Origin of the sequence: Anaerotaenia torta, from assembly GCF_050433395.1 — a bacterium.
Classification (GTDB): Bacteria; Bacillota; Clostridia; order Lachnospirales; family Lachnospiraceae; genus Mobilitalea; species Mobilitalea torta.
The window spans coordinates 57,672-115,342 of the sequence record NZ_JBNPXH010000002.1 but is presented as its reverse complement, the minus strand read 5'-3'; the positions used below and the strand labels follow the sequence as shown (position 1 = coordinate 115,342).

Genomic DNA, 57,671 nt, shown 5'->3' with positions numbered 1-57,671 from the left:
GGGCATTGGAGCGGGCCATTGAGGTCCTTCGTGCGGGAGGTATTCTTGCGGTGAAAGGGATCGGAGGCTATCACTATGTTTGCTCCCCTTTTATGGAAGAGAGTGTAAGAAGGCTGCGGCTGCTCAAGGGAAGGGAACAGAAGCCCTTTGCGGTAATGTTTCCGGGGCTGGGGGAGGTTAAGGCGCACTGCCGCGTCTCGGCGGAAGAGGAGAAGCTTCTGTTGTCACAGGCAAGGCCGATTGTACTCCTGTATGCACCTCAGAATACTATGGCTCCGGCGGTAAACAGCGGCAGCATCCATTGCGGGGCATTCCTGCCCTATACCCCTTTGCAGTTAATGCTCACGGGAGAATGCGGACCGTTGATTATGACCAGTGCCAACCGGTCGGGACAGCCCATTATCCGGGAGGATCACAGGATGCTGGAGATCAGGTCTCCCTATTTGGCGGGGGTACTTTATCATCCCCGCAGGATTGTCCGGCCTGTGGATGATTCTGTGGCCAGGATAGTAGGAGGAGAGCTTCAGCTGCAACGAAGGAGCCGGGGATATGTTCCCTATCCTGTCTTTATGAGCTCTCAGGAGGAGCTATTCTGTGAAGGGCCGGGTCAGTCCCTCCAGGGTGATGTTGTCTCCCTTCCCTGCGTGGAGGGATTGAAGGGAAGGAATCCGATGATTTTCGCTGCCGGAGGGGATCTAAAGGCAGCCTTTTGCCTCTGCCGGGACCGGGCAGCTTACCTGTCACAATATTTCGGAGATTTGGAAGAGACTGCGGTTATGGATGAGTATGAAAGGGAAGCAAAGGAACTGGGAGCGCTGCTTCAGATATCCCCGGAGCTGGCGGTATGTGATCTGCATCCCAACTACTATTCCGGCCGGTATGCACAGAAGCTGGGCATTCCGGTGCTTCCGGTACAGCATCACCATGCCCATATCGCTTCCGTTATGGCAGAGCACGGACTTACAGGACCGGTTCTTGGAATTGCCTTTGACGGAACCGGGTATGGCACCGACGCGGGTCTGTGGGGCGGTGAATTCCTGCTTTGCGAGGGAGGGAATTTTATCCGGGCTGCCCATCTGATGGAGATACCAATTCTGGGTGGGGATGAATCCATGAAGGATGCCTTGAAAACGGCAACCTGTTATTTGTCCTGTTTTGGGTTGGAGGAGTATATCCGGGATGACCGGGCATCCATTCTGCAGGCTGCAATAAAACAGAACATCAACTGTGTAAAGACCACCAGTATGGGAAGGCTCTTTGATGCGGCAGCGTCCCTGCTGGGGATTGGGCAGTATAATTACTATGAGGGAGAATGTGCGATCCTTCTGGAGCGGGAGGCGCTGGCTGCGATTCACGGTAACATTCCGGCAGCAGAACTTCCCTTTGCATTTACAGAGAAAAATGAGATAATAGAGATAGATATAAAGCCTCTTCTCCGGGAGCTGTGCAGGCTGAGAGACTATATGGATGTCCGAAGCCTGGCCCTTGGATTTCACCATGCAGTGGTTTCGATGATGGTCATGGTCAGCAACCGGCTGAGGAGCCGGTACCGGATTTCGCAGATCGCCATCAGCGGGGGCGTATTCCAGAATGCGGTTCTCACAGAAAAAGCTATGACGGAGCTGAAGCTTCAGGGGTACCGGGTCTGGAGAAATATCGCGGTTCCGCCGGGAGACGGGGGAATCAGCCTGGGACAGGCATATCTGGGAAGGCTGATTCATTTGTAACGATTCGGTAGGAATAGGAGATTGCAGGCACGGTGTGGCTCCTGCCGGCGGTCAGTTTAATAGCAGAAAGGTTGGATATCTTATGTGTGTTGCGGTGCCGGGAAAAGTCATTGAGATTAATGGGAATAAGGCGAAGGTGGATATTCTGAATAATATTACGGAAGCCGATATCCGGCTGGTGAATGCGAAGCCCGGAGATTATGTTCTGATTCACGCCGGCTGTGCGCTGGAGGTCATGAAGCAGGATATGGCAGAGGAGCTTCTGGCGGTATTTCAGGAATTAGAAGAGGTGGCAAATGGTAACGCTTGAACAGATGCTGCATGCTCTCAAGGAATACGATGGGGAGCCCATACGGATTATGGAGGTATGCGGAACGCACACCTCCAGCATTTTCAAGCATGGCATACGAAGCCTGCTTTCTCCGAAGCTGGAATTGATCTCCGGCCCCGGCTGCCCCGTCTGTGTTACTTCCGCTTTGTATATTGATAAACTGGTAGAATATTCCTTTATGGAGAACCACTGTGTGCTGACCTTTGCGGATATGCTGAAGGTACGCGGCAGCCGGAGGTCCCTCAATGAGGCAAAGGCAGAGGGAGGAAAGGTGAGAATGCTGTATTCCCCTTTGTCCGCGCTGAAGCTTGCCCAGGAGGAACCGGGAATTCAGTTTATTCTTGCGGCAGTCGGATTTGAAACAACAACACCGATCTATGGTTTAATCATGGATGAAATGATAAAAAATGATATAGTAAATTTAAAATTGCTCACCTCCATGAAAACAGTCCTGCCCGCACTGACGTATATCTGTGAGAATGAGAAGGGGATTGATGCATTTCTGTGTCCGGGACATGTGAGTGTCATTACCGGAAGCCATATCTATGAACCTCTGGTGAAAAAATATAAAAAACCCTTTGCGATCTCCGGGTTTGAGGGAGAGCATATTCTGGCTGCCGTGTATGAGATTGTGAACCAGCTTCGTACCCAGTCCTATCATACTAAGAATTTATACCCCAGTGTGGTTAGGGAAGAGGGGAATCAGAGGGCAGCGGTGCTTGTAAAGAAATATTTTGAGGCAGTGGATGATGACTGGCGGGAAATCGGGGTCATACCTTCTTCCGGCCTGCGGTTGAGGGCGGAATATGGGAAATACGATGCCGGAAGCGCTCTTCCAGTAGAGGCGGGAGACAGTCCGAAGGGGTGCAGATGCCGGGATGTGATTCTGGGACGGATTCATCCTGTGGATTGTCCTTTGTTTTCGGTAGTATGCAGCCCTATGAATGCCGTTGGACCCTGTATGGTATCGACGGAGGGGGCCTGCGGTATCTGGTATAAGAATAGATGATTCAGGAGGGGAATGGGTGAGGGGTGGTAGGCTGTGAGATGAATCGGAGTGTATCGATATCTATCTGGGCTTGCCTTTAACATCCCATGATTACCAGGTGCAGGTAATCATGGGAAGCCCGGTCTGCGCCCAGATAGATATCGATACACTCCGATTCACCGCATTAGTATTAAAACTTTTACCGGATGTATTGTGGAATTAATAAATGGATGAGATTGATCAATGAATGAGATTGATCAATGGATGTGATTAATCAATGAATGGGATTGACCAACGGATGGGATTGATCAATAAATGCAATTGATAAGTGAATAGAATTGGTGTGTGAATAGAATTGGTAAGCGGAAGGAGGATGGATCATGCCGGTACTTTCATGATAGCTGGTACGGTAAAAGGCATGGATGTATATGATGAAGATTACTATGTCCCATGGGAGCGGGGGAGCCTTAACGGGCAGCCTGATCCATGATATTTTTATTAAGCATTTTCATAATCCGATTTTGGACCGTATGGAGGATGGGGCGGTGCTCAAGGTCTCCGGCAGGGTTGTGCTTACTACGGATTCTTTTGTGGTTACCCCGATGTTCTTTCCCGGGGGAGATATCGGTAAGCTGGCGGTTTGCGGAACGGTCAATGATCTGGCGATGATGGGAGCTATACCGAAGTATTTGACGGCAGGATTTATTATAGAGGAAGGGACGGAGCTGGAGGAGCTGGACCGGATCGCAGGCTCCATGGCTGCCGCTGCGAAGGAGGCCAGGGTGAAGATCGTCGCAGGCGATACCAAGGTTATTGAAGGCCGCGGCGGCGTATATATTAATACCTCAGGGATTGGGGAGGTGGCGGTCTCCAGGGTCAGCGTGTCTAATTGCCGGAAGGGGGATGCCATTCTGGTTTCGGGTAATATGGGGGAACATCATGCCGCGATTATGTCTCGGCGCATGGGGATTGAGAACCGGATTCAGAGCGACTGCGCCCCGTTAACGGGTATTTTGCGGGAATTTCTGAAAGAGGGGCTGCAGGTTCATTTCATGCGCGATATTACCCGCGGGGGGCTGGCTACAATTTTAAATGAGATAACGGCCGGATCCCGCTGCGGTGTGGCGGTCAGGGAAGAGGCAATCCCGGTCAGCAGCCAGATACGGGGGTTTTGTGATATTTTGGGACTGGATCCTTTGTATATGGCAAATGAGGGAAAGATGCTTGCTGTTGTTCCCGGGAAGAAGGCGGAGCAGGCACTGGCGGCGATGAAGAGAAGCCGGTACGGCAGGGATGCGGCAATAATCGGAGAGATAACCGAGGGAAGCAGTGTATCCATGACTACCCGACTGGGAGGAAACCGCAGAATTGAGCTTCTCTATGGGGAGGGACTGCCCCGGATTTGCTGATGTCAGCTCGGAAAGGTAACTATTTTTCACATTAATTATATAAAAGATAAGATAGATATCAAAAGAATACCCATTTTCAGTAAAGCAGAGGGTCGCACGCTTTACTGAAAATGGGTATTCTTTTGTCACGCAGAAAAATTGATATATAACAAAGAATCATGAAATTTACGGTTTTGAAGAAGCTTTTCAAAGGAGGAGGATTAGAATACATAGTACATTGAAATGTGTCGAATGAAGTCGAATAGAAAATATTGACATAAATGTAAATAAAATATAATATTAGTAAAACTCGCAGTAAATATGTCAAAAAAAGATTTAATTTAGGAAATAAGACCATTACTGCAAGGGATTTTGGAATATATTGTTCCATATAGTGGGAATACAGTCATGAAAGAAGAGTGAAAAATCAAGATTTTTCACGGGTCTTGTAAGAATGGAGGATTGAAAGGTGAAGAAAAGAATAGGGTTGTGGGGACTTATGTTACTTATTGTATGTCTTTTATTGCCAGGGGGTGCTGTTTCCTATGCTAAAAATGGCGGCAATAGGGATGATCAAAGAAATGTGAAAAGTATCCTGGTTAAATACAAGGATAGCTCGAAAAACATTGAGAATCACATCAACAGCAGAAAAAAAGACGGGAGATTAAAGAGATCAAAACAGCTGAACAGAAAGAAAATGTATTCTTTTGAGATTGATTCAAGCCAGATGAATTCCTTTTTAAAGGATAAAGAGATTGAACTGGTGGAAGAAGATACCGTGGTTCAGATGTTCGGGGGAGCCGGTACGGAAAGCTGCTCCGGCTGTGCCGGAGAAAACTGTGAGAATTGTACTGCGGAAAGCTGCCCTGACTGCGGAGGGAAAAACGGCGAAGATTGCACTGTGAAAAGCTGCCTTGACTGTGAAGGGAAAAACGGCGAAGATTGCACTGCGGAAAGCTGCTTTGACTGTGCCGGAGAATGCAGCGGGGATGGTACCGGAGAAGTCTGCTCCGGCTGCACCGGAGAAAGCTGCGCCGAGTGTCCGGAGAATGGCTGCGATGATTGCGGCCCCATAGTAGAATGGGTGGACGAGAATTATGTGTTTCCGGAACCGGAGCAGGGGGAAGAGGGAGCTTTCTGGAGGAATTATGAACCCTGCTGTGACAAGCACAGTTTCGATTGCCTGGAGAATGGGGTCTGCTGTGATCAATGTATTTTCAATGATCTCTTCCAAGGGAGATTTGAGATATTCACAGAAGGAATTGAGATACCGCCTCAGATGGATCCCTTACCGGTGGACCAGGCGGCTTCCTCCAGCGCGTTGGGAGACAAACTGCCCTGGAATATTGTAAGGACAGGAGCAGACAGGCTTCAGGAGCAGAACCTTACAGGAAGCGGAATCAAGGTGGCGGTCTTTGATACCGGAATCAGCCTGAATAATAGTGATTTAAAGGTGGCGGGCGGAGTATCCTTTGTTGAGGGAGTGACCAGCTATGATGATGATCATGGTCATGGTACTGCCATGGCTGGAATTATTGCTGCCGGCTTAAACGGGAGCGGTCTTGCCGGAATGGCACCTGATGCACAGCTGTATTCTGTCAAGGTGCTGGATAAGGATGGATTCGGACGCTACAGCGGAATCATACAGGGAATCCAGTGGGCCATTGAAAACGGAATGGACATTATTTCATTAAGCCTTGGCGGCCTCCAGTATTCCCAGATATTAAAGGAGGCCATAGACCAGGCGGTGGCGAACGATATTCTGGTCATCGCGGCGGCGGGAAATAACAACAACGGCCAGATCATGTATCCGGCGGCCTATGCCCAGGTAATCTGTGTGGGAGCAACCAATAGTAATAATACCAAGGGCGTATTCTCTAATTATGGAAGCCAGGTGGATATATCAGCGCCCGGAAGCGGTATTGAGACTACCGGACTGGGGAATACAACCACAGTAGTGAGCGGAACTTCCCCGGCGGCAGCGCATGTTGCGGGAGCAGCGGCACTGATATGGGGCCGAAATAGGGCTTTGACCAACGGCCATATTAAATATTTGCTGTATCGCAATGCTTATGACTTGGGAAATTATAACTCCTTTGGACATGGTATCGTGGATGTGGTAAAGGCATACCAAAACATGCAAAACGGCAATTATGAGATCTATATCGAGGATACGGACGGGGGACATTTTATTGAAGACGCGGTAGGAGAAGGCTGGGATGGAATTGTATATGCCCAGGCCTGCAAGCATATTTACACTAAACTCAGAACGAAGCCGGCGACCTGTACTAACCCTGGCTATATCGAGCTTCAATGCGTTGATTGTGGAAGTACGCGAAGAGATCCCATAGATGCGTATGGACATAATTATCAAAGAAGCAGTTCCATGGCACCCACCTGTACCAAGGATGGCTTTGCCACCTATACCTGTACACGTTGCTCAGCCTCGTATACTAATACATTAACGAAAACGGGGCACAAATATACGAAAACCAGTACAACCGCTGCAAAATGCGATGCGGAGGGATACACCTCATATAAATGCGACAACTGCTCATCAACAAAAAAAGATAATATTGTTAAGCCAACGGGGCATAGTATGAAGCCGGAAATAACAAAGTCAGCTACGTGTACAGAACTTGGATCGAAAAAATATACGTGTGGGAATAAAAACTGTACTTATTCTTACAGTGAGTCAATTCCCAAAGATCCTAACAATCATACTAGCTGGAAAGCTGTATCCCAAGGGGCTACCTGTACGGCGGCCGGCTATACAAGAGATGAATGCTCAGGCTGCCATGCGATTAAGAATGAGAAAATCATTCCTAAAAAAGACCACTCCTGGCAGAAGGTATCCGAGACAGCGAGTACCTGTACACAGGCGGGAAGTATAGCGTATAAATGTACCGTTTGCGCGGCGACAAAAACTGAACCCAAAGCGATACCAGGCCATGATTATGTGTCATATTATAGCTCCCCGGGCTGTACCAGTTACGGTGAATCCGGTGAGCGCTGCAGAAATTGTTCTGCAACAAGAAATGTATCCTCTATTTCGCCCACAGGGCACAGCTACAGCTATTCCGTATCTTCTACCCATAGCAGCAACGGACATAGCTATAAAAACTCCTGCAGCAGATGCGGCACAGTATCCAGTTCAGGCTATACCACGGTTTCCAGCTGCCTTTCCTGCACCACGCCTCCTTCTGTAAGCTTTTACAATATCAGCGGCAGTACGGTATTGCAGGAGAAGCAGACCAAGTATGCGGTACAGGTACGGGTAATCGATAATGAAAATGATAATCTGACCTGCATCTATTATCTGGATGGAAGCGCTTCCCCTTCCGGTACGGTTACCGCGACTAATACGAAGGCAGGAGCCGTGGTAAGCTTTCCGACGGGAATCAATGCTTCAGCCTTATCGGAAGGAAACCATACCATCCGGGCCACGGCAAAGGACTCCGTAGCACCGATGGGAGAGACCAGTGTTGCTTTCAAGGTGGACAAATCCGCCCCGACCATAAGTAAAGTGACAGTAACGCCGGATATCTTCGGGGTAAAGCTCACGGTATCCGCTGCGGATACGGTGTCAGGACTTGCTGCCGCAGCCTACCGTTATACAGTAGACGGGGTGGCTTCCCAATGGCTTTCGGAAAGTACCTTCACGAAATCGGGTCTGACAGCCAATGCCAGTCATTCCTATACCGTAGAGGTAAGAGATAATACAGACCATATTGCCTCATCAGGCGGCACCTTTGTCACTGCCGCGGATAAGCCGGTGGTAACTGTGAATGCCCTTCCCTGTGAAGGTTTAAGAATTATCATAAAGGACAGCAATCCTGCCGGAACCTGGTACAGTGTTCAGGTAGGAAGCAGCTACGCCAACGCGAGCGGAGGTCTGAGCGCGAGTCAGGTGTGGATACAGCCGGGCTATGATAATACCTATGCCGGTAAGGCGGTATTATTAAACAGCCTGCAGCCGGGAACCCAGTACGGCATTACCGTGGCAGCAAGAAATGTCAGTGGTACGGGCAGTGTCGCGGGAAACAGTGTAACGGCCAGGACAAGTCCTGCCGCCCCCGGAAACCTCAGAGTCTCCGAGGCAACAAGCTCCTACATAAGCCTTTTGTGGAATGCGGCGGATGGCGCGGCTACCTATGACATATACCGTGAGACCTTATCAGCGCAAGGAGCCGTGACGGCTGCCGGCACTATTCCGGGAGTCATGGGAACCTTTTACCAGGACAAGAATGTGGCACCCGGCACCAGCTATCGCTATAAGCTCCGTTCCGCGGATCAGTCCGGCAATTATGGAAGCTGGAGTCAGACACAGCTGACGGCGGCAACCAAGCCTCTGCCCCCGGCGCAGGTAAAGGGATTGAAAGTAAGCATGAACGGCTGTACGCTTTCTGTAAGCTGGGAAGCAATAGGAGACGCCATAGGCTATGAGGCGGAGATAGTCTGTAATGGCACCGTAACAAAGCTATACAGCAGAACTCCTGAAATAACCTTTGATACAAAAAACTTCAACAGTCAGTGTAATATTAAAATCCGGGCCTTTAATGTATGTGACCCGAACAGGAAAGAGGAGGCAACGCTATGGAGCAATGCAGGCCTCTGGAGTGATACGGTGACAGACTATACCCATGCGGAGACTCCCGTAGCCAGGGAAGTAAAGGCGGAAGAGATTCGCCCGGATTCCGTCAGGATCGTCTGGGAGGCAGGGCGCAATCCTCTGTCAGTGGAATATAAACTGGCGATCCTGGAGGCGGGACAGCAGGTAAAGGAAACGGCTTATATAAAAACACTGGAATATCTGGTCACCGGATTAAAGGCGGATACCGGGTATACCTTCCGGGTAAAGGCGAGAAATGTAAGCCTGGAAGAGACGGAGTGGTCCAATGAGGTGACGGCAAGGACCTTGATCAATGTTCCGAAGATCCCTCAGGGACTCCGCGCCGCTGCCAAGGAGGAAGGAATTATGCTTTCCTGGGAGGCCTCCGAAGGAGCATCCCATTACCGTATTGTTAGGGACGGAATAGTAATCGAGGAAAATAGAATAGAAAATACCTATCTGGACACAAGGGTAACACCGGAACAGGAATATACCTATGCGGTTATGGCAGTGAATACCTCGGGAGAAAGCGGGTACAGCCAGCCGCTGACCAAAAAAGCCTTGGGAGAGCTTCCTAAGGTGCCGGAGATCAGGGTTGTATCAGGAGGAAGTATCTCCGTGGCAGTTGATTGGGAGCCCATCGAACATGCAACGGGATATGAACTGGAGCTGGATGGTCAAGTCAGAAACATGGGAATGGAAACTGCCTATGAGCACCTGGGACTGCTTCCCGGTACAGAGCACACCTACCGGGTAAGAGCCAGAAACAATTACGGCAAGAGCAGATGGAGTGATACGGTAACGGTAAGAACGGAGGATATCGCGCCGGTTACACCGGGAGAGCTGACAGCGGCAGCATCGGAGAAAGAGATCTATCTGCACTGGAGCAGCACCCCCAATACCATTTATTATGAATTATCCATTAATGAAACCGTGATAAGCCCTATCTTCTCTTCGGAATATCTCTTGATACCGGAGGAGGAAGGTGCTCTGTATGAGATCCGGGTACGAAGTGTGAATGACGGCGGCGGCAGCGGCTGGAGCGGTACGGTTATGACGGCATTGGACACCGGCGCGGGCCCGGCAGTTCCGATTGCAGTACCGGCAATACCGGAGCTTTTTGCAGCATCCGGTGTCTCCGGCATTACAGTAACCTGGAGCGTTCCGGAAGGAGCGGCGTTCTATCAGCTGGAGGCGGACGGGACACTTCTTTATGACGGACCGGCGAACCGGTACCATCATGGAGCCTTAGCGGAAGGCAGCAGCCATAGCTATCGTGTCAGAGCCGGCAATATCAGCGGCTTCGGCGAATGGAGCATACCGGTCACAACAACCGCGGGTATCCTGACCCATGCACCCTCCAATATCAGTTACCTGAGACAGGAGGAGGGAAAGCTTCTGCTTACCTGGGATGGCGCGCAAGGAATACCGTATTATGTGGTGGAAGTCAACGGGACTTCAGGAGAGCCTGTGTCCAAGGTCTCTGCCGTAATAGAGGTGAAGCCCGGAACGGTATACCGCATCCGTATCGCGGCGGTAACCAGGGACAGCGAAGGGAAGGACTATTATGAATGGTCGGAGGAAATCAGCTTTACCGCTGCCAGAGCATTACCTGGGGCACCTGAAATCAAGGAAGTAAAAGCAGGCTATGACAGTGTCCGGATAACCCTGGAAGAGGTGGAAGAGGCAACAGGCTATATACTGGAACTGGACGGGGTACAGGAGGATGCAGGCAATTCTCTGACCATCCTGCGGACCGGACTGGCTTCCTCCGGAAGCTATGAGTACAGAGTGCGTTCCTACAATGAAGCAGGAGAGGGAGAATGGAGCAAGACCTATACGGTTATGACGGGAGGAGCCCTTCCGGGTGTTCCGCTCAATATAACAGCCCAGCCGGTAAAGCCCGGTACCGCAGTCACCGGCTCCGCCATTACCCTTAAGTGGGACAGCGTGGAAGGGGCAGAGGGGTATGAGGTAGAGAACGAGAACGGTGTTTTGTTCCGGACGGTGGAAACCCAGCTTATCATTGATAATCTGACTCCCGGCATACCGCATTATTTCCGGATCAGAGCGGTAAAGGGAGGAGAAGCGGGAGCCTTCAGCAGTCTCATCAGAGTGGTACCGGTGGTAACCTCGCCGGGTAACGCGGCAGTAACCCCTCAGGAGAATGCGGTCAGAATATCCTGGGACGCCGTCGGAGGAACAACCTGCTATGAGGTGGAGATCAACGGAATTCTGGCAGGTATTACAACACAAAACCATATGGATTTTTCCTATCCCGTATTTTACATGGAGCGAAACATCAGAATCCGCGCCTGTCAGGGCGAGGAAAAGGGAAGCTGGTCCGAGACGGTTAATTTCAAGGCACCGCTGCCTGTCAGATTCTTAGTAGAAGAGGGGGAAGAGTTCTCCTGCCTTTTGCCGGTGCAAAATGTAAAAGACCTTGGTAATTATAAATTGTCTCTGACTTATAATAACAGCGAGTTGGAATTGCTGGACGGCTGTGAGCTGACGAAAGCAAAGGAGACCGGGTCCTGTTATATCACAGAAATTCGTACCAGAATGCTGATCGAGACGGAAGGGAATAAGACTACCGTAATCTTTCTGCCGGACGGAAAGGGAGGCAGCAGCTTTACAGGCAACGCAGGCAGGTTGAGGTTCCGAAGCAAGGTGGGAGCCGAAGTTACCCTGACGTACGGAGTAACCTTAAAATAAGGATGCCCTTTCATAAAGGGAAAGGAGAAAACAGTCCATGAATAAGAAACAAATAATACGTACAATTGCTTTTATTATGGCCTTTGTCATGATATTTGCCAATACCTATATTCCTCCGGCAACAGCGGCGGAGCAGAGAACCCCCTCCGAAAACAGGAACGGGAAGGATAAGCCGGTCAAGCCGGTAACGGTCAGAGAGAAGAAGATAAAGAGCAACCGCAAAACCGATATTCTTGTAAAATATAAGGATGCCGGCAAGGCGGAGAGTACGGTAAACCGGGTGAAGACAAAGACCAGGGAGGGAACCTTCCGCCAGAAGAATTCCTTTCAAAAGCAGAGGATTACGGTGTATGAGGTAGACCGCACGGAGAATTTAGAAAGTGTAATCAGCACCTTAGAGCAGGACCCCAACGTGGAGTATGCACAGCCCAACTATGCCCTTACCGTGCAGGCCGTACCCACAGACGGCAGTCTGAACAGCCAGTGGGCCATCTTTAACGACGGGCAGGAGGTCAACGGATACACGGGCAGGGCCGGTGTGGATATCAATGTCCTCAATGCCTGGAACTGGACCATGGGAGATAAGAAGGTGGTAATCGGTATTCTGGATACCGGAATGGATACGGAGCACATAGAACTGGCGGAAAATATTTATACCAACTCCTCCGAGATACCGGATAACGGAATCGATGATGACGGAAACGGATATGTGGATGATGTAAATGGCTGGGACTTCATGAATGATGACGAGAGCGTGTTTGACAGTGCGGATACGGATGCCCACGGAACCGGTATCGGCGGCATCATCGCGGCGCAGGCGGATAACGGCGGGATGGCAGGTGTGGCACCGAAGGTCACACTGCTTCCTTTAAAGTTCATCAGCGGCAATACGGGCTATACCAGTGATGCCATTGAAGCCATAGAATATGCCAGGAACATGGGCGTGAAGATCATCAACTGCAGCTTTGGAGGAACGGACAATAATCCGGCTCTGAAAAGCGCCATGGAAAACAGCGGCATTCTCTTTATCTGCGCAGCCGGTAACAGGGGGCAGGATACAAAAGAGAAGCCGGTGTATCCGGCAGCCTTTGACCTGGCGAATATCCTCTCCGTAGGAGCGGTGGATTCCAGGGGCATGCTTCCCACCTTTACCAGCTTCGGCGGGGATGTGGATATCGCGGCGCCGGGAACCAGTATCTACAGCACCCTGCCGGGAAATCAATACGGCTACAACAGCGGTACCTCCGTGTCGGCGGCCATTGTCTCCGGTGTGGCGGGGCTGGTAGGCAGCTATATGCCGGAGGAATCGCCGGCAAAGATTAAGGCGCGTATTCTGGAGGGAGCGGTAAAAAGCACAGCATTAAAGGATAAGATTGCCTCCGGCGGCAGAGTGGACGCCTTTGCCGCCCTGACCGGAACCATTCAGCCGGAGGATACCTACGACGAGGAAGGCAACGGCGGGGATACTCTGCCGGTAGAAGGAGAGGGCTCCAGTGATACCTGGTATACCATGAATGAAAAGGCCGGCAATGTGGAGCGTTTTCATTACGGGGAGGGCGGGGTAAACCCTGCCTCCGGCAATTACTCCGTCACCTGCACCGACATGAGTATCGCGGCGCCCGGTTTCCAGGTGAATCTCAGCAGAACCTATAATTCCAGAAACCAGAGGCAGACCCTGCTGGGGCGGGGCTGGACCTTTGGCTTTGAGGGAAGGATAACCTTTAAGGGCAATGCGGCAGAGGTGAATCTGCCGGACGGCAGTTCCCATGTATTCCATCTGCAGAACGGAAGCTATGTGGGAGAAGGCACCAGAGCCGCCTTTCAAAAGAATGTCTCCGGTGTGGATCTGCTGACGACACAGGATCAATACCGGTATGGATTTGATACCGCTACCCATATGCTTGTCTTTATGGAGGATAGGAGCGGAAACAGGCTGACTCTGACCTACGAAGGAGGAAGGCTTACTAAGATTACGGATACGGCGGGCCGGGACTATAAGATGGCCTATAACGGTAAGAATCTGCTATCCTCGGTGACCGATCCGGAAGGAAGAAGTGTAACCTATGAGTATAACGGCAGGAATCTGCTGACCCGTGTGACAGACCCGGCGGGCGGCACCCTTTCCTATGAGTATGACGACAGCCAGTATCTGACGAAGCTTACCGACCAGAACGGGAAGCTGTTCCAGCAGCTGATCTACAGCCATAACCTCGGACCTTCCGAGAATAAGGTGATAGAAACCAGAGACGCGGCAGGAGAGATCTGGCATTATACCTATGACAGCAATGTCCGCAGCACCACCATAACCAACCAGAAGAGCAAAAAATGGACCTACTGGTTTGATGCGGCGATGTACACGATTCGTGTCCAGGATCCGGAAGGGAAAAGTACCATTACCGAATACACCTATCAGGACTATAATACCTATTACGGGGATGTCCAGGCAGTCATAGACCGCTACGGCAACCGTACGGATTATAAGATTGATTTAAAGACCGGCAATGTTTTACAGCAGACGAATCCCGACGGCGGTATAAAATCCTTTGTATACGATAAATGGAACAATGTAATCGAGGAGACCAACGAGGCCGGGAGCAAGACCTTCTATGTCTATGAAAAAGACGGGAGCATACTCCTTGAGACGGCGCAGCCCTTAAATGGGACAACGGCCTATACCGGAGGCAAATCCCCGGACTTTGCCGTAACCAGATATACTTATTATACAAAAAGTGAGGCCAAAGACCGGTTCGGATGCAATGCAGCCGGATTATTAAACACAGTGACGGGTCCCGAGGGAGAGGTGACGGCCTATACCTATAACCAATACGGGGATATCGCCTCCATAACAGACCCTGCGGGCAACAAGACCCTCTATACCTATAATAAAATCGGACAAAGGCTGACCCAGAAGACGCCGGAGGGGAACCTGACCAGCTACGCCTATGACAGGAACGGACTTCTGATCCGGCAGACCAACCCGGACGGGGGAGTAGAGAGAACGGTTTATGATAAGGCCGGAAACATATTATTAAAGGTAAGCCCTAATGAGTATCAGGCAGCAAAGGATAATCTGGGAACAGGAGCCTATACGGGAAAGGACGGCCGCCGTTATGAATGGTATGACAGCGGTTATCTGAAGGCGGAAACCGATGAGGGGGGGAACCGAACCGAATACCAGTGGGACAGCTTCGGCAACAAGCAGCAGGAAAAGAAGCCGAACAATTCTATTTACCGTTATGAATATGATGCTTTAAACCGCCTGACTAAGACCTGGTTTTGCGCAAAGGAAGGTGAGGCGGAGGTTCTTCTGAGTGAGAACAGCTATACCGGCCTGTCCGACGGAAAAGCCCAGACAACCGTGACCCTTTACGGAGACGGGGAGGACAAATCGGTTCAGGTGAATGTCAGTGACTATGCAGGAAGGGAAACGGAGGTCCGCTACGGCGACTACAGCAGAACCCAGACGATTTATAACACGGACGGAACGGTTCAGAGTGCAATCGGAGCCAATGGAGCCATCACCAGCTACCGTTATGACCCCCTTGGCAGGATAACCCGGATCTACAGCCCGGTCTGTGTGAACAACGGAATGACCTACTATTCTTACACCGCCTTTTCTTATGATAAGGCAGGCCGAGTCCTGACAGAGACCAGAGGAAGGGATACGGTTCTTCTGGATGCCATGCCGGAGCAGGTCTATGAGACCCATCATACCTATGAGAACGGTCTTTTGGTGAAGACTACTGATTCGGAAGGCAGAAAGACGACCTATGTCTATGACGGAGAAGGAAGGGAGAAGGAAAGGGCGGATTATGCCGACGCCTCCTCTGCCAGAGTGAGGAAAACCACGTATGATTTCCGGGGCAATCCCACCGCAATCCTTCTGCCGGTACGGAAAGGGGATCTGGCAGGAAATAATTTTACAGACAATGCACAGGCGGAGTTAAGGGAGGAGTATGCCTATGACCTGAACGGGAACCGGATCAGCAGCCAGGACAGGGAAGGAAACAGGACGCTCTATAACTATGACCGGTTAAACCGCCTTCTCACGGAAATTAGGGAATTAAAGGCGGAGGGCAAGACCACAAAGGCCATCACCGGAAGAACCTATACCTGGGACGGGCAGATTGCCTCAGAAACCGATGCCAGGGGCAACACCACGGTCTATACCTATGATGCCAGAGGCAGCCAGATTAAGAAGACGGATGCCCTTGGCAATGTCACCCGAATGTATTATGACCGGATGGGAAGAAGAACCGCTATCGTAAGTCCGGCAAACTACGAGGAAGGGAAGGAACGTTCCAAGCTGGAGCGGACGGAGTATACCTATGATGCCAGGGGAAGAGTACTGGTTCAGACGGAGATTTACCAGAAGTGGAAGCTGACCCAGGATTTTAAATGGGAAAAGGAGTGGGTAACGGTACCGGTCCGCACCTACCGCTATGATACCCTGGGAAATGTGGCCTCAGAGACGGATGCATTAGGAAATACTAAAACAATGGAGTATAATCTGGCGGGCCTTCCGGAACGGCAGACCGATGCCCAGGCCAGGGAAAAAGGATTTCCTTACAGCGTGCTGTACAGCTATAACGGCCTTGGGCAAAAGACCGGGGAGAGCGATCCGGGTGCTCTTTATACCTATGCCTATGACGGGGCGGGGAACCTCCTGACCGCGAAGCTGAACGGCATCACGACCCAGACTGTCGCTTATAACGGCTTAAACCAGGCGGTGGCAGTTATCGACGGAAGGGGAAATACCACCACCCGGAAATGGAATCTTCTTGGGAAGCTGTCGGAGGAGGCGCTGCCGGGAGATGACACCATCGCGGCAGGTAAGAAGATTTACCAGTATGACAGGAACGGCAGTCTGGTAAGAGAGAAGGACAGTGCGGGAAAAGTGATCACCACGGAGTATGATACCCTGGGAAGAGCCATCCGGCAGATCACAGCGGGAGAAACGGGGGAGCGCATTACCCTTACCAGATCCTATGACCTGAACAGCAACCTGTTATCCGAGACGGATGGAAGGGGGAATACCTGTACCACAGAGTATGACGCGCTGAACCGGGTCACGGCCAGAACCAACGAAGCGGGCCAGAGGACAAACTATACCTATGACCGGAACGGCAATCTGCGGACGGAAAAGAATTACCTTGGCAGCGAGAAGCAGCAGGTGTATGATGGAATCAATCGGCTAATCGAAATCAGGGATTTTAGCGGGGAGATCATCCAGCAGATTCTCTATAACGACGCCAATGCCCAGACCCTATCCTACGACGCCCTGCACCATAAGACGGAATTCCTCTACGACAAGGATCTGCGCCGGACCGGAACACGGGACGGGGAAGGATACCTTACCGCCAGGGAATACGATACCCGGGGCAATGTCATCACCCAGACCGACGGCAGGGGAAATAAAACGCACTATACCTATGACGGGGCAGACCGTCTGCTGAGTGTAACGGATGCTCTTGGGAATGAGACCGTCTATACCTATGACAGCGTGGGAAATCTTCTGAGCCAGACTGACGGCAACGGAAACTGTACCACCTACCGCTATAACGTAAGGAACCTTGTGAGTGTCAAGAAGGATCCTTCCGGCAAGGCGGATTCAGAGGAACGCTATACCTATGACAGTGAGGGCAGACTGGCATCCAAAACGGACCGGAACCAGGTCGTAACCGTCTATGCCTATGATTTTCTGGGGAGAGTCATCCTGGAAGATGCAGGAGAGGAAGCCATCCGTTCCACCTATGATGCCAACGGGAATCTCCTGACCATGGAGGATGCCTCCGGAACTACGGTAAGGACGTATGACGCATTAAACCGTACCATAAGCAAGAGTGTTCCCAGTATGGGAAAGAGTACTTATGTCTATGATCTGGCGGGAAGCGAAGCAGGAACCTATGGGGAGCGTACCACCGATCCCAAGGGAAATATGACGGAGAAGATATATGACAAGGCAGGAAGACTGTGGAAGGTAAAGACCGGGGGAGAGACCACTGTCTATGCCTACTATCCCAACGGAACGAAAAAGAGTATCACCTATCCGGACGGAACCATCCAGTCCTACAGTTATGACAACAAAAACCAGATCGTCAGCCTGACCAATAAAGGAAGTAACGGAAGCACCCTGTCCTACTATACTTATACCTATGACGGGGCAGGAAACCAGCTGACGAAGACAGAGGCAAAGGGAACGACCGAATATAGCTATGATGCACTGAACCGCCTGAGCACAGTGAGGGAACCGGGAGGAATGAAGACCTCCTATACCTATGACCGGGCCGGAAACCGGATCACGGAAAAGAAGGAGAAGGAAAACCAGTCCGGACTGATCCAGTACGTCTATGACAGCCGGAACCGCCTGGTCTCCACCCTGTCCTCGGACGGAGCGGAAACCATCTATACCTATGACAGCAATGGAAATATGATCAGCCGGACGAAGAACAAAGCGGAGGTAAAGGCAGGAGAAGCAGGGGAGAGTCAGACCGGGGAGACGGGGCAGGGTGAAGAAGGCAGCCAGACCGGAGCACCGGAACAGAACGGCGGCATCCGCCAGGGAGAAAATCTGCCGGGCTTCGGGCTTACGATCCAGAGAGACAGCCAGGCCGGAACCGGAGCCTTGGAAATCAGCCTCTATACCTACAACCATTTCAACCAGCTGATCCAGTCCAAAGAGAAGGACAGTACCAGCAGCTATGTTTACAATGCCCAGGGTTATCGTGTGGAGAAGACCACCGGGGGAAAGACCACCCGCTATCTCTATGAAGGGGATAAGGTGGTACTGGAGACGGATGCTACTGGAGCGGAGACTGCTTACCAGGGGTATGGAACCAATCTGCTCACCAGAAGAGTGAAAGGGGAAAGGACAGAGCAGTATTACTATCTGTACAATGCCCACGGGGATGTAACCGGACTGCTGGACAAAAAGGGAAGCCTGGCTGCGACCTATGACTATGATGCCTTTGGAAACATTCTGAGCCAGACAGGGGAAGCGGATAATAACATAACCTATGCGGGCTACCGATATGATAAGGAAAGCGGACTGTATTACCTGAATGCAAGGTACTATGACAGTGTGACGGCGAGATTTATCACGGAGGATACCTATACCGGTAAGAGGAATGATCCACTGAGTTTGAACCTGTATTCATACTGCGATAATAATCCCATAATGTACATAGATCCAACCGGGCATGTAAAGGAAAGCAATATAAAGCTGGATTACTTCGTAAGCATAAGAGGGATAAAGACTCCATACATTCAAGTGAATTCTACTGGCCCTTATGTAATACAAAGCGAAGCCTGGTTAAAGAAACTTGGTTATAATGTAAAAGTGGATGGTAAATTTACAAAAGCAGAAGCAGGGGCGCTTACACAGTATCAGGCAGATAATAAGCTGAAATCAACTTCCGGAGTGATAGATAATAAAACCCATTCTCATTTAATGGCTTCCAACATGAAGAATGATGCCAAACAGAGAGGGATGAGCGGAGAACAGTTAGAAGAATACAGCAGATCGGTGGACAATCTCATAAAGCAGCCCCAGTACCAGAACCCTGATTATACGATGGATTTTTACACATATCAATGCAGGAGATTATTAAACCACTTTAACGGGGGAACCGAAATATACAATGTCTTAATAGCATTGCTTCCTGGTGGAGATGCTGTGGATGTTGCGGCTTTAGCGACAGACCTGCTAAATTATAAAAAGGGTGATGAATGGAGGATAGTCGCCGACTTTGCCGCACTGGGAATAGATGGGATAGACGGAATAAGTAAGTTTACGGATGAAGCAATTGATGCAACTCAAAAAACAAAGAAGACAGCTCAAAAAACGGCCGAGGCAACAGCTCAGGGAACGAACGGGAATTCAAAGGGGCTCCTAAGATATAATTTACAGTATTTTGCGGATGATGCTGTTGAGGGTGTTGGGAATGCTGTTGAGGGCGCGGGTAAGATAAATGCATCAGAACTGAAAATGTCTAAAACTGTACAAAATCATATGAATGATATAATAAAAAAAGGTGCTAATAAAGGAGACCTTGCAAGACCATATATTGATTCAAATGGAACCACATTGCTGGTTGATGAAATTATGAAAGGTGGAACACCAGTAAAAGATGCAGTATTGAAGAATGGCTTAAGATGGGATGTTAATGGTACATTTAGAGGAAGTACAGGAACATGGGAATTAGTTGTTGATACAAGTTCTAATACCATTGTACATTTCAACTTCGTTGCGAAATAAATAATTAAGGTGGTGCAATATGTTTAAATTCGTAATAAATGAAACTGGAAAATTTCACTTCGGTAGTCTTATTTATTACAAAGGTGAAAATTCTTTTGACTTTGTACCGAGTAGAAATGCAGATATTACACTATTAGTGGGTTATGTACATATTGGCGTTGATTCAGAGACTATGACAGTTCAACAAATATGGGGACTTCATCCATATGAGGGCTGGATTCAAGAAACATTGAATATTCCTAAGTTTATAGAAGGTGAATTGATAGTTGAAGGGGATATTCAACCAGGTATGACGTATAGACTTAACGGAATTGAAAGATGGACTACAAAATTTGATTCGCAAACGGGATGGGTTTGTATTGGAGAAAGTGAGACAATAAAAAGTGATACTGCCATAAAATTTGCAGAGAATACGATTGCTATAATCAACAATAGTAAATTAAAATCACTTTGGCTTAAACCACAATTAGAATAGATGAACCCTTACAGACACCTTGAAAAGCTTGAAATTTAGCCAGTTTGCAGCAATCACAGACACTTAAAGGGTGGACATTGTTCAAATTACAGCTACCCAAGGAAAAATGGACATCGTTTGTTCACAATCTCAAGCGGTCGGCATTGCCGGGCGCTGTGAACCGGCGGGTGCGCCCAGAGGTGCACCCGCCTTTAACCTGCACAGTTTTCGACCCCTAGGTCCACCATGGTTCAGGCTGATTATTTGGGATGATATTTTGGGCTTTTGTTTCTCCCGCAAAAGGCGGCCAATTTCGTTTTCAAAGTTGCCAAAGTTTACCCTACCCTTGCTGCCAGAAGCGGACACAGGGGCACACAATTGCTCACGTTTAACACATAAATCGCTGTTGCTGATGCATCAGATATAAATGACAAATACGCAGCCTCAGTAGATTGTCGATAACGAACATATACACTGGGTTGTATCCCATGGTTCATGGTGAACCATGGATTTACAGGAAATCTGCTCTATGGTAAAATTTGCGCCAGAGGGGGGTATAAGGGGGTAAAGCTTATTCCGAAAACCCTTCTCCTTTTTCTTTTTCTGCACGATATATTTTGCCTTCACCGAAGAAATAACTTGCAATAACGTTCAGACAGAGTTAACATCACACACCAAAGCAAATAACCTGTTTGAAACGGTGAGTCTTGCGGTAGATAGTGAAGGATGTTAACCCATCCTTGGCTTACGATCAACGCAAAAGTGCACCCATGATGAAGAAAAACGATGAGCATGACGCTTATTGCGTGGCCACGGTGCTGATCAACCAGCTTCATACCCTGCCCGACGCAAAACCGGAGGATAACCATTGGACACTGTCCCAGCTGGTCAACCGCCGGGACACTCTTGTCAAAGAGGGTATTCGGCTGAAGAACGGTTTGCATGAGCAGGTTTCTGTTGCTTACCCAAGCTACCGTAGATTTTTCTGTGATATTGACCGGAAGACGGCACTGTATTTTTGGAAACACTATCCGTCACCCATCCATCTGCGGAATAAATCCATTGATGAGCTGTTTGGAGAATTGAAAGCGATTGCCTCCAATACAACGAAAGGTAAGATTGAATTCATAGTTGAATGTGTCCATCATGATGGGGATACAATACGGGAGTACCAGGAGTCCAGGGATTTTATCACTCAAAGCCTTGCCCGTTGTTTGGAGCAGCAAAAGGAAGAAATAGCTTTAGTCGATTGTGAAATCGAAAAGATGCTGAGGTATTTTGACTATAAACTCACAACCATACCGGGCGTCAGCATAGCCACAGCAAGTAAGCTGATTGCCGAAATCGGGGATATACGCCGTTTTCCCAGTGAGGATAAACTCGCCCGTTATGCAGGGATTGCACCCATCAAGTTCAGTTCCGGCGGCAAAGGCAAGGAGCAAAGCTCAAAACAAGGAAACCGTGAGCTGCACGGATTATTTTATTTTCTGGCGGTATCCATGGTCACGGTTCCCAAGACAGGAAAGCCGAATCAGCCTGTATTTTACTCCTATTATCAGCGTAAAATCAGCGAAGGCAAGACAAAACCCCAAGCGTTGGTCTGTATTATGCGACGATTGGTCAACATTGTTTACGGGATGATGAAGAACAAGACGGAGTATCGGCCCTTTGTGGTTGAAGATCATGTTGTAGAAGAACAGTAGCAGCATTGAGATTATTTTTGAAATTGAATATGGGTTCCCAACCTTAATCTGAGATATAGATTCTTCCACCTGAGGGTGTGGGGAAGATAAATGATATACCTTTATCAAAGCTACAGCATGAGTTTAAGCATTCAAGTGATTTTGGTGTTACTGGAAATTGGAATAAAGCAAGTGGAGAAGTATTTAATACTGCTATTAAAAATCATATAAATAGTGTTACTAATCCAATTAAAGGCACCTATAGAGGGACAATAAATGTAACTCATTACTACGATCCTGCTACAGGAGTTAACGCAATGGTTGATTCGGCTGGTAATTTTGTTGCAGGTTGGAAATTAAGTCCACAACAAATAACAAATTTGTTAAAGAACGGTAATGTTCAATAGCGTTTTTAAGTGATATATGCTTTATTGGCTAAACAACTAATGTTTAGCCAATAAAGCTTCTAAAATTAGGAGGGAAGACTATGGAATCTTTTGAAATAACATTCTTTTGTTGTAAAGGAGAAAATGACGAAAGTTCAATTAATAAATTAACGAAAAAGTTTGAGTTATATGATAATTTTAACAAAAAAAGTGTTATTGAATTTTTCAATGATGACGAAAAGGATTTTGTTGAATTTAGGCTAAGTATTTTTGATTTTGTTATTATACCAGATAATTTTAATGATGTATTTTCTCGTTTATCTCAATTTGTCAGTTCGGTTTTTCAAGGAATGCATAGTGTTAGGGTTGCAACAGGTGTTTATGAGCTAACTTATTATTTAACTGAGAATAAAAAAAGCATTTTGGAATTTGATAAAGAATTTATGAAGAAATTTCCAATTGTGTTTTTTAGGGTTGGACAGGACTATGGCGTTGGTCAACAAATTTTTAGCGATGATAACATCAACTGCATTTTTTATAAAGAGGCTCAAGATATTTTATAATTACCATGACATCACTTTTGATGGCATAACAAAAGCCGTAAATAGATGTGACAGAAACCCCGTCCCTCTGTCAGGTGATGGAACCAAAAGAATAAGATTTGATATAAATAATACTTCTCCACACAATAATCCTCACGGTCACATTGAGGAAAAAGAATGTAATCATGGTTTGTCCCAGAACACTACGCCACCCTAACCCTCGCGTTATTAGCATTATCCGGTAAGAAATACCCTGCTGGTGGCTAGATACCGGAATGCAGCATTTGTGTAATAAGTCTTAGCGTAGCATTAGGGCTGCAGGCTTTCTTGGCAATAACAAAATGTTTTGCTGGAGGATGAAAGCAGTGACCACAGCTACAGTTCTTATGAACTTAATTGTAACATCTGGGACCATGACTATAAAGCAACTTATTAATAATGTAGGTATGACAAGATGACCAACAATTCATTTAATACCTACAGCATAAAAAATAAGTCTATAGCCTCTTTGATTGAGGTCTATAAACTTATTATACGAGGAGGGTATAAATGAGAATTCTTAAATGAGGACTGCAATAAATCAATGAAAAATGCTCTATTGTTGCTTACAATTCAAGAAGCAAGCGAGTTGAGAGATGATCTTGAGAGGTTAATATCTCAGAAAATATTTAACGACCATAGTCATATTAATGATTCGAATTATGAGCATGAGTTAACGATTGCATTGTACAATCCGGATAATATAGAGGAATTTAACGAAAGAACTAAAAAGTTAATATCACATAATGAATAACATCTCATGGCTGGGTCAGCAATGATCCCTACGTGTTCCTTGACAAATGCGGATTTCCGCACATCATGACCCCCTACACAGCACCTATAAAAACAGCTATAAATGCGGGTTTCTCGCCATTCACAGCACCCTGCACAGCACAAAAACCGTTTTACAGCACCCTAAGCGAACCGCTATAACGCCGGCACTGCCGGCGTTTGTGGCTGCGAGGGGCCGCTTGCGACCACCTCGCTTTATCCTGCTCTTTTTTCTACCAAGGATTTACGCTATTTGCCTGTCCTTAAATCGGCACGACAAGCTTAAATTGAGTGCCGAGGGCATTCATCCCCCATCCTTCTGTTTAAAGGGGACACAAGGCATTACCGTGGGTTACAGGGGTAAGATTGAGGGTGGATACGGCTGAAAGAAAAAAATATTTGTGAACCCCTATGAACCCCTCTTTTCAAAGAAAACCACCTGTGGTAAAATTTGTGCCAGAGGGGGGTATAAGGGGGTACGAAAATTCTTCCTTTTTTCTTTTTCTGAATGTGACAGCTTGGAGACAAACCATATAAATGACTTGCAATAAATTTCAAACAGAGTTAACATCACACACCAAAGCAAATAACCTGTTTGAAACGGTAAGTCTTGCGGTAGATAGGCTGTCGCGCCCTTGCCCGTTCTTATGAACGAAGGCTATCATCTGAGGTTGCCGGTACTCGGGGCTTTATGAGGATGCAGGAAAAGAGAAGGGATGATATGCAGAGAAGAGAAAATTACCTCTATGTCGGTATGGACTTGCATAAGGACACCCATACCGCTGTTCTGGTGAATTGCTGGAATGAGAAACTCGACGTTATTGTGATTGAAAACAAGCCCAGCGAGTTTGTTAAGCTGGCGAAGAAGGTTGACAGGGTGGCCTTACAGCTGAATTTGTCACCGATTTACGGATTGGAAAATGCCTACGGCTATGGCAGGAGCCTTGCAGTCTGGCTAATTGAAAAAGGTTATACGGTGAAGGATGTTAATCCGTCCCTGGCTTATGACCAGCGCAAAAGTGCGCCCATGATGAAGAAAAATGACGAGCATGATGCTTACTGTGTGGCGACGGTGCTGATCAACCAGCTTCATACCCTGCCCGATGCCAAGCCGGAGGACAACCATTGGACGCTGTCCCAGCTTGTCAACCGCCGGGATACCCTTGTTAAAGACGGTATCCGGCTGAAAAATGGTTTACATGAGCAGGTTTCAGTTGCCTACCCAAGCTATCATAAATTTTTCTGTGATATTGACCGGAAGACGGCTCTGTATTTTTGGAAAAACTATCCGTCGCCTATCTATCTGCGGAATAAAGCCGTTGATGAACTGTTTGAAGAATTCAAAGCGATTGCGTCCAATACAAGAAAAAGTAAGATTGAATTGATATTTGAATGTGTTTATAATGACGGTGACACGATACGGGAATATCAGGAATCAAGGGATTTTATCACGCAAAGCCTTGCGCGCTGCCTTGAGCAGCAGAAGGAAGAATTAGCCCTGATTGATCGTGAAATCGAAAGAATGCTGGAGTATTTTGATTACAAACTAACCACAATACCGGGCATCAGTATTGCCACAGCAAGCAAACTGATTGCCGAAATCGGAGACATACGTCGTTTTGCAAATGCTGATAAACTGGCTCGATATGCAGGAATAGCACCAATAAAGTTCAGCTCCGGCGGCAAAGGCAAGGAGCAAAGTTCAAAACAGGGTAACCGTGAGCTGCACGGATTGTTTTACTTTCTGGCGGTTTCCATGGTCACGGTTCCAAGGACAGGAAAGCCGAATCAGCCTATATTTTACGCCTATTATCAGCGTAAAATCAGTGAAGGCAAGACGAAATCACAGGCGTTGGTCTGTATTATGCGTCGCTTAGTAAACATAATTTACGGCATAATGAAAAATAAGACGGAGTATCGCCCTTTTGTGGTTGAAGATCATGCCGCAGAAGAACAGTAATGATTGTTACAGTAGAGAATGAAACTATGCTATAATTTTTAAAAGTGAATGCGGGTTCTCAACCTTAATCTGATATATATATTCTTCCACCTGAGGGAGCGGGTAATACTCAAGAGGGAAATGATGCAAAAGATTGTCCAGGAGCAAAAGGTGAAATTACAGGGTATACAAATCATGGTAAAGAACAAGCTGAAGGACGTGACGGAGGAAGAGGTGTATCAGAAGAAGCTATAAATGATACAGTTGAAAATCCTAATAAAGTTGAAGTACAGCAGGATGCTTATGGTACTAAATATAAATATGTAAGTGATAAAGCTGTTGTAGTATTAAACGAAGCAGGCGAGGTAGTTACGACATACGCTAAGGGTTCGAAATGGTGGAGGTAAGAAAAATATGAAAGGATTAGCACAAGACTCAATCGAATTATTAAAACAATGCATAATAAAACATAATGATTCGTTTTTATGGACGCTGGAGCAAGAGAATGAATCTAAAATAACGGAGGAAATTTATAATGATTTACGTGAAATAGTTTGCGACGAATTAATGATTAGTGGTTTTGATAAGGATGATAATGTTAATGAATATGGAGTAGTTCTTGAAAAATTAATAGATGATATTGGTGATATTTTTATGACATAATGTAGTATCAGCTTAAGAATAAAAATAATTATTATATGAATTTTACAACATAGGTCACACAGTTTCGGCTGTTGTGGCCTTTTTCAATGCGATAAAATATATGTATTCTACAGTTGAGCTAAAAAGTAACATAAATCATAAAAATTGGACACTTTTTGAGAGACATCAGATAAAGTATATGGGGAGGAGATTTAAGTATAAATTACGAGACGTTGAAACTGATGTGACCAATCTGTTTGCATTACACCAAGGTAATTACAAATAATGTAAATTATGTATTTACATTAATAGGTAAATATGATATACTTATAACATCAAATAGTAATGGAGGTAATCATTAATGGCTGATTTAATTAACATTCGCCTTACAAAAGATAGTCCAGAAATAGAAGCTATGGATGAAGCAGCAAAAGCACTCGGTATGTCAAGAAATGAAATGATAATCAAAGCTATCGGCATGATGATCAGTTTTGACAAGGTGTTTTACAAGAAGCTTGAAGCGTATAGCGAGAAGATGAAGGTTCCAATGTGGACAGCATTACAGAACATGACTATCAAGCGTTGGGCACAGGACGCTGCCAAAACAGCGGTGTGGGGAAGTAATCCCGAGGTACTTATCGAGTTTTCAACTACAGAAGATGGAACAATCGCACCAAGGGAACTGTATGAAATGGCTTATCAGATGGCTTTTGATGCAGAAGCAAAAGAACGGATTGCTGCTCTTGACAGAGAGGTTAGTACCGGATTACCACTTAGAAATGAAGATAACGCTTTTTATGAAAAGTACAAATACAAATACGGCTGTGTTCCAAGAGAGCATGACAGGAACACATTTGCCTACTGGGAAAATGAGATAAGTGAATCAGAAGCTTTGGAAAAATTCAAAGGAGGTAAAGGTAGTGGCAAAAAGCAGTAAAGTGTATATCGTTCGTTGCCCTCACTGCAATCACAGAGTATTTGATGCCAATTATGCAGATGTAGTAATCAAATGTCCGGAGTGCAAGAAAGTCTTTGAAGTAAAGCTTGAGAAGGCGGTGTGAAAATTGAATAGATCTGGCACAGAGCCACAAAGGGAGCAGATGACTCACCTATAGAGCCTGGCAGATAGTCTTAAAAAACTATTTGTCGGCTCTTATTTTATTCCGACAAGACAGGGGGTGAGAAGTAACATGGAAAATATAATGATTGAGGCAGCTTTAAAATATGCAGAGGCAAATATCCCAATCATGCCACTGTACTGGATTTGTGAGGATGGCTCCTGTTCTTGCAGGAAAGGTCAGAAATGTGACAGTAAGGGAAAGCATCCGATTTATAGTGGTTGGTACAAAAATTCCACTACAGATACTCAGCAGATTACACGATGGTGGACAATTAAGCCAAATGCCAATATAGGCATTCCCACAGGCGAAAAGTCCGGTTTGCTAGTACTTGATGTAGATGATGGCGGTGGTGCAACTCTGGCAGAACTGGAAGCTACAAATGGAAAACTACCGGATACTGTTACTGCTATTACTGGTAGTGGTGGCAAGCACTATGTATTTAAGCATCCTCAGGGCAGAAACATTCCGAATAAAGTAAAGTTTGCACCGGGACTTGATACTCGCTCAACAGGGGGTTTGATAGTAGCAACACCAAGTGTTCATACAAGCGGTAATCGGTATCAATGGTTAGCAGAGCATTCGCCCTTTGACATAATACCGGCAGAAGCTCCAGAGTGGTTATTAAAACTTATGGAGGAGAAATCAACGCTTGTACCCTTTAGTAAGCCGAATAAAGCAGTTCGCAGTATTTCAGTAACAATTGATGAGGGAAGCCGCAATAGCACACTCACAAGCCTTGCAGGAACCATGAGAGCTAGGGGAATGACAGAAGAAAGCATCTATGCAGCATTGCTTGCTGAAAATATTGCGAGATGTAATCCGCCACTTGATGAGGTGGAGGTTAAAGTTATTGCACATAGTGTTAGCCGATACCAGCCAAATTCTCCACAGAAGAAGTATTATCACAGAACCGATAGTGGAAATGCTGAGAGACTTCGTGACAGGTTTGGTGAAATCATTAGATACTGTCCAGCTTTCAAGTACTGGCTGGTATATGACGGCATTTACTGGAGGAGAGAAACAGGTGAACTGATGCAATTTGCCATAAAAACAGCTAGGGTTATGCTTACTGATGCAAGCCAGATAGAGGACGAAGCCACAAGGAAGGAGCTGGTTCGTCATGCGATGCTGTCAGAGAATGCAGGAAAGTTGAAAGCCATGATTGACGTGGCTTCAAATCTCGAAGGATTGATCATTTCACCTGATGACCTTGATGCTGATCCATGAGATTATAGCCATGATTGAAAAGGATGGAGACACAAGGAAGGACTATCAGCCGGAAAGGGATTTTATTGTCAGAAATATCGTGAAGGAAATCAAGCATAACAAGGAACTGATAGTTGAAATCGATGAGGAATTGCGAAAGCTTCTACCGTTAACAGGCTACAAGCTACATACCATGCAGGGAATAGACCTTGTAACTGAGGCACAATTAATCTCTGAAATTGGTGATATCAATCGCTTTCCTGACTCCGACAAACTGGCTCAATTTATGGGCTTGGCTCCTGTGAAGTTTAGTTCTGCCGGAAAAGGCAAAGACCAAAGGTGCAGGAATGGTAACAGGACATTGAATGCGATATTTCACTTCCTTGCACGACACCCTGTATTTCGGGAATACTTCGAATACAAGGTCAAAGAGGGCAAGAACAAGCCGCAGGCGCTTGTGTGCGTGGCAAGGCGGTTGGTGAGGATTATTTACGGTATGATGAAGACCAAGACAGAATACAGACCGTATGAAAAAGTTGACGAAAAGAACTGATTTAAAAATGTGGGCTTAAAAGCCTTGGAAGTATTTTCTTTTTTTATTGAGTAATTGGAGCGGAAATAATATAATGGTATTAGTCCTTGTAGTGAGGGAGCGGGTAATTCTACGGTAAATTCTATACCAAATAGGTACCCGTGGAATGAATTTCCTACAACAGGAAAGCATCCATTTGAACCACCAGTTGATAAGGCAGGGAATCCAGTATTAAAGAAGGGTCCTAAGGGTGAGGTAATAGATAAATATGGTAATGAGTGGACGATGGATAAGCAAGGAGCTAAAGTTGGTAATCCGCATTGGGATGTTACTCATAAAGATGGCTCACATACAAATGTAAATCCTGAAAGTAGTGAAAATGCAGGAGAAGTCAATAACGGAAAAGATAACTTTAAATAAGGAGTGAAGATATGAGTATCATAACGGAATCGTTAGAAAATGACCCAATTGTTATAATAGCTAACTTTGTTGCATGTGAAGATGGTGTGGAATTTGATTGGGAATTTGCGCGAGAATTTGAAATAGGGGAAGTAGTATATTTTGTTGATTTTTTTAAAGACAGTAATACGAAACAAGAATATCTCCAGTGGTTTATAAAATTTCGGACAAAAGAAGGAAAGTTGTATTCCGCAACGCAACGTCTTTTTGTATGTGAATATGAATGGCAAGATATAGTAGAACATGTCAAAACAAATTATATAAAGGAGATTATTTTGTATGGGAAAATATAAATGTGTATGTTGTGGCAATCGAACATTAAGTAGTGAACCACCAGGAACATTTGAAATTTGTCCAGTGTGTTATTGGGAGGATGACAATGTGCAATTTGATGATCCAGATTATGAAGGTGGAGCAAACGATATTAGTCTGAATAAAGCTCGTGAGTATTATGAAAGGATAGGCGCAATTTCGGCTGATTGTTTAGGATATGTTCGAAAAGCCTCGAAAGATGAGATTTGCTTGAAAAATAATAAATATCAATGTTGCTTTTGTAATGAAATAATAACCTCAAATAATATTGACGTTACAAGTTTAATAGTGGTTGCTAATTGGGATAAAAGTGAAGAACTTCAACAAGAGCAGCAGTTATTCTGCCACATGGATTGTTTAAAAAAACTTTTATCAAATAATGTAGAACTTTATTTTGAGAATACGGAAGAGTAATATAGCGGTTAAGTGTCAATGAAAGTAGCTGTTATATAATAAGGTAATAAAGTGGAATCGTTACAACAATAGTTATTTATTGAACATTGGTCACACAGTTTCGGCTGCTGTGACCTTTTTTCTGCATTCTATTTAAAATTAGCTATTAAAATAAGTATATAAATAATGGATAACCTTCAAGTATTTTTCGCAAAATCATATTCACCTATTTGGCTGCCCGTAAATTAACCTGCGATACAACTTGTGGACGGAAAAAAATTGCCTTGGCAGCGAGAAGCAGCAGGTGTATGATGGAATCAACCGGCTGACCGAAATCAGGGATTTTAGCGGGGAGATCATCCAGCAGATCCTCTATAACGACGCCAATGCCCAGACCGTATCCTACGATGCCCTGCACCATAAGACGGAATTCCTCTACGACAAGGATCTGCGCCGGACCGGAACACGGGACGGGGAAGGATACCTTACCGCCAGGGAATACGATACCCGGGGCAATGTCATCACCCAGACCGACGGCAGGGGAAATAAAACGCACTATACCTATGACGGGGCAGACCGTCTGCTCAGTGTAACGGATGCTCTTGGGAATGAGACTGTCTATACCTATGACAGCGTGGGAAATCTTCTGAGCCAGACTGACGGCAACGGAAACTGTACCACCTACCGCTATAACGTAAGGAACCTTGTGAGTGTCAAGAAGGATCCTTCCGGCAAGGCGGATTCAGAGGAACGCTATACCTATGACAGTGAGGGCAGACTGGCATCCAAAACGGACCGGAACCAGGTCGTAACCGTCTATGCCTATGATTTTCTGGGAAGAGTCATCCTGGAAGATGCAGGAGGGGAAGCCATCCGTTCCACCTATGATGCCAACGGGAATCTCCTGACCATGGAGGATGCCTCCGGCACCACGGTAAGGACGTATGACGCGTTAAACCGTACCATAAGCAAGAGTGTTCCCCACATGGGAAAGAGTACTTATGTCTATGATCTGGCGGGAAGCGAAGCGGGAACCTATGGGGAGCGTACCACCGATCCCAAGGGGAATATAACAGAGAAGATATATGACAAGGCAGGAAGGCTGTGGGAGGTAAAGACAGGGGCAGAGACCACCGTCAATGCCTACTATCCCAACGGAACGAAAAAGAGTATCACCTATCCGGACGGAACCATCCAGTCCTACAGTTATGACAACAAAAACCAGATCGTCAGCCTGACCAATAAAGGAAGTAACGGAAGCACCCTGTCCTACTATACTTATACCTATGACGGGGCAGGAAACCAGCTGACGAAGACAGAAGCAAAAGGAACGACGGAATATAGCTATGATGCACTGAACCGCCTGGGTACAGTGAAGGAACCGGATGGGATGAAGACCTCCTATACCTATGACCGGGCCGGAAACCGGATCACAGAAAAGAAGGAAAAGGAAAATCAATCCGGGCTGGTCCAGTACGTCTATGACAGCCGGAACCGCCTGGTCTCCACCCTGTCTTCGGACGGAACGGAAACCATCTATACCTATGACAGCAACGGAAATATGATCAGCCGGATGAAGAACAAAGCGGAGGTAAAGGCAGGAGAAGCAGGGGAGAGTCAGACCGGGGAGACTGGGCAGGGTGAAGAAGGCAGCCAGACCGGAGCACCGGAACAGAACGACGGCATCCGCCAGGGAGAAAACCTGCCGGGCTTCGGGCTTACGATCCAGAGAGACAGCCAGGCCGGAACCGGAGCCTTGGAAATCAGCCTCTATACCTACAACCATTTCAACCAGCTGATCCAGTCCAAAGAGAAGGACAGTACCAGCAGCTATGTCTACAATGCCCAGGGTTACCGTGTGGAGAAGACCAGCGGAGGAAAGACCACCCGTTATCTCTATGAATGGGACAAGGTGGTACTGGAGACGGATGCTACTGGAGCGGAGACTGCTTACCAGGGGTATGGAACCAATCTGCTCACCAGAAGAGTGAAAGGGGAAAAGGCAGAGCAGTATTACTATCTGTACAATGCCCACGGGGATGTAACCGGACTGCTGGACAAAAAGGGAAGCCTGGCTGCGACCTATGACTATGATGCCTTTGGAAACATTCTGAGCCAGACAGGGGAAGCGGATAATAACATAACTTATGCGGGCTACCAGTATGATAAGGAAAGCGGACTGTATTACCTGAATGCAAGGTACTATGACAGTATGACGGCGAGATTTATCACGGAGGATACCTATACCGGTAAGAGGAATGATCCGTTGAGTCTGAACTTGTATAGCTATTGCGTGAATAATCCGATTGTATATGATGATCCGAGCGGACACCGAGCGGTAACTGTAGCTGCCTTCGCACCAGCGATACCTTATAATCCAGTGTTCATCCCTTATATTCCGGATATATCTATAGATACCTCGCCAAAAGAGATAATAAAAGAGTTAGGAAAACAGTTCCTTTCAATATTCGGGTTGAGAATATCTGATGGTACAAAAGTTAAGGGTACAACGGATGCTCCTCATTCCATTCCAGCGAAACCCTCTACGGAAGTAATTGATAAGAAAACCACGGAAATAAGGCCCGCAGCAGATATTAAAAACAATCCGGTACCTGGAAATCCGCCTAAACGAGAAACAAGCACAGCAGGCTCTGTGCCATCAAATGGTGTTAAAGGAAAAGTGGATTCCGTGCCACAACAAAAAGAAAAGGGAGAAGAGAAGACTGAGGGGGATTTTGAGGAGAAAACAGACCAACCCAATGGAACTTATGAAGATGCCCCATATCATGGTAATGTTGGTAACTCTACCAAGAGTAAAAAACCCAAAGATGGCCAGGCGGCATTAGATGGATCAGTCCCTGTAAATCCTGATACAACAACACGAAGAGTAGGTGTTAGTGAAGGAGAGATAGTTGTTCTTGATGAAACCGGAAATGGAGTTTTTCATGGACATGTGAGAACATGGGATGGATTAACACAAGATATGCAAAATGCACTGGTTAAAGGAGGTTTAACTAATAGAAAGGGGAAAATATTAAAATGAGAGCTTTATTAAAATTGAACCTAGCACCTGGTAAAGATATTGAGATATTAACATATAATGATTCAAACACCCTCTATTTCTTTGATGAAATAGAAGTGATAGCGCACATTAATCAAAATAATTTTATCTTATTTAAAGATTTTTTGTGTGAAGGAATAACTGCATTTAGAAATATGTTATTAAAAGCGGTTGATTTTGAACTTCAGATTGACCCAGCATCAATACCTCATGGTTTGGGATATAGGTGGAATATAATTTGCTATAATATTGCAAATATTATTAATGCAGATGAAGAGGATACAACTTCTCCTTATTCGCTATGGCATACCACAAGTGAGTTTTTAAAATCAACATGGGTATATAATATTGGAAAAAAAATATTTATTGAAATTAGTCCTGATTATAAATGGATTTTTTTAGAACCGACACCGGATGACAACTATATTGAGTTTAATGAATTTTTAAATAATTATCAGGTGTTAGAAGTAATTGAGGTTGATAGCGCTACTGTCAGGCAATGGGTTGAAGAGTGCGCAAATATAATTGAAGGATTAGAAAAGTGAAATATATAAGAGATGAGTTTTTATATATTATAAAAACTCAATTATCACTTATAAAGACAGTTAAAATATAGATGATGGCTCGGTGACCTAGGAAGGTTTAATAGGATGTATGACGCGTTAAACCGTACCATAAGCAAGAGTGTTCCCCACATGGGAAAGAGTACTTATGTCTATGATCTGGCGGGAAGCGAAGCAGGAACCTATGGGGAGCGTACCACCGATCCCAAGGGGAATATAACAGAGAAGATATATGACAAGGCAGGAAGGCTGTGGAATGTAAAGACCGGGACAGAGACCACCGTCTATGCCTACTACCCCAACGGAACGAAAAAGAGTATCACCTATCCGGACGGAACCATCCAGTCCTACAGTTATGACAACAAAAACCAGATCGTCAGCCTGACCAATAAAGGAAGTAACGGAAGCACCCTGTCCTACTATACTTATACCTATGACGGGGCAGGAAACCAGCTGACGAAGACAGGGGCAAAGGGAACGACGGAATATAGCTATGATGCACTGAACCGCCTGAGCACAGTGAAGGAACCGGGAGAAATGAAGACCTCCTATACCTATGATCGGGCCGGAAACTGGATCACGGAAAAGAAGGAGAAGGAAAACCAGTCCGGGCTGATCCAGTACGTCATAGATCCCTCAGGACATGTGGCAGGTTCTGTTGTGGACTACTTGAAAGCTCAGAAGCAGGACAGCAGTTATGCGGCAAGAAAAGAAATAGCAAAGGAGCTGGGTATAAAGAACTACAAGGGGAGTGCTATACAGAATACACAGATGTTGAAAATGTTACAGAAGCAGAAAGAGGAAAAAAAGGTTGTAGCGGACAATTCAGCAAAGAAAGTAGCAGAAGAAAAGGCGGCTGAGACAAAAAGGGTAGCAGGAGAAAGGAAGAAAAAGGGAGAAAATCTTCTAACATAGTAGTACCTAATAATCATACATATATTCCGCCTGGTGGTTTTGTAACGATTAGTTCCCAAATGCTAGGAACAGGAAATGTGGGTGATTTTAATGGAATAAGTGGATTAACATTAGGTAATGTATTATCAAGAGTACCGGCCGGTGCAGAAATTAAGCCTTTCACCCCTGACAGTAGTTTAAAGGATGGTATAAGGGTTAAATGGTCAGACAATGGTATTAAATATGAACTATTGGCACATGAAGCTAATACTAGAGCTCCGGAGGGCAGTAATTCTTCAAAAGGTTGGACTCTACGTATTAAAAAATCTGGTTTTGGAAATGGTAAATGGTACATAAATAGTGAAGGGCAATGGGTAAAAGATAATGTGGTTAACGAGAGAAGCCCTATGTATGATGCGAAACAAGCAAATAGTACGCATATAGAAATTCAGAATCCTTATGATAATCATGGTGATGACGATAACGATAAAACGCCACCGATAAATGGAGGTGGACAGGGAGGAGGTTTATCAGAAACTGACAAAATACTTGCGAATGAATCTGGAGATCTACGGAGAGTCGATACAAAAGGGGATACATACTCAGGATATTTTGATAAGAAGAATGTTTGGCATGATACAGGAAAGCGATTCATTGATGGAAATAGTGATGCTTATACATATGTTATGCCTATAAATCCTACGATTCCAAACTTTACGTCTTTTACTCAACCGGCATTTGTTTTCGGATGGTAGATATTCTAAGATTAGAAAGTATGCTGCTTTTTTTGAAGTAATGAAGCACAAGCTAAAAAGTACGGGAGGTGGTTTTTATGAAGTTTGAAAAAATAATGAGTGATTTACAAAGCAAAGTCGAAAATATGAATTTAAATGACTTTGGTATTATTAATTATAATGGAGGTGGTATGCTTTTATTGGCAGGTAGTTTTGACTTTAGTTATTATCATGAAATAGAAGTAATCTTTGGCGGAGTATCATTTATATGTTGCCCAGCTTCAAATTTCTCTATTGATAAGATTAGAATAGCTAATGAAAAGGAAGCTGTTAATTTGAATAAAATGTATGATATTGACAACTCTGGATATATAGTAGCTATAGATGATGAACTGGCAAATACAGCTTATTATATAGTCTGTGAGGAAATAACTTATAATATACAAACTGTAAAATATTATGATGAATTAGGCCAGCGTATTAAAGATAGAGATAAAAAGATTTCTCAATGGGCAAAAGAAAAAATGTCAATATAAAAAAATAATATTTTCACAATAAAATATTTGCAGTAAGTAAATAGATTAATTATACCTAACATTTTTACCAACAAAGACGGCTAATTTATATTACCGTCTTTGTTGATAGGTGTATATAGATTGTTAAAGAGGATGATTGGTGGGTAAGAAAATTAGTATCTGTATGATTATGATGCCGTTGGAAACCTTAATGAGGTTGAGATGCTGCGGATGTTGCAGCTTTAGCGACAGACCTGCTAAATTATAAGAAGGGTGATGAATGGAAGATATTCGCCGACTTAGCTGCACTCGGGCGAGAAACGACAGGTGTATTATGGAGTCAGCCTTTATTATAATGCGAGGTATCGATATGACAAGGAAAGCGGATTGTATTACTTGAATGCAATTATGACAGCGTGAAGGCGAGATTTATTACAGAGGATAATACATATGTTATGCCTATAAATCCTACGATTCCAAACTTTACTCCTTTTACTCAACCAGCATTTGTTTTTGGGTGGTAGACATTCTAAAAATGGGAAAGGCACCCTTTTAGACAATAATAAAGTGCAAGCTAAAAAGTAAGGAAGGTGGTCTTTATGAAGTCTGACAAATTAATAAGTGATTTACAAAGTAAACTCGAAAATATGAATTTAATTGATTTTTATATTATTGAGTTTGATAGAAGTGGCAAACTCCTATTGGCAGGTAGTTTTGACTTTTGCTATTACCATGAGATAGAAGTGATTTTTGGCGGAGTATCATTTGTATGTTGTCCAACGACAAATTTCTCTATGGATCAGATTAGAATAGCTGATAAAGTGGAAGTTGATAATTTGAATCAGATGTATGATATTGACAACACGGGATATATAGTAGCTATAGATGATGAGACGGTAAATGCAGTTTATTATATAGTCTGTGAAGAAATAAATTATAATATCCAAACTGTAAAGTATTATGATGATTTAGGACAGATTATTAGAGATAATACAATTTCGGAGTGGGCAAAAGAAAAAATGTCAATATAAAAAGTAATGTTTTTCCAATAAAATCTTTACAGTAAGTTAATAGATTAATTAGCATTTTTATCAACAAAGACGGTTATTTTATATCACCGTCTTTGTTGATAAATTGGCTGGTGGGGTATAGACAAAAATAGTATAGAGAGCTGTTATTCTACAGATGTTGGGGGAGAAAAATTTTTGTTTTTCCCGTCCCCTAAAACTCAGGAAATATGGGCTTTTATTGTTAAACATAGAGATAGGGGTTATTATTTGTATATATCCTACCTCTAAATATGAAGTGGTTATATGGTTTCGGTTGTTTTGGCTGATACAATAACACGGAGAGTATGTGTTAGTGAAGGAGAGAGAAATATACTTTACTTCATACCGCTCTATCGTTATACTTATGATAAGAGTGGCACTTTCTTTTGGCACGGATATTCAAGGAAGAAGATACGGATAGAAAGGGGCAGGACATGCAGAAGTTTCAGACCTTACTTTTTGACGCGGACGATACGCTTTTTGATTTTGGGGCATGCGAGAGGGAGGCGCTTAATCTGGCCTTTCGGCAGTTTGGGTATCCTCTGGATGATGAGATCCGCAGGCAGTATGAGGAGATTAATCAGGGGCTGTGGAAAAAATATGAGCAGGGGCTGATGGACCGCAAAACAGTTATTTATTCCCGCTTTGGACTTTTATTTGATCAAATCGGAATTGAGGACGATGGGATTCAGTTCGAAGATGTGTATCAGAAGCTGCTGGGGCAGCAGCATGCTACTTTGCCCGGCGCGGCTGAGATCCTGGATTATCTTTATCCGAACTATGATTTATATATTGTGACCAACGGAGTCACGGCGACGCAGCTCAGCAGGCTGAAGGATTCCGGACTGGACCGCCGTGTGAAGAAAATCTTTGTGTCGGAAGAGACCGGATACCAGAAGCCGAAGAAGGAATTCTTTGCGTATTGCTTTGAGCGGATTCCCGGACTGGTGCCGGAGCAGACGATGATTATCGGAGATTCCCTGTCCTCGGATATGAAGGGAGGCAACAATGCGGGAATCCGCACCTGCTGGTATAATCCCGGCTGTCTGGAGAATGATGCAGGGGTTCGGATTGATTATGAAATCCACAGCTTAGAGGAGCTTTACGGGATATTATAAATAAAGGAAAGTCTTTTAATGTCTTGATGCCGGAACACAGGTGTAGTAAAATGGGGAAATAGACAAGATAAAGGGGAGAAGAGTAATGAGAATTCAATGGAAGGAATTACGATATCGCCTTGGAAGAAGGATGACTTTCATAGGGGCGATATTCCTGATGCTGGCTTTTGTGATACCGGGTGCAGCGCCAACAGGTGTCCATGCGTCAATTGCGCAGGCGGCAATCGCGTCGGAGAATGAGAAGACTTTAACCATATTATTTACCCATGATCTGCATGACAATCTGCTGCCGTTTCGCTCTGTCAGTAATGGAGAGATCGCAATGTACGGCGGCTTTGCAAGGCTTAAGACGGCAATTGATGCCCAGCGCGCGCTGGATTCGGAGGCCTTGCTTCTGGACGGAGGAGATTTCTCCATGGGGACTCCCTTTCAGACCATATTTGAAACGGCTTCTCCGGCCCTCACTCTGTTGGGGGTTATGGGCTATGATGCCACAACTCTTGGAAATCATGAATTTGATTACCGGCCCGCGGGCTTGACGGCCAGCCTGATTACGGCAGCCAAGGGGGACCGGAAGCGCACCCCCATTTTGCAATCCAATATTGTGTTCCCCCAGGGAGAGGACGCCGATATGGCGGAGGAGCTGGCTCAGCTTAAGAGTGCCATGGAGGAATATGGGGTATATGATTATACCATATTGGAAAGGAAAGGGGTTCGCATCGGTATCTTTGGGGTCATGGGAGAGGAGTCGGCTTCCATGGCGCCGATGAGCGGGGTTACCTTCAGCGATGAGGTGAAGCAGGCCAAAAGAGTGGTGAAGGTGCTGAAGGAACAGGAAAAGGTGGATTTTATCATCTGCCTGTCCCATTCGGGTACGAAAGCGGATCCCAAGGAATCGGAGGATGAGATTCTTGCTAAAGAGGTTCCGGAGATCAATCTGATTATCAGCGGTCATACCCATACAATCCTGCATGAGCCCATCCTGGCGGGAAATACGGTGATTGGAAGCGCCGGAAGCTATGGGAAGTATCTGGGCTGTGTTAAGATGGCCCGGAGTACGGAAGGATCAAAAGCGGATAAAGCCTGGGAGGTTGTCGATTACAAATTACTTCCCATTGATGAAAAGCTGGATGAGGACAGAGAGATCGCAGGGCTGGTTGAGGAATATAAAAAGAGTGTTCAAACCAATTATTTTGACGCCTTCGGGCTGGAGTATGATGAGGTGTTAGCGTCCTCCGATATTCAGTTCCAGACTCCGGATGAGTTATCCATACTGCACGGGGAAGCAACCCTTGGCAATCTGATCAGCGATGCTTATATTTATGCGGTGAAGAAAGCAGAGGGAGAGGATTATGTTCCTGTGGATGCCGCCATAGTGCCCTGCGGAACAATACGGGATACTATCTTTAAGGGAGAGGTGACGACGGCCAATGCCTTTAGTATCAGCTCCCTGGGAATCGGAGCGGATAAGAGGCCGGGATATCCCCTGATCAGCGCTTATCTTACGGGAAAAGAGCTGAAGACGGCCTGTGAGGTGGATGCCTCCATTACGCCGCTGATGCCGGAGGCTCAGCTGTATATGTCCGGCATAAGCTTTACCTTTAATCCCAACCGGCTTATCTTTAACAAGGTGGTTAAGGCGGAGCTGGTGAAGGAGGATGGGACCAGGGAAAAGATTGATGATAACAAGCTGTACCGCGTGGTATGCAATCTTTACTCCGCCCAGATGCTCTCCATCGTAGGGGATAAATCCTTTGGCCTTATGTCCATTATTCCGAAAGACCGGGAAGGGAACCGGATCACTGATTTTGAGGCTCAGATCATATATGACAGGTCAGGGCGGGAGACCAGCGAACTGAAGGAGTGGTATGCGGTGGTCCAGTATCTCCAGTCCTTTGACAGGAAGGACGGGGCGGCCCAGATACCGGCGTATTATGGGGCGGCCCAGGGCAGGAAGGTAATTGAGCAGAGCCGTAATATCATTAATCTGCTGAAAAAGCCTAACCGTATCGGGATTGCAGTATATTGTATTGTGCTGCTGTTAGCGGTACCCATCGTTCTGATCATAAGAGTGATGGTACGCAGACGGCTGAAGAAGAGAAAGAACAGCAAGAGATTCCGGGCGAATTCGGATAGACCGGAGATAATCCGAAGAGATAACCCGAAGAGATAAGTTGGTACCGGGAGTATAGAAAATAGCAAGGTGGGAGGAGGGAATGGCGTGCAGGTTGAAAAAAACCAGGTTACGGAATGCCGCATGGGATGCGGAGCCTGCTGTATTGCACCCTCCATCTCTTCCTCCATTCCGGGCATGCCGGAGGGAAAACCGGCAGGGGTGCGCTGCATTCAATTGTCGGAGGATAATTTGTGCCGGATCTTTAATTCCCCCCTGCGTCCCGCGGTATGTGCCAGCCTGAAGCCCTCTCAGGAGATGTGCGGGAGGAATAATCAGGAGGCCCTGGAATATCTTACGAGGCTGGAGAAAGAAACGGGATGGGAAAGTAAAGCTTAACCGGAAGAAGAGAAGAAAGAATAAGGATATCATAAGAATACAATAGGAAGAACCGATAATTTGTGAAAATCACATATTACCGGTTCTTCTTTTCTTGTTTTAGCTGACTTTTAAAACAGTAGTTCTACATTTGCCGCCCTAGAAGTTCGACTATTGTAGAACGCTGCAATCGGTGAGAAGCCAGCAGGGTGATTGCATAGGGGACAAGTCCCATGACACAGCAGAGCAAAACCAGCGGCCAAAAGGGAAATGTAAATTGAAGATAGTATACGCCGATTTTGACCAGCAGCCGGTATAGGCCAAACCCCAGGCCTAATCCGAGTACAGTGGAGAGCACCGAGCAGATCAACGATACAAGTATTCCTTCATGCGTAAGCAGCTTGTTGATGCTTTTTCGGCTTAGCCCTATTGCCATCAATACACCCAATTCCTTTTTCCGTTGTTCTATTCCCATATATGTCGCACTGGCCAGATTGAGGAAGCCGATTAATGCCACAACAGCTACAATCAAAAGAACCAGCAGGGTTACGCCGGTAATCTGCCGCTTGAGCTCGTCAGAAAGCGCTTTCTGTGATTTTAATGACAGCTCCGGCTCTTGCAGACAAAGGGTTTTAATAACCGGATACAGGTCGTCATGCATTTCTTCGTCTATGGTTAGTATGGCTCGCCGGTAATTCTCATTCCAGCCGAAGGCTTTAAAGGAATCCTGCAGAGTGTACAGCATGGGAAGCGATCCCCAGAACCCGGCGTAATTTACATCACCAGCGTCTGCCACACCGACGATGCGAAAGGTCATAGCTTTATCGTCAGAGTCGGGATGGAGCATATCCCGATAGGTTAGTGTTATTTCCTTCCCTGCAGCAAAGGCAGCCAGGAGAGGTGATTTGTCATAGTCAGAGGAATTCCTGATTACGGCGATTACATTGTGCGGATCATTAAAATCTTCCATTGTTACGTGTCCATCCTTGATATGGGAAAGAATTTTCTCCATAGTGTGTTCCTCTACACCTGCGACAGCGGTATCGCCGCTCATCCGGTCTTCTTCCGACCGATAATAGGCGTTGAGCATCACGGTGTCCACCTCTGTAACGCCATCTAATCCGCGTATGGTATCAACCAGATCATGGCTCAGAGGGTCATTAATCAGGATAGTGCCGTCCTCGTATTGAACCGTTTTGAAAGTGTCATTGGAAATCACTATATCCCCCACAACCCGCTTGCTTACAAGAGAATCAATACTGTCCCGCAATGAAAAAGCAATGGTGGAAACCCCGATAAACAATATCCCGCTAAAGGTAAGGGAGAGCACCGTGCCAATGGTGCGGCTGCGTTTCCGGGACAGGTTGATATGTGCCAGGGTGTCCAGCGTGATGGTTTCAACCGTTGGTCTATGCCCTTGCTTGTCCTTTGCACCAGTAAACCGGACAGCATCAACCGGCGCTATTTGCGAAGCTTTCCTGGAAGGGCGCATAACGCCGATCAGCACCATAACCAGTGTTACCGCAGCGGAGAGCAGATAGGCGGCGGGCGATAAGGTATAAGTGATAGGAAGCCCTGCGATGGCATCGATCGTCCCTGTCCCGAAATATCCGGTAAGGGTACCCGCAAGCAGACCGAAGGGTAAGCCAAGGAGGGTGCAATAGAGGGCTTCTGTACGTACACAGCTCTGTATCTGTTTTTTTGATGCGCCAATGAGAAGCAGCAGGCCGTATTGATGAATCTTCTTCTCAATGGAGAGATTATAAGCATTATAGATAACCAGTGCGCCCGCTGCACATAGGATCAGCAGAACCGCCGCGGTGAAAAGGATGATGGAGAAATCATGAAAATTGGCGGATAAATATTTTTCATTAAGAGAAATATCCTGTTTTGGTATATCCGCAAGTTCTGCCAGCCGGGAGGCAGTACTCCGCGGTTCATACTTCCCTTTGAAGCGCAAAAACAGTTCTGCCCTGTGATCGAACTTTTCCGTGAGGGGGAGTGACACAAAAATATCGTAGATATCCATTGCCGCATACATCCGCTGTTCCTGCAGTATGCCGGAGACGACAAAATGCAGGGTGGTTTTCTCAGTAAGGCTTCCGTCGGGCCCTTGCGCTTGAAAGCTCAGGTCAAACTCTGCCCCGATCTTTGGATCGATACCCAGATATTCCGCCACATGGGGCGGAATCGCCGCTTCCTGCTCCTGTCGGGGCGGCCTGCCGGAGGTCAGCTTAAAGCCTGCCATCTGCCCCAAGGCTGAAGAATAGGAGAGTATAATTCCGTCTTCCCCGTTGATGGAATTCCCCCACCCGTTCATACGCAGATGCAGGTCAGACAATGCGACTTCCCTTCGCGAGGACAGCAGTGCGGTCTGTTCTTCTGTAACGAAATTGTACTTTACATGGCTGTCTCCCGTGGACTCCAGCAGATTATCAATGAGGGACTGCTGTACGCTGAAGCCCAGATTAACAACGGCGCAAATCAGAGCAGAGGCCAATGCGATCATTAAAATGATGTGTTTGCTCTGACTGACGCTTTTTCGTGCGAAAGAGGAAATCTTCATCATCAGCCCTCCCATACCACGCCGTCTTCGATGCGCAGCACCCGGTCGCAGAATTGGGCCACCTTCTCATCGTGGGTGATGATGGCCATGGTCTGTCCCAGCTTTTGCGCCGACGAGCGGAGCAGGTTCAGCACCTCCGCACCGGTTTTGGAATCGAGATTGCCTGTGGGTTCGTCAGCCAACAGTATCGCGGGCTGGGTTACCAGAGCCCGGGCAATAGCAACACGCTGCTGCTGGCCGCCGGACAATTGACTGGGCAGACTTTTCTGTTTGTCCCCAAGCCCCAGAATCTCCAGCAAAGCCTGAACGCGGGGCTGATCCACAATGCGTCCGTCCAGACCGAGGGGCAGCACGGTATTTTCATAGACATTCAGCTGCGGCATGAGATTATACATCTGAAAAACAAATCCGATACGCCGGCGGCGAAGCAGGGCCAGTGTTTCATCGCTGTGGGAGTAGATGTCCTCCTCTTCAATCAATACCCTGCCATCCGTAGGACGGTCAATTCCTCCCAGCAGATGCAATAGGGTGCTTTTTCCTGAACCGGAGGAGCCGACGATGGCCACCGCTTCCCCGCGTTGGATTGTGATGCTGGCTCCTTTCAGCGCATGAACCTGGGTTTCTCCTATTTGATATGTTTTTGATAGGTTTTCTGTCTTTACAACCATAAATTATCCCTTCCTTTCCAGAAGACATCATAGCACATGAACCTTACGGCATTCTGACACCAACCTAACAATTTTGTAAGAATACTGAGAAAACGCTCCCTTTTCCTTTCTCGGAGGCCACGGTAATATTGCCGCCCTGCTGGCGCAGGATTTCACGGGCAATGGTTAATCCCAGGCCGGTTCCTTCCGCACGCCGGGCCTCATTGCAGCGAACGCGGTAGAAGCGTGTGAAAATCCTGGTATATTCCAGGGGATCAAGTCCGATTCCTGTGTCGGCAATATCAATGCGGGTATAGATGGGACCCTTCTCTACAGATACGGTAATTCCGCCGGTGAAGGTGTATTTAATGGCATTATCCAGGATATTGCATAAGGCCTCCCTTGTCCAAACGGGGTCATGAGCCAGCTCCAGTGTATCGGGCAGAGAAGGGGTAATGGTTAATCCTTTTGCCTCGGCCTGTGCCGTAACGGAGGATACCGCGGCACATACTGTTTTTACAAGATCCGAAGGGACTTTTTTCACAGCCACCAGCCCGTTTTCCAATCGTGTGATCTTAAACAGCGCATCGGTGAGCCAGTTTATTTTCTCGGCCTGTTTTTTGCATTGGTCAAGAAATGCCGCTTGTTCCTCTGCGGTATGGGACGGGTCACCGGCCAGATCCAGATGCAGCATTAACGAGGAGAGCGGGGTCTTAATCTGATGGGAAATATCGCTCATCAAACCCAGGATGCTTTCACGTTCGGCATTACTTTTTTGTTTGCCGGCCTCTAAAGACCGCAGCACCTGCCAGACCTTTTCTTCCAGAATGCCCGCCGGCATTTCTATGTGCTCTCCGTTCAGCAGTTTATCTAATTTTGCAACCAGTTTTATTTCTTTTCTTTTTAAGAACATTACACATCACCATTTAGACGATAGCCAACTCCGCGCACCGTCTCGATGAAAGACGGACGGGAGGGATCACGCTCTACCTTTTCACGCAAGCGGCGTATATTGACGGCTAATGTGTTCTCGTCGACAAATTCACCGTTGGCATCCCATAGCTCCTGTAAAAGCCGTTCCTTTGTTACTATTTGTCCGGCGTTGCGCAGCAGGAGATTCAGCAGCCGCAGCTCATTCCGTGTCAGCAAAACGGCTGTTCCGCGAACATATGCGGATTGCCTGGAGGTATCCAGGGATATTGTGCCCGTACTTGGATCGGTTTCAATACGGCGGGCCACTGCATTGCATTTGCTCAATAGGACGGATATACTGAAGGGCTTGGTGAGATAATCATCCGCACCGATGTCGTAGCCCATGATGATGTCTGTCTCTGTGTCCTTCGCCGTAAGGAACAGGATATGGGTTGCAGGTGCGGTCTGGCGTATGCGGCGGCACAGATCAAGTCCGCTTCCGTCGGGAAGGCTGATGTCTAAAATCGCCATGTGAAAGTTGCCGTTATTTAACAGGGAAAGGGCGCCTTCCACAGTATCGGCACAGGCGACCTCATTTCCTTCTTTGTTAAGTTTGAATGAAATTCCATTTTGAAGAGATAAATCATCTTCCACAAGTAATATACGCATACTTCACCTTCCGTTTCATTCCTGAAATTTTTTATTATCACGATGTAGCAAAAGCTATCACCATATTATATACGAGGAAACGGACAGGATCAAGCTGTGTAAAGCTGTTTTTAGAGAAATCAAATAAAAAGCTCCGCTGCCTTCCGAGAGAAATCGGCTGGCAGCAGAGCATGACAAGCATATAAACAGATATGTCATTGCTTCAAGCAAGCTTGATCAATGTCCTATCCATCATAGACTTGCTCATCGTGGACATTATACCGTAACACTGCGGCACATATCGCATTTCAGGTATCGGCTGAGACGCTTCTCAAAATCCCGCACATCCACATCCATGCTGTCAAAGATCGATTGATCCACCGTATCGGCCACGGGGGCGCCCATGCATCTCCAGGCATAATGCTGTGCGATATGAGTGCAGGATACAAGCTCGTGATGGATGATACAGCGGTCCATGGGACGGTGATGATAAGCGGCTATTTCATACATCGGGAAGGGAAGCTCCCAGAGATCGATAAAATGACCGCCGATTTCCTGGTGCTGTAGCTCGTATTCATTTTGATCCAGCAGGACATAATCCTCCAACGTCAGATCCCTGCCCAGAGTGCCCTGCTTCTGCAGGCCTCTGACCAGAAGGATTAAACCGATGTTGTGCAGGAGCCCGGCAAACATGGAAGCATCCGGGGGCTGTTTGTGAAAGAAGGTCTCATAGAGGAAGAGAAGGATGCGGTTGGTCAGATAGGCATGTTTCCACAGCAGATCCGGTTCCTCCCCCCGGTCTTCCTCGGGAACGGCGGTACCTACAACGCAGGCCCAGTACATAAAGCTTTTCAGATTATGCAGCCCGACATAATTCACCATCTGCCGGATTGTACCCGGCATAACCCCGTATACCGCTGATTTGCCCACCTGAAGGAGAAGATTGGAGATGGCGGCTTCCTGCTCCATGGCTTCAATCACAGCCTCCGTATTCTCTTCCTCGATGAGGGAAATTATCTTGTCACAGCCGTCGGGGATGCAGGAGCTGCAGCCCATTTCTTCGATCATATCGGTCAGATAACTGGAATTGAGCGCCGTATCATCTTCAAAAAGCTTATTGATATTCTCCAGCAGCTCGTTGTTATTCCAGGGTTTGAATACATATAGTTTAGCTATGTTATGCAAGAGAGCGCGATACATGGGTTTTTCATCAGTATAGCCGCTTAGGATAACGCGGATGATCTTCGGGTATTTTTCTTTGATTATGCTTAAGAGCTGATAGCCATCGAGCACCGGCATGCGCATATCGCTGATTACCATATCAACGTTGGTAGTTTCCATCAGCTTCAATGCATCCATGCCATTTTCCGCCGTAAATATCTCATAATCTGTTTCAAAAAACAATCTCGATAGAGCCTTCAGGATTTGCACTTCGTTGTCAACGATTAAAATTTTCTTCATACCCATCATCCTTTCGTTTTGTAAAGTCATGTTATGATTAGTCTGGCAAATGCGGTGTCCAGACCGTTTACATTGCCGGTAGGATCGGCAGTGTAATCAGGAAAGCCGCCCCCTTGCCAAGCTCACTTTTCACGTCAATTGAGCCCTTGTGTTTGTTCACAATGATGTCATAAGATATGCTTAAGCCCAGACCGGTTCCTTCGCCGGTCACTTTGGTGGTAAAGAAGGGCTCGAATATCCTGGGGAGACTTGCTTCCGGAATTCCGGGACCGTCATCGAGGATCTGAATGAAAACCTGCTGGTCTGCCTTCCTGGCAAGGATTTGGATTAAGCCCCGGCCCGGACGTTCCTGTGACCGGATTGCCTCTGCCGCGTTGAGAATGATATTGATAAATACCTGCCCCAATTGAACCCGGTTACAGTATATAATGATGTCATCCGGCACCTCCAGCCGGACATCGGCCACAGGGCTGACTTCATCGCGGGTGGTGAGGATAATCTGGGAGAGCATATCCAATAATACATGGGTGCTCTTCACGCTGTCTCCGGAGGTGCGGGCGGATACCCTTAAGGAAGTGATAATATCCGTTATTCTCTTGATACCGCTGTCGGTATCGGAGAAGATATCCTCCAGATTATTTAATATTATATCCATTTTTAAAGTACGGTATTTGTCCGTCACCTGGGTTTTGTACCGGTGAAAAACGGACTGCTGCAAATCGCCGGAGGGCTCCTCCTCATTCATTCCGGCCTGTACCAGGTCCAGAAATTCCTTTATGCGGCTGAAATATCTTCGCAGAATATCAAAGTTGCTGCTGACAAAGCCCATGGGATTATTGATTTCGTGGGCAATTCCGGCAGCCAGCTGACCGATGGCGGCCATCTTTTCCGATTGGACAAGACTGAACTTAGCCTCTGTAAGCTGTGCGTTCATTATCTTGAGTTCCTCATTCTGCTTCTGTGTCATTTCGATCAGCGCTTTGAGGCGGTTGGAGCTGTTCTTCGCTTCAATGGCTACCTTAAGGCGGGCATTGAATTCAATGTGATTAATGGGCTTGTTGATATAATCAAAAGCACCCAGATCAAAACACCTTGTATAGCTTTCCAGATCATCCAGAGAGGTGAGCATAATAACAGGCACATCATCATATTCCGGATCGGATTTTAGCCGGGCCAGCAGGTCAATGCCCGTAACTGCCGGCATGAGGATATCCAGGATGATAATATCAATGCTCTCCTGGGCCAGCAAAAGCTCTACCTGAATGGGATCATTGCACAGGAAGATCTGCGTGATGTCTGGGATGGCGTCTAAATAACTTTTGGCGATGGTAAGATTGAGTTGACTGTCATCGACGACCAGTACCTTCATATTATAGTCTCCGTTCCTGAGTGGGATTGTCTTTTGTTTATACAATTATATCAAATGAAAGAAAATATTTCAACTGAAGATGTGCATTTTAACGATAAATGGTGTGTCATATTTCTGTGCGATATAACAATAGCACAAAGATTGATAAAAAATGATAAAGTATTTATTCCCGTTTTATGCCGTATTATACGGAAAAAAAGTGACTTTATCGGGCGGGCATGGTATAATGTCGGCAGACATTATACCGGTGCCGACCGAAGGGAGTGCACATCCTGGCACGAAGTGCCATACCATAGGAGCTTGCGACTATGGTATAATGTCGGCAGACATTATACTCACGCATTTATGCGTGTGCGCCGGAGCGAAGCGTAGTGCGCAGTCCTTGAGTTCCCAGTCTGCGGACACGATAGGTTCTGAATTCGACAAAGAGATAAGGTACAAAGGAGCAAGATGACAAAGGAAGCGGTTAAGCAGATTTTATCTGTATTGGATAAAGAATACGGCACTACCAAGGAAGGGTTTCTATACGAAGCAGACTGGCAGCTTTTGCTGGCAATCATGCTGAGTGCACAGAGCACAGACAAACAGGTGGACGAGGTTCTGCCGGGACTATGGAAGCGGTTTTCCAATGTCCGGCAGATAGCCGAGGCCAGCGAGGAAGAAATCCAGGATCAGATCAGAATGGTGGGCTTATATAAAAACAAGGCAAAAAACATGAAGCAATGCTGCCGCCAGCTTATGGATGAATATGGCGGTAAGGTTCCTGCGGCCATTGACGAGCTGCTTAAGCTGGCGGGAGTGGGAAGGAAGACGGCCACATTGTTTTTGGCGGATGCCTATAATATACCGGGAGTCACTGTAGATACCCATGTTTTTAGAATAGCCAGGAGGCTTGGCTGGGCAGAAGGAAAGAATCCGGTGCAGGTGGAGTTTGAATTGATGGAGCTGCTCCCGGAGGAACACTGGAACCGGATTAATTTCCAATTGATTTATCATGGACGGAGCATCTGTACCGCAAGAAAATGTCATTGTGAGCGTTGCTTTCTGAGTACCTGGTGCGATAAGAAAATGTGATGCTTGGTATCATGATAGAGATGGAGCTGTTCAAAGATAAAATCAAAAGGAAAAGATAAGGTTAATTAAGAGCTGGAAGGAGAAAATAAATGAAATTGATTATAATACGCCACGCAGATCCGGATTATTCTATAGATTCTCTTACGGAAAAGGGTTGGAAGGAGGCGGAGCTTCTTTCCAACCGTATTGCTGCTATGGATGTAAAAGCATTTTATGTTTCACCTCTGGGAAGGGCAGGGGATACGGCCTCTGTTACGCTGAAGAAAATGAACCGGGAAGGGAAGGTGCTTCCCTGGCTACAAGAATTCCGTGTACCGGTTGTTGATCCCGATACAGGGAAGGAGCGGATATCCTGGGATTGGCTTCCTTCTCTGTGGACAAAGGCAGAGGATTACTATGACAAGGATCGCTGGCATCTGGCTCCCGTCATGAAAGCCGGGCAGGTATATGAAGAAGCGATGAAGGTATACACGGGTCTTGATGAAGTGTTGAAGGAGCATGGGTATGAACGTGAGGGCAAGATTTACCGTGTCCTTAATCCTAATTGTGATACGATTGTTATGTTCTGCCATTTTGGGGTGGAGTGTGTGATGCTGGGCCATCTTCTCGGCATATCCCCCATGGTATTATGGCATGGCTTCTGTGCGGCTCCTTCCTCTGTTACCACGCTTGTTACCGAGGAGAGAACGAAGGGGATTGCCAGCTTCCGGATGGGCTCTTTCGGAGATATTTCACATTTGTATGCAGCCGGTGAAGAGCCTGCTTTTGCAGCCAGATTTTGTGAAATCTATGATAATATGGATGAAAGGCATTAAGAAGCGGGAGGCTGCAGAGCCGGAGAGATGGGATGATTGTATAATTGTGCATAAGAAGGGCCGGGGTGAATGACCCCGGCCTTTTGTGATGAAATTTATTATATCGGTTTGATGTGACTTTATCACACAGATAAGGAGTGAAAATGGCAGTCCGCATCTTGACATTAATATAACTATACCGTAATATTTGAATATAATAATATTATAATTAGAGCGCCAAAAGGCGCTGCAATTACTATAATTAGGTTACGGAAAGAAGGGGTGGTATGAATAATAATTTCCATAAGTACAACGAAACGGCAGAGCTGCTGAAGACCATTGCTCATCCCGTCAGATTGTGCATTATCAAAGGCCTGCTGGAGAAGGGGGAGTGTAATGTGACCTATATGCAATCCTGTCTTGGCACGCCCCAGTCGACGGTGTCACAGCATATCCAGAAGCTGAAGGCAGCCGGAATTATTGAAGGGCGAAGAAGCGGGTTAGAGATATTTTATAAGGTGAAAAACAACAAGGTGGCTGAGTTGATACGGCTGCTGTTTTATGAGGAAAGCAATACGGCACAATTATAAATCAGGTATGATGGAGGAATAAGGAATGAGTAAAAAAGTATTGATTGTAGGCGGCGTGGCAGGCGGAGCATCCGCGGCGGCCAGACTGAGAAGATTGGATGAGACGGCAGAGATTATTATGTTTGAGAGGGATGAATACATCTCCTTCGCCAATTGCGGCCTGCCCTATTATATCGGTGAGAATATCAAGGAACGGGAGAAGCTCCTGGTACAGACACCGGAGTCCATGAAAGCCAGATTTCATATCGATGTGAGGAATAATACAGAGGTAACCGGAGTCAATCCGGCAGGCAAGACGGTTACCGTTAATTCAAAAACACGGGGAAGCTATGAGGAAACCTATGATTATCTCATCCTGTCTCCCGGAGCAAAGGCTCTGAGGCCTAATATTCCTGGAATTGACAGCGATAAGATATTCACGCTGAGAAATATCCCCGATACGGACAGGATAAAGGCCTATGTGGATCAAAAGGGTATAGGGAGCGCAATCGTAATCGGCGGCGGCTTCGTAGGCGTGGAGATGGCGGAAAATCTCAGGGAGCGGAAGCTGAAGGTAACGCTTGTGGAAGCGGCGCCCCACATTCTTGCCCCATTTGATTCTGACATGGTGATTATTGCTGAAAAGGAGCTGGTGGAGAATGGAGTAAGCCTGCATCTGAACGATGGAGTGAAAAGCTTCCATGAAGCAGCGAATCAGGTGGAGGTTACTTTGAACAGCGGGACTGTGCTGAGTGCGGATATGGTGGTATTGGCCATTGGCGTTGCTCCGGATACGGCATTTCTTAAGGACAGCGGAATTGAACTGGGGGCCAGAGGGCATATTCTTGTCAATGACCGGATGCAGACCAACATGGACGGCATTTATGCCGTGGGTGATGCCATCGAGGTGGTGGATTACGTGACCGGGGCGAAGACGGCGATACCGCTGGCGGGTCCTGCCAATAAGCAGGGGAGAATCGCGGCGGACAATGTGGCCGGATTGAACTCCGCCTTCAAGGGATCTCAGGGAACCTCCATTCTTAAGGTGTTCGGACTGACGGCAGCCAGTACCGGCGCTAATGAAAGAACCCTTCAGAGACAGAACATAGCTTATAAAACGGTTACCATTCATCCGGTATCCCACGCATCCTACTATCCCGGAGCGGCGCCGATGACATTGAAGCTGATTTTCGGAGAGGACGGGAAGGTTCTGGGAGCGCAGGGTATGGGCTATGACGGCGTGGATAAACGGATTGATGTGATTGCGACGGTCATCCGTCTGAAGGGCAGCATCTATGATCTGACGGAGCTGGAGCTGTCCTACGCGCCTCCCTTCTCCTCGGCAAAGGACCCGGTAAATATGGCAGGGTTTGTCGCACAGAATATTCTGGAGGGAAGAAGCCATATAGCAACCTGGAGCCAGGTGGAGGAAATGCCCAGGGAGGACTATATTCTGCTGGATGTCCGTACGGAGGAGGAGTATTATAACGGACATGTGGAGGGTGCGGTTAATATTCCGGTAGACAGCCTGAGAGAACGTATGTCCGAGCTGGATAAAAACAAAAAGATAGTGGAGTATTGCCAGGTGGGTCTTCGGGGATATGTGGCAGACCGTATCCTAAGTCAAAACGGCTATGATGTTCTCAATGTTACCGGCGGATATAAGACGGCAGACGCCCTTCGCTTTGATCCTCAGGCGGCGGAAAGCAGCGAAGCACAGGGCGGGAACAAGCCGTCCGGCAATACCGGACATACGGTTATTGATCCGGATACTCAGACGGTAAAAAAGGAAGCGGACTGGAACGGGAAGATCCATAAGACCCTGGATGCCTGCGGATTGTGCTGCCCGGGCCCTTTGATGCAGGTGAAGGCATCCCTGGCTGACATGGAGGAAGGGCAGGTACTGAAGGTTATTTCTACCGATCCGGGCTTTTATGAAGATATTAAGGCCTGGTGTAAGCGCACCAACCATGAGCTTCTGGAGGTGACGAAGGCGGGATACAATATTACGGCATTCATCAGGAAATGTACGAAGGACGATACGGTGAACCCCGCCGGTCTGTCAGCGCCGGTCAGGGATAATAAGACCATGGTGGTCTTCAGCGGGGATCTGGATAAGGCGATTGCATCCTTCATCATAGCCAACGGCGCGGCATCCATGGGAAAAAAGGTGACCATGTTCTTCACCTTCTGGGGACTTAATATTTTGCGCAAGCCGGAGAAGATGAAGCTGGAAAAAGGCGTGGTTGAGCGTATGTTTGGAATGATGATGCCCAGAGGCAGCAGAAAGCTGAAGCTGTCCAAGATGAATATGATGGGAATGGGCGGCAAGATGATCCGTAAGGTTATGAAGGATAAGAATGTCTCTTCCCTGGAGGAGTTGATTCGGTCCGCAATGGACAGCGGTATCGAGATCGTTGCCTGTCAGATGTCAATGGATGTAATGGGATTGAAGAAGGAAGAGCTGATTGACGGAATTAAAATCGGCGGAGTAGGCTATTATCTTGGAGAAGCAGAGGATTCCAATGTAAATCTGTTTATCTGATTAATGTGTGTATGAACACAGGGAAATAAGATACCCTTGAATAATTTCTTATCATTGATGGTGTCAGCAGGAAGCGGGGATATTCCGGAAGGAGGTATTTGTGCAGATGCCGTTGCATTATGAGAGATTTTCAAGGGTATTATTGTATATTGATTGCAAAAACGGGAATGGAACTTTGTATTTTTATGTTTGTTTAGTGGAAAGTATTTGAAGATGATGATATAATAAAGCGTAGTAAGCATGATACGAGCTTGCCTGTAATTATATGATCTAATGAAAGCGGAATGAGGATAGTGCGAGAAGAACATTCGCACAGCAAGCCTGCCTGCAAATTCCGATTGGAGCAACAAGATCATGAACCGGGTTTTGGTTCAGGGTATAATAAAGCGTAGTGCCCAGTGCGAGGAAGATACATGCACGGCAAGGAGAGCGTTTGCACAAAATAGAGGATAGTAAGGGAAGGATGCTGAAGGAATCAGCATCCTTGAGAATATTAACATGGTGAAGTTAGGAGATGTGGGATGCTTAATCATAGAAATATTCAATTTAACAGAGCGGCTGCAATCCTGATGATTTTGATTCTGGTTTTTGTTCCGGTTCATGCTTCCGGCGAGGTTGCACCCATTGAGGAGGCTCAGGAGGAGATCGAGAACATCTCTCAGGAGGAGATGGGAGTTCTGGAGGAGCTGTTTGTCATCTCGAAGGAGATGGAGGAGATCCAAAGGGAGGAAGCCAGGATAAAGGAAGAGGTTACCGCTCTTACCCGGCAGGCCGCTGACCTGGAGGAGGAGATCGGGAGGATGCAGACCGACTATGACACCGGACTTGAGGTGTTGAAGCAGGTGCTGATTTATTACCAGCGGGGAGGCCCGGCAACCTATCTTGAGATTTTGCTCAATGCGGAGAGCTTTACCCAGTTTTTGAAAAGCCTCAATGTTCTCAGGGACATTTCCCGCAATGTAGGCGATTTATTGACCTCCCTGGAGGAGGGAAGAATTGCGCTGGAGGAAGAGAAGCGGCATTTGGATGAAAATATGGCAGCGCTTCAGAAGAAGCAGGAAGAGCTGGAAGAAAAATGGACACAGCGGGAGCAGGTGCGTCAGAAGCAGGAGGCCTATCTTTCCGGTTTGCAGGAAAAAAGGGTTTATTATGAGGAGCAGCTTCAAAAGCTGGAGCTGCTCTGGACCAACTGTCAGGAGCTGTTTCAGAATATTGTTGCCGAGACCGGCAGAATCATTGGAGAGGGTTATTTTACTATCGAGGATCTGAATCTGGGATTAGGGCTGTTTTCACTGCCCGGGTCCATCGGAGAGGAGACCTTTAACCGGGTGCTGAATGACAATTCCGATATGGAGGAGACCTATTTCCATTTCCATGAAGAAGGAGTTACTCTTGAAGTGCCCGGGCTGCATCTGGTCCTACAGGGGGATTTCATCCTGGCTGGGGAGCGGGGAATACAGTATGAGGTGTTATCCGGAAGCTTTTATGAGCTGCCTCTGGATGAAGTATCCCTTGGCGGGCTCTTTGAAAAAGGTTCGTTGGTCCTGGATTTTAGCCAGATTGCCGGTGAGATTGGCAGCATTGACTTTGCCCTGCAGGAAGTGGAGAGTCAGGAGGGCAGCCTGGCATTTGTCATAAAATTGAAGTGGTAGCGGATGGGAGGTTTCACATAGTATGATAGAAGCGAGGAATGTATCCCTGGTCTATCCCGACGGAACCAGGGCTTTGAATAATGTCAGTCTAAAGATAGAGCAGGGGGAACTGGTGTTTATCACAGGACCCAGCGGATCGGGGAAGACCAGTCTGCTGAAGCTTCTGATCGGCATGGAGTATGCCAGCCAGGGAGAATTAACCGTCCTCAGGCAGGAGATGGTAAAGGGGAAGGAAGGAAAAATCCGCAGGCTGCGCAAGGCTATGGGTCCGGTATTCCAGGAGTTTAAGCTGATCGAGGGAAGAACAGCCTTAGAGAATGTCATGATGGGAATGCGATTTTTGGGGATGTCGCCCCGCAAAATCAAGGAAGAGGCAGGAAATGCGTTGATTCGGGTTGGATTGGAAGAGAAACGGTATACCAGGGTGGAGAATCTGTCCTGGGGTCAGGCACAGAGGGTAGCCATAGCCAGGGCTGTTGCAAGAAAGCCGGCGCTGATTCTGGCGGATGAGCCTACCGGGAATCTGGATCATACCAATGCGGTGCATATCCTGGAATTGCTGGCCGGTTTTAAGGACAGCCGTACCACGGTGGTTATTACAACCCATGCGACTCATCTGATCGAGGAATATAAGGAGGCCGTCTTTGTATCGGTCAGCGGCGGTGAAATAACCGTCCAAAGGGGTGCGGATGCTTCCGGTGTGTCAGAGCCGGCAGGTAATATCGGGCATTATGGAGGGAAGGAATGAAGACATTTTTCTATAATATAGGATATTTTATTCTTGAGGCGGCCCGAACCATCCGATTCAGCCCTCTGTCTAATTTCTTCTCAGTAATCGGAACCGGTCTGATCCTGTTTCTTCTTGGGATCGTATGTGTTGGCTGGTCCGTGGGGGACAGGATAGTACAGATGCTGGAGCAGGAGGCGGAGATCAGCGCCTATATTACGGATACTGCCGATCCGGCACAGATTGAAGAGCTGGAACAGAGGATTCTCAGAATCAATGGGGTGACGGAGGTTACATTTATTTCGGAGGAACAGGCGAAATCTCAGATGGAGAAGCTTCTGGGGGAGGAAGCCCGGATACTGGAGCTGTTTGATGAGAATCCCTTTGAGAGGTTTTTGGAAGTCAGAATCAGGCTGGACCGGATGGATGAGGTGATTGCCGGATTGGAGCTGCTGCCGGGGATTGATTATGTAAGGGATAACCGGGAGGTTCTGGAGCAAATGAGGGGAATTACAGAGGGAATGAAGCTGGGCGGGGCCTTTCTTATTCTTGCCGTGGGAATTACTACCTTGATTATTATCTCCCATATGATCCGCCAGGGCATCTACAATAACCGGGAGCAGATTAAGACCCTTCGGCTCCTGGGAGCGCCGGGGGGCTTCATTGGCTTTCCGTTTCTGCTGGCAGGAACTCTTATGACCCTTCTTGGAGGGATATTGGCGGCTCTTGTACTGTATCTGATGCTGCAGGAGGGATACCGGCAGCTGGGCGAAGCCCTTTTATTCCTTCCCCTGCCGGGAAAGGAAACGCTGCAGAGAGAGGTCAGCATGATCCTGCTGACAGTCAGTGCCGTGTTAGGGCTGCTGGGCAGTCTGTTCGGCCTGGGGAGTATGAGAACACGAGCTACATAAGACGGACGGAGGAAGGACATGATTCAATTTATAAATGACTACAGTGAGGGAGCACATCCCAGAATATTAGAACAGATGATGAAATCAAATCTGGAGCAGAATACGGGCTATGGAGAGGACATTCACAGTGAACGGGCAAGAGCTTATATTAAAAGGGAGCTGGGGAGGGAGGATGTGGACATTCATTTTATTCCCGGAGGGACACAGACGAATCTCCTGGTGATTTCTTCTTTCTTAAGGCCGCACCAGTGCGTTATTGCAGCGGATACGGGGCATGTGAATGTTCATGAGACGGGAGCGATTGAGGCAACCGGCCACAAGGTGGTAACCGTACCCCACCGGGACGGCAAGCTGACCACAGATGGCATTAAAGAGGCTTTGCACCGCCATGAAGGAGAACACATGGTGCAGCCGAGGATGGTATATATCTCCAATACTACAGAGCTGGGAACGATTTATAATAAAAAAGAGCTGACGGCGATTCAGGAGCTGTGCAAGGAGGAGAGCCTGCTGTTATTTCTGGACGGGGCCCGTATGGGAAGCGCCCTTACCTGCAGGGAGAATGACCTTACCCTGAAGGATATTGCTGGTCTGACGGATGTGTTCTATATCGGAGGAACCAAAAACGGCGCCCTTTTGGGAGAGGCCCTGGTCATCTGCCGGCAGGAGCTGAAGGAGGATTTTCGATATCTCATCAAGCAGCGGGGCGCCATGTCGGCCAAGGGCTTTGTTCTTGGCATACAGTTTGAGGTGCTTTTCCAGGACAGGCTGTATTATGAGCTGGGAGCCCATGCAAACCGTATGGCAGAAAAGCTGGCGGCGGCCATTGAAGAAAGAGGCTTTGCCTTCTTTGCACCGGTATGCTCCAATCAGCT

Annotated in this window: 41 protein-coding genes and 1 pseudogene (2 of these 42 cut by a window edge); 36 read left to right on the top strand and 6 right to left on the bottom strand. The window is 46.8% G+C overall.

What is annotated here, in order from left to right; genetic code table 11:
- From HNQ56_RS04345 to HNQ56_RS04210, 28 genes and pseudogenes are all read left to right on the top strand, one after another.
- Positions 1 to 1,727, top strand: the 3' portion of a protein-coding gene (locus HNQ56_RS04345; protein WP_429143191.1) for a carbamoyltransferase HypF. 691 nt of this gene lie to the left of the window's left edge; only the last 1,727 of its 2,418 coding nucleotides appear in the window; its start codon lies beyond the left edge, outside the window; the stop codon is at positions 1,725 to 1,727.
- A gap of 82 nt (positions 1,728 to 1,809) precedes the next feature.
- Positions 1,810 to 2,037 (top strand): HypC/HybG/HupF family hydrogenase formation chaperone, encoded by a 228-nt coding sequence (locus HNQ56_RS04340; protein WP_429143189.1) that lies wholly within the window; start codon positions 1,810 to 1,812, stop codon positions 2,035 to 2,037.
- Entirely contained in the window at positions 2,024 to 3,067 is a 1,044-nt protein-coding gene (hypD, locus tag HNQ56_RS04335; RefSeq protein WP_429143187.1) for a hydrogenase formation protein HypD, read from the top strand. The genes HNQ56_RS04340 and hypD overlap by 14 nt, the downstream gene beginning before the upstream one ends.
- Before the next feature lie 407 nt (positions 3,068 to 3,474).
- Positions 3,475 to 4,455 (top strand): hydrogenase expression/formation protein HypE, encoded by a 981-nt coding sequence (gene hypE / locus HNQ56_RS04330; RefSeq protein ID WP_429143185.1) that lies wholly within the window; start codon positions 3,475 to 3,477, stop codon positions 4,453 to 4,455.
- Positions 4,456 to 4,903: 448 nt separating this feature from the next.
- On the top strand, positions 4,904 to 11,761 hold the full coding sequence (locus tag HNQ56_RS04325; RefSeq protein ID WP_429143184.1) for a S8 family serine peptidase: 6,858 nt from the start codon (positions 4,904 to 4,906) through the stop codon (positions 11,759 to 11,761).
- 37 nt (positions 11,762 to 11,798) lie between these two features.
- A complete protein-coding gene (locus tag HNQ56_RS04320) occupies positions 11,799 to 20,018 on the top strand; it encodes a S8 family serine peptidase (protein WP_429143182.1) in 8,220 nt (2,739 codons plus the stop codon).
- A 19-nt stretch (positions 20,019 to 20,037) separates the two neighbouring features.
- Positions 20,038 to 20,493: a hypothetical protein gene (locus HNQ56_RS04315; protein WP_429143180.1), complete on the top strand. Its 456-nt coding sequence runs from the start codon at positions 20,038 to 20,040 to the stop codon at positions 20,491 to 20,493.
- A 698-nt stretch (positions 20,494 to 21,191) separates the two neighbouring features.
- A complete protein-coding gene (locus HNQ56_RS04310; protein WP_429143178.1) occupies positions 21,192 to 22,175 on the top strand; it encodes an IS110 family RNA-guided transposase in 984 nt (327 codons plus the stop codon).
- Between the two features lie 77 nt (positions 22,176 to 22,252).
- Positions 22,253 to 22,561, top strand: a complete 309-nt coding sequence (locus HNQ56_RS04305) for a colicin D domain-containing protein (protein ID WP_429143176.1) — start codon at positions 22,253 to 22,255, stop codon at positions 22,559 to 22,561.
- A gap of 80 nt (positions 22,562 to 22,641) precedes the next feature.
- On the top strand, positions 22,642 to 23,103 hold the full coding sequence (locus HNQ56_RS04300; protein WP_429143174.1) for a hypothetical protein: 462 nt from the start codon (positions 22,642 to 22,644) through the stop codon (positions 23,101 to 23,103).
- 1,510 nt (positions 23,104 to 24,613) lie between these two features.
- Positions 24,614 to 25,852: an IS110 family RNA-guided transposase gene (locus tag HNQ56_RS04295; protein WP_429143173.1), complete on the top strand. Its 1,239-nt coding sequence runs from the start codon at positions 24,614 to 24,616 to the stop codon at positions 25,850 to 25,852.
- Positions 25,853 to 26,245: 393 nt separating this feature from the next.
- Positions 26,246 to 26,494, top strand: a complete 249-nt coding sequence (locus HNQ56_RS04290; RefSeq protein WP_429143171.1) for a hypothetical protein — start codon at positions 26,246 to 26,248, stop codon at positions 26,492 to 26,494.
- Between the two features lie 340 nt (positions 26,495 to 26,834).
- A complete protein-coding gene (locus HNQ56_RS04285; protein ID WP_429143169.1) occupies positions 26,835 to 27,410 on the top strand; it encodes a hypothetical protein in 576 nt (191 codons plus the stop codon).
- A complete protein-coding gene (locus HNQ56_RS04280; protein WP_429143168.1) occupies positions 27,394 to 27,534 on the top strand; it encodes a hypothetical protein in 141 nt (46 codons plus the stop codon). The genes HNQ56_RS04285 and HNQ56_RS04280 overlap by 17 nt, the downstream gene beginning before the upstream one ends.
- A 129-nt stretch (positions 27,535 to 27,663) precedes the next feature.
- A complete protein-coding gene (locus HNQ56_RS04275; protein WP_429143167.1) occupies positions 27,664 to 28,821 on the top strand; it encodes a bifunctional DNA primase/polymerase in 1,158 nt (385 codons plus the stop codon).
- A pseudogene (locus HNQ56_RS04270) lies at positions 28,811 to 29,353 on the top strand (transposase); the annotation flags it as partial. The gene HNQ56_RS04275 and the pseudogene HNQ56_RS04270, both read left to right, overlap by 11 nt.
- A 78-nt stretch (positions 29,354 to 29,431) precedes the next feature.
- Complete coding sequence (locus HNQ56_RS04265; RefSeq protein ID WP_429143820.1) at positions 29,432 to 29,752, top strand: polymorphic toxin type 37 domain-containing protein; 321 nt, start codon at positions 29,432 to 29,434, stop codon at positions 29,750 to 29,752.
- Between the two features lie 11 nt (positions 29,753 to 29,763).
- On the top strand, positions 29,764 to 30,084 hold the full coding sequence (locus tag HNQ56_RS04260; protein WP_429143165.1) for a hypothetical protein: 321 nt from the start codon (positions 29,764 to 29,766) through the stop codon (positions 30,082 to 30,084).
- Entirely contained in the window at positions 30,071 to 30,517 is a 447-nt protein-coding gene (locus HNQ56_RS04255) for a CPCC family cysteine-rich protein (protein ID WP_429143164.1), read from the top strand. The genes HNQ56_RS04260 and HNQ56_RS04255 overlap by 14 nt, the downstream gene beginning before the upstream one ends.
- A 241-nt stretch (positions 30,518 to 30,758) precedes the next feature.
- A complete protein-coding gene (locus HNQ56_RS04250; RefSeq protein ID WP_429143162.1) occupies positions 30,759 to 33,539 on the top strand; it encodes an RHS repeat-associated core domain-containing protein in 2,781 nt (926 codons plus the stop codon).
- Entirely contained in the window at positions 33,536 to 34,102 is a 567-nt protein-coding gene (locus tag HNQ56_RS04245; protein WP_429143160.1) for a hypothetical protein, read from the top strand. Before HNQ56_RS04250 ends, HNQ56_RS04245 begins: the two co-directional genes overlap by 4 nt.
- 105 nt (positions 34,103 to 34,207) lie before the next feature.
- The gene (locus tag HNQ56_RS04240; RefSeq protein ID WP_429143158.1) at positions 34,208 to 35,035 is read left to right on the top strand and encodes a DUF3597 family protein; all 828 of its coding nucleotides are present in this window, start codon (positions 34,208 to 34,210) and stop codon (positions 35,033 to 35,035) included.
- A 77-nt stretch (positions 35,036 to 35,112) separates the two neighbouring features.
- Complete coding sequence (locus HNQ56_RS04235) at positions 35,113 to 35,769, top strand: polymorphic toxin type 30 domain-containing protein (RefSeq protein WP_429143156.1); 657 nt, start codon at positions 35,113 to 35,115, stop codon at positions 35,767 to 35,769.
- A 77-nt stretch (positions 35,770 to 35,846) separates the two neighbouring features.
- Positions 35,847 to 36,284: a hypothetical protein gene (locus tag HNQ56_RS04230; protein ID WP_429143154.1), complete on the top strand. Its 438-nt coding sequence runs from the start codon at positions 35,847 to 35,849 to the stop codon at positions 36,282 to 36,284.
- Between the two features lie 578 nt (positions 36,285 to 36,862).
- A complete protein-coding gene (locus tag HNQ56_RS04225) occupies positions 36,863 to 37,294 on the top strand; it encodes a hypothetical protein (RefSeq protein WP_429143153.1) in 432 nt (143 codons plus the stop codon).
- A gap of 452 nt (positions 37,295 to 37,746) precedes the next feature.
- Positions 37,747 to 38,430, top strand: a complete 684-nt coding sequence (locus tag HNQ56_RS04220; RefSeq protein ID WP_429143151.1) for a YjjG family noncanonical pyrimidine nucleotidase — start codon at positions 37,747 to 37,749, stop codon at positions 38,428 to 38,430.
- Between the two features lie 85 nt (positions 38,431 to 38,515).
- Entirely contained in the window at positions 38,516 to 40,603 is a 2,088-nt protein-coding gene (locus tag HNQ56_RS04215; protein WP_429143149.1) for a bifunctional metallophosphatase/5'-nucleotidase, read from the top strand.
- A 48-nt stretch (positions 40,604 to 40,651) separates the two neighbouring features.
- Positions 40,652 to 40,942 carry a YkgJ family cysteine cluster protein gene (locus HNQ56_RS04210; RefSeq protein ID WP_429143147.1) on the top strand — a complete coding sequence of 97 codons (291 nt, stop codon included), beginning with the start codon at positions 40,652 to 40,654 and terminating at the stop codon, positions 40,940 to 40,942.
- Between the two features lie 124 nt (positions 40,943 to 41,066).
- Here HNQ56_RS04210 and HNQ56_RS04205 read toward each other — a convergent pair whose 3' ends face one another.
- The 6 genes from HNQ56_RS04205 to HNQ56_RS04180 all read right to left on the bottom strand — a co-directional run bounded on the left by HNQ56_RS04205 (position 41,067) and on the right by HNQ56_RS04180 (position 48,524).
- Positions 41,067 to 43,487, bottom strand: coding sequence for an ABC transporter permease (locus HNQ56_RS04205; RefSeq protein WP_429143145.1), 2,421 nt, complete (start codon positions 43,485 to 43,487; stop codon positions 41,067 to 41,069).
- 2 nt (positions 43,488 to 43,489) lie between these two features.
- Positions 43,490 to 44,155: an ABC transporter ATP-binding protein gene (locus tag HNQ56_RS04200; RefSeq protein WP_429143143.1), complete on the bottom strand. Its 666-nt coding sequence runs from the start codon at positions 44,153 to 44,155 to the stop codon at positions 43,490 to 43,492.
- Positions 44,156 to 44,219: 64 nt separating this feature from the next.
- Positions 44,220 to 45,047, bottom strand: coding sequence for a sensor histidine kinase (locus HNQ56_RS04195; protein WP_429143141.1), 828 nt, complete (start codon positions 45,045 to 45,047; stop codon positions 44,220 to 44,222).
- Positions 45,047 to 45,715, bottom strand: coding sequence for a response regulator transcription factor (locus HNQ56_RS04190; protein ID WP_429143139.1), 669 nt, complete (start codon positions 45,713 to 45,715; stop codon positions 45,047 to 45,049). Before HNQ56_RS04190 ends, HNQ56_RS04195 begins: the two co-directional genes overlap by 1 nt.
- A gap of 255 nt (positions 45,716 to 45,970) precedes the next feature.
- Entirely contained in the window at positions 45,971 to 47,155 is a 1,185-nt protein-coding gene (locus HNQ56_RS04185; protein WP_429143137.1) for a response regulator, read from the bottom strand.
- Between the two features lie 67 nt (positions 47,156 to 47,222).
- Positions 47,223 to 48,524 (bottom strand): hybrid sensor histidine kinase/response regulator, encoded by a 1,302-nt coding sequence (locus HNQ56_RS04180; protein ID WP_429143135.1) that lies wholly within the window; start codon positions 48,522 to 48,524, stop codon positions 47,223 to 47,225.
- 450 nt (positions 48,525 to 48,974) lie between these two features.
- Between HNQ56_RS04180 and nth the strand changes: the two genes are divergently transcribed.
- The 8 genes from nth to HNQ56_RS04140 form a co-directional block, all read left to right on the top strand.
- Positions 48,975 to 49,598 carry an endonuclease III gene (gene nth / locus HNQ56_RS04175; protein ID WP_429143133.1) on the top strand — a complete coding sequence of 208 codons (624 nt, stop codon included), beginning with the start codon at positions 48,975 to 48,977 and terminating at the stop codon, positions 49,596 to 49,598.
- An 89-nt stretch (positions 49,599 to 49,687) separates the two neighbouring features.
- A complete protein-coding gene (locus HNQ56_RS04170) occupies positions 49,688 to 50,413 on the top strand; it encodes a histidine phosphatase family protein (protein WP_429143131.1) in 726 nt (241 codons plus the stop codon).
- A 266-nt stretch (positions 50,414 to 50,679) separates the two neighbouring features.
- Positions 50,680 to 50,982 carry an ArsR/SmtB family transcription factor gene (locus tag HNQ56_RS04165; protein ID WP_429143130.1) on the top strand — a complete coding sequence of 101 codons (303 nt, stop codon included), beginning with the start codon at positions 50,680 to 50,682 and terminating at the stop codon, positions 50,980 to 50,982.
- A 25-nt stretch (positions 50,983 to 51,007) separates the two neighbouring features.
- Positions 51,008 to 53,506 carry a CoA-disulfide reductase gene (locus HNQ56_RS04160; RefSeq protein WP_429143128.1) on the top strand — a complete coding sequence of 833 codons (2,499 nt, stop codon included), beginning with the start codon at positions 51,008 to 51,010 and terminating at the stop codon, positions 53,504 to 53,506.
- Between the two features lie 521 nt (positions 53,507 to 54,027).
- Positions 54,028 to 55,158: a coiled-coil domain-containing protein gene (locus tag HNQ56_RS04155; RefSeq protein WP_429143126.1), complete on the top strand. Its 1,131-nt coding sequence runs from the start codon at positions 54,028 to 54,030 to the stop codon at positions 55,156 to 55,158.
- Positions 55,159 to 55,180: 22 nt separating this feature from the next.
- Positions 55,181 to 55,906: a cell division ATP-binding protein FtsE gene (locus tag HNQ56_RS04150; protein WP_429143125.1), complete on the top strand. Its 726-nt coding sequence runs from the start codon at positions 55,181 to 55,183 to the stop codon at positions 55,904 to 55,906.
- Positions 55,903 to 56,796 (top strand): cell division protein FtsX, encoded by an 894-nt coding sequence (locus tag HNQ56_RS04145; protein ID WP_429143124.1) that lies wholly within the window; start codon positions 55,903 to 55,905, stop codon positions 56,794 to 56,796. The genes HNQ56_RS04150 and HNQ56_RS04145 overlap by 4 nt, the downstream gene beginning before the upstream one ends.
- A gap of 18 nt (positions 56,797 to 56,814) precedes the next feature.
- Positions 56,815 to 57,671 carry the 5' portion of a threonine aldolase family protein gene (locus HNQ56_RS04140; protein WP_429143122.1) on the top strand. The gene runs 163 nt beyond the window's last position, so 857 of the gene's 1,020 nt are visible here — the first part of the coding sequence; its start codon is at positions 56,815 to 56,817; its stop codon lies beyond the right edge, outside the window.

Bases quoted from the DNA above. Each gene is read 5' to 3' on its own strand.
- HNQ56_RS04340 (WP_429143189.1), top strand. From the start codon at position 1,810: ATGTGTGTTGCGGTGCCGGGAAAAGTCATTGAGATTAATGGGAATAAG.
- hypD (WP_429143187.1), top strand. From the start codon at position 2,024: ATGGTAACGCTTGAACAGATGCTGCATGCTCTCAAGGAATACGATGGG.
- hypE (WP_429143185.1), top strand. From the start codon at position 3,475: ATGATGAAGATTACTATGTCCCATGGGAGCGGGGGAGCCTTAACGGGC.
- HNQ56_RS04320 (WP_429143182.1), top strand. From the start codon at position 11,799: ATGAATAAGAAACAAATAATACGTACAATTGCTTTTATTATGGCCTTT.
- HNQ56_RS04315 (WP_429143180.1), top strand. From the start codon at position 20,038: ATGTTTAAATTCGTAATAAATGAAACTGGAAAATTTCACTTCGGTAGT.
- HNQ56_RS04300 (WP_429143174.1), top strand. From the start codon at position 22,642: ATGGAATCTTTTGAAATAACATTCTTTTGTTGTAAAGGAGAAAATGAC.
- HNQ56_RS04295 (WP_429143173.1), top strand. From the start codon at position 24,614: ATGCAGAGAAGAGAAAATTACCTCTATGTCGGTATGGACTTGCATAAG.
- HNQ56_RS04290 (WP_429143171.1), top strand. From the start codon at position 26,246: ATGAAAGGATTAGCACAAGACTCAATCGAATTATTAAAACAATGCATA.
- HNQ56_RS04285 (WP_429143169.1), top strand. From the start codon at position 26,835: ATGGCTGATTTAATTAACATTCGCCTTACAAAAGATAGTCCAGAAATA.
- HNQ56_RS04275 (WP_429143167.1), top strand. From the start codon at position 27,664: ATGGAAAATATAATGATTGAGGCAGCTTTAAAATATGCAGAGGCAAAT.
- HNQ56_RS04260 (WP_429143165.1), top strand. From the start codon at position 29,764: ATGAGTATCATAACGGAATCGTTAGAAAATGACCCAATTGTTATAATA.
- HNQ56_RS04255 (WP_429143164.1), top strand. From the start codon at position 30,071: ATGGGAAAATATAAATGTGTATGTTGTGGCAATCGAACATTAAGTAGT.
- HNQ56_RS04245 (WP_429143160.1), top strand. From the start codon at position 33,536: ATGAGAGCTTTATTAAAATTGAACCTAGCACCTGGTAAAGATATTGAG.
- HNQ56_RS04240 (WP_429143158.1), top strand. From the start codon at position 34,208: ATGTATGACGCGTTAAACCGTACCATAAGCAAGAGTGTTCCCCACATG.
- HNQ56_RS04230 (WP_429143154.1), top strand. From the start codon at position 35,847: ATGAAGTTTGAAAAAATAATGAGTGATTTACAAAGCAAAGTCGAAAAT.
- HNQ56_RS04225 (WP_429143153.1), top strand. From the start codon at position 36,863: ATGAAGTCTGACAAATTAATAAGTGATTTACAAAGTAAACTCGAAAAT.
- HNQ56_RS04220 (WP_429143151.1), top strand. From the start codon at position 37,747: ATGCAGAAGTTTCAGACCTTACTTTTTGACGCGGACGATACGCTTTTT.
- HNQ56_RS04215 (WP_429143149.1), top strand. From the start codon at position 38,516: ATGAGAATTCAATGGAAGGAATTACGATATCGCCTTGGAAGAAGGATG.
- HNQ56_RS04205 (WP_429143145.1), bottom strand. From the start codon at position 43,487: ATGAAGATTTCCTCTTTCGCACGAAAAAGCGTCAGTCAGAGCAAACAC.
- HNQ56_RS04200 (WP_429143143.1), bottom strand. From the start codon at position 44,155: ATGGTTGTAAAGACAGAAAACCTATCAAAAACATATCAAATAGGAGAA.
- HNQ56_RS04195 (WP_429143141.1), bottom strand. From the start codon at position 45,047: ATGTTCTTAAAAAGAAAAGAAATAAAACTGGTTGCAAAATTAGATAAA.
- HNQ56_RS04190 (WP_429143139.1), bottom strand. From the start codon at position 45,715: ATGCGTATATTACTTGTGGAAGATGATTTATCTCTTCAAAATGGAATT.
- HNQ56_RS04185 (WP_429143137.1), bottom strand. From the start codon at position 47,155: ATGAAGAAAATTTTAATCGTTGACAACGAAGTGCAAATCCTGAAGGCT.
- HNQ56_RS04180 (WP_429143135.1), bottom strand. From the start codon at position 48,524: ATGAAGGTACTGGTCGTCGATGACAGTCAACTCAATCTTACCATCGCC.
- nth (WP_429143133.1), top strand. From the start codon at position 48,975: ATGACAAAGGAAGCGGTTAAGCAGATTTTATCTGTATTGGATAAAGAA.
- HNQ56_RS04170 (WP_429143131.1), top strand. From the start codon at position 49,688: ATGAAATTGATTATAATACGCCACGCAGATCCGGATTATTCTATAGAT.
- HNQ56_RS04165 (WP_429143130.1), top strand. From the start codon at position 50,680: ATGAATAATAATTTCCATAAGTACAACGAAACGGCAGAGCTGCTGAAG.
- HNQ56_RS04160 (WP_429143128.1), top strand. From the start codon at position 51,008: ATGAGTAAAAAAGTATTGATTGTAGGCGGCGTGGCAGGCGGAGCATCC.
- HNQ56_RS04155 (WP_429143126.1), top strand. From the start codon at position 54,028: ATGCTTAATCATAGAAATATTCAATTTAACAGAGCGGCTGCAATCCTG.
- HNQ56_RS04150 (WP_429143125.1), top strand. From the start codon at position 55,181: ATGATAGAAGCGAGGAATGTATCCCTGGTCTATCCCGACGGAACCAGG.
- HNQ56_RS04145 (WP_429143124.1), top strand. From the start codon at position 55,903: ATGAAGACATTTTTCTATAATATAGGATATTTTATTCTTGAGGCGGCC.